General features: G+C 56.0%; 44 protein-coding genes (1 of these 44 cut by a window edge). 10 read left to right on the top strand and 34 right to left on the bottom strand.

Going from position 1 to position 46,865, the window contains the following annotated elements; all coding sequences use genetic code 11:
- The first annotated feature begins 233 nt into the window (after window positions 1-233).
- Window positions 234-689, top strand: coding sequence for an OmpA family protein (locus tag ACN0RL_RS08245; protein ID WP_417515571.1), 456 nt, complete (start codon window positions 234-236; stop codon window positions 687-689).
- Between the two features lie 55 nt (window positions 690-744).
- Here the strand turns inward: ACN0RL_RS08245 and ACN0RL_RS08240 are convergent, their stop codons facing one another.
- The 5 genes from ACN0RL_RS08240 to ACN0RL_RS08220 all read right to left on the bottom strand — a co-directional run bounded on the left by ACN0RL_RS08240 (window position 745) and on the right by ACN0RL_RS08220 (window position 4,874).
- Entirely contained in the window at window positions 745-1,146 is a 402-nt protein-coding gene (locus ACN0RL_RS08240; protein ID WP_417515569.1) for an MAPEG family protein, read from the bottom strand.
- A 2-nt stretch (window positions 1,147-1,148) separates the two neighbouring features.
- Window positions 1,149-1,391: a GlsB/YeaQ/YmgE family stress response membrane protein gene (locus ACN0RL_RS08235; RefSeq protein ID WP_417515567.1), complete on the bottom strand. Its 243-nt coding sequence runs from the start codon at window positions 1,389-1,391 to the stop codon at window positions 1,149-1,151.
- Window positions 1,392-1,459: 68 nt separating this feature from the next.
- Window positions 1,460-2,158 (bottom strand): lysophospholipid acyltransferase family protein, encoded by a 699-nt coding sequence (locus ACN0RL_RS08230; RefSeq protein ID WP_417515565.1) that lies wholly within the window; start codon window positions 2,156-2,158, stop codon window positions 1,460-1,462.
- Between the two features lie 47 nt (window positions 2,159-2,205).
- The gene (locus ACN0RL_RS08225; protein ID WP_417515563.1) at window positions 2,206-2,823 is read right to left on the bottom strand and encodes a class GN sortase; all 618 of its coding nucleotides are present in this window, start codon (window positions 2,821-2,823) and stop codon (window positions 2,206-2,208) included.
- Window positions 2,820-4,874, bottom strand: a complete 2,055-nt coding sequence (locus ACN0RL_RS08220) for a marine proteobacterial sortase target protein (protein ID WP_417515561.1) — start codon at window positions 4,872-4,874, stop codon at window positions 2,820-2,822. Before ACN0RL_RS08220 ends, ACN0RL_RS08225 begins: the two co-directional genes overlap by 4 nt.
- A 506-nt stretch (window positions 4,875-5,380) precedes the next feature.
- Between ACN0RL_RS08220 and pdsR the strand changes: the two genes are divergently transcribed.
- Genes pdsR through ACN0RL_RS08205 form a run of 3 tightly spaced genes read left to right on the top strand, consistent with a single transcriptional unit; the run spans window position 5,381 to window position 9,483 of the window.
- A complete protein-coding gene (gene pdsR / locus ACN0RL_RS08215) occupies window positions 5,381-6,082 on the top strand; it encodes a proteobacterial dedicated sortase system response regulator (protein ID WP_417515559.1) in 702 nt (233 codons plus the stop codon).
- Between the two features lie 3 nt (window positions 6,083-6,085).
- Entirely contained in the window at window positions 6,086-8,158 is a 2,073-nt protein-coding gene (locus tag ACN0RL_RS08210; RefSeq protein WP_417515557.1) for a histidine kinase dimerization/phospho-acceptor domain-containing protein, read from the top strand.
- Between the two features lie 17 nt (window positions 8,159-8,175).
- Entirely contained in the window at window positions 8,176-9,483 is a 1,308-nt protein-coding gene (locus ACN0RL_RS08205; protein WP_417515555.1) for a DUF3422 family protein, read from the top strand.
- 9 nt (window positions 9,484-9,492) lie between these two features.
- Here ACN0RL_RS08205 and ACN0RL_RS08200 read toward each other — a convergent pair whose 3' ends face one another.
- From ACN0RL_RS08200 to tssB, 19 genes are all read right to left on the bottom strand, one after another.
- Window positions 9,493-10,275 (bottom strand): ATP-binding protein, encoded by a 783-nt coding sequence (locus tag ACN0RL_RS08200; protein ID WP_417515553.1) that lies wholly within the window; start codon window positions 10,273-10,275, stop codon window positions 9,493-9,495.
- A gap of 182 nt (window positions 10,276-10,457) precedes the next feature.
- Window positions 10,458-11,036, bottom strand: coding sequence for a porin family protein (locus ACN0RL_RS08195; RefSeq protein WP_417515549.1), 579 nt, complete (start codon window positions 11,034-11,036; stop codon window positions 10,458-10,460).
- Window positions 11,037-11,329: 293 nt separating this feature from the next.
- The gene (locus tag ACN0RL_RS08190; RefSeq protein ID WP_417515547.1) at window positions 11,330-11,842 is read right to left on the bottom strand and encodes a hypothetical protein; all 513 of its coding nucleotides are present in this window, start codon (window positions 11,840-11,842) and stop codon (window positions 11,330-11,332) included.
- Entirely contained in the window at window positions 11,842-12,165 is a 324-nt protein-coding gene (locus ACN0RL_RS08185) for a DUF883 family protein (protein WP_417515545.1), read from the bottom strand. The genes ACN0RL_RS08190 and ACN0RL_RS08185 overlap by 1 nt, the downstream gene beginning before the upstream one ends.
- Before the next feature lie 162 nt (window positions 12,166-12,327).
- Window positions 12,328-13,212, bottom strand: a complete 885-nt coding sequence (locus ACN0RL_RS08180; protein ID WP_417515543.1) for a DNA ligase — start codon at window positions 13,210-13,212, stop codon at window positions 12,328-12,330.
- 69 nt (window positions 13,213-13,281) lie between these two features.
- Entirely contained in the window at window positions 13,282-16,929 is a 3,648-nt protein-coding gene (gene tssM, locus ACN0RL_RS08175) for a type VI secretion system membrane subunit TssM (RefSeq protein ID WP_417515541.1), read from the bottom strand.
- A 61-nt stretch (window positions 16,930-16,990) separates the two neighbouring features.
- Window positions 16,991-18,460, bottom strand: coding sequence for a type VI secretion system protein TssA (gene tssA, locus ACN0RL_RS08170; protein ID WP_417515539.1), 1,470 nt, complete (start codon window positions 18,458-18,460; stop codon window positions 16,991-16,993).
- 45 nt (window positions 18,461-18,505) lie between these two features.
- Window positions 18,506-19,189, bottom strand: coding sequence for a type VI secretion system-associated protein VasI (gene vasI, locus ACN0RL_RS08165; protein WP_417515537.1), 684 nt, complete (start codon window positions 19,187-19,189; stop codon window positions 18,506-18,508).
- The gene (locus tag ACN0RL_RS08160) at window positions 19,186-20,757 is read right to left on the bottom strand and encodes a sigma 54-interacting transcriptional regulator (protein WP_417515585.1); all 1,572 of its coding nucleotides are present in this window, start codon (window positions 20,755-20,757) and stop codon (window positions 19,186-19,188) included. The genes vasI and ACN0RL_RS08160 overlap by 4 nt, the downstream gene beginning before the upstream one ends.
- 176 nt (window positions 20,758-20,933) lie before the next feature.
- Window positions 20,934-23,576 carry a type VI secretion system ATPase TssH gene (gene tssH / locus ACN0RL_RS08155; RefSeq protein ID WP_417515535.1) on the bottom strand — a complete coding sequence of 881 codons (2,643 nt, stop codon included), beginning with the start codon at window positions 23,574-23,576 and terminating at the stop codon, window positions 20,934-20,936.
- A 10-nt stretch (window positions 23,577-23,586) separates the two neighbouring features.
- Window positions 23,587-24,414 carry a type IVB secretion system protein IcmH/DotU gene (icmH, locus tag ACN0RL_RS08150; protein WP_417515533.1) on the bottom strand — a complete coding sequence of 276 codons (828 nt, stop codon included), beginning with the start codon at window positions 24,412-24,414 and terminating at the stop codon, window positions 23,587-23,589.
- 3 nt (window positions 24,415-24,417) lie between these two features.
- Window positions 24,418-25,752, bottom strand: a complete 1,335-nt coding sequence (gene tssK, locus ACN0RL_RS08145; protein ID WP_417515531.1) for a type VI secretion system baseplate subunit TssK — start codon at window positions 25,750-25,752, stop codon at window positions 24,418-24,420.
- Window positions 25,752-26,291 (bottom strand): type VI secretion system lipoprotein TssJ, encoded by a 540-nt coding sequence (gene tssJ / locus ACN0RL_RS08140; protein WP_417515529.1) that lies wholly within the window; start codon window positions 26,289-26,291, stop codon window positions 25,752-25,754. The genes tssK and tssJ overlap by 1 nt, the downstream gene beginning before the upstream one ends.
- Complete coding sequence (gene tagH / locus ACN0RL_RS08135) at window positions 26,288-27,640, bottom strand: type VI secretion system-associated FHA domain protein TagH (protein ID WP_417515527.1); 1,353 nt, start codon at window positions 27,638-27,640, stop codon at window positions 26,288-26,290. Before tagH ends, tssJ begins: the two co-directional genes overlap by 4 nt.
- 19 nt (window positions 27,641-27,659) lie before the next feature.
- A complete protein-coding gene (tssG, locus tag ACN0RL_RS08130) occupies window positions 27,660-28,676 on the bottom strand; it encodes a type VI secretion system baseplate subunit TssG (RefSeq protein ID WP_417515525.1) in 1,017 nt (338 codons plus the stop codon).
- Complete coding sequence (gene tssF / locus ACN0RL_RS08125) at window positions 28,640-30,412, bottom strand: type VI secretion system baseplate subunit TssF (RefSeq protein ID WP_417515523.1); 1,773 nt, start codon at window positions 30,410-30,412, stop codon at window positions 28,640-28,642. Before tssF ends, tssG begins: the two co-directional genes overlap by 37 nt.
- A gap of 135 nt (window positions 30,413-30,547) precedes the next feature.
- Window positions 30,548-30,952: a type VI secretion system baseplate subunit TssE gene (gene tssE / locus ACN0RL_RS08120; protein ID WP_417515583.1), complete on the bottom strand. Its 405-nt coding sequence runs from the start codon at window positions 30,950-30,952 to the stop codon at window positions 30,548-30,550.
- A 27-nt stretch (window positions 30,953-30,979) separates the two neighbouring features.
- Window positions 30,980-32,461 carry a type VI secretion system contractile sheath large subunit gene (tssC, locus tag ACN0RL_RS08115; protein WP_417515521.1) on the bottom strand — a complete coding sequence of 494 codons (1,482 nt, stop codon included), beginning with the start codon at window positions 32,459-32,461 and terminating at the stop codon, window positions 30,980-30,982.
- 65 nt (window positions 32,462-32,526) lie between these two features.
- The gene (gene tssB / locus ACN0RL_RS08110; protein ID WP_417515519.1) at window positions 32,527-33,021 is read right to left on the bottom strand and encodes a type VI secretion system contractile sheath small subunit; all 495 of its coding nucleotides are present in this window, start codon (window positions 33,019-33,021) and stop codon (window positions 32,527-32,529) included.
- 292 nt (window positions 33,022-33,313) lie between these two features.
- On the opposite strand from tssB, the gene ACN0RL_RS08105 reads away from it, so the two are divergent.
- Window positions 33,314-33,574, top strand: a complete 261-nt coding sequence (locus ACN0RL_RS08105) for an acyl-CoA-binding protein (RefSeq protein ID WP_417515516.1) — start codon at window positions 33,314-33,316, stop codon at window positions 33,572-33,574.
- Window positions 33,575-33,655: 81 nt separating this feature from the next.
- Here the strand turns inward: ACN0RL_RS08105 and ACN0RL_RS08100 are convergent, their stop codons facing one another.
- Window positions 33,656-34,114, bottom strand: coding sequence for a hypothetical protein (locus tag ACN0RL_RS08100; protein ID WP_417515514.1), 459 nt, complete (start codon window positions 34,112-34,114; stop codon window positions 33,656-33,658).
- Between the two features lie 207 nt (window positions 34,115-34,321).
- Here ACN0RL_RS08100 and greB point away from each other — a divergent pair, with 207 nt between their 5' ends.
- A complete protein-coding gene (gene greB, locus ACN0RL_RS08095; RefSeq protein WP_417515512.1) occupies window positions 34,322-34,795 on the top strand; it encodes a transcription elongation factor GreB in 474 nt (157 codons plus the stop codon).
- A gap of 251 nt (window positions 34,796-35,046) precedes the next feature.
- The gene (locus tag ACN0RL_RS08090; RefSeq protein WP_417515510.1) at window positions 35,047-35,328 is read left to right on the top strand and encodes a hypothetical protein; all 282 of its coding nucleotides are present in this window, start codon (window positions 35,047-35,049) and stop codon (window positions 35,326-35,328) included.
- A gap of 3 nt (window positions 35,329-35,331) precedes the next feature.
- On the opposite strand, the gene ACN0RL_RS08085 is transcribed toward ACN0RL_RS08090, so the two are convergent.
- The 8 genes from ACN0RL_RS08085 to ftsY form a co-directional block, all read right to left on the bottom strand.
- On the bottom strand, window positions 35,332-36,813 hold the full coding sequence (locus tag ACN0RL_RS08085; protein WP_417515508.1) for an ATP-binding protein: 1,482 nt from the start codon (window positions 36,811-36,813) through the stop codon (window positions 35,332-35,334).
- Window positions 36,800-37,480, bottom strand: coding sequence for a response regulator transcription factor (locus tag ACN0RL_RS08080; RefSeq protein WP_072795677.1), 681 nt, complete (start codon window positions 37,478-37,480; stop codon window positions 36,800-36,802). Before ACN0RL_RS08080 ends, ACN0RL_RS08085 begins: the two co-directional genes overlap by 14 nt.
- A 108-nt stretch (window positions 37,481-37,588) precedes the next feature.
- A complete protein-coding gene (gene hyi / locus ACN0RL_RS08075) occupies window positions 37,589-38,362 on the bottom strand; it encodes a hydroxypyruvate isomerase (RefSeq protein WP_417515506.1) in 774 nt (257 codons plus the stop codon).
- A gap of 6 nt (window positions 38,363-38,368) precedes the next feature.
- The gene (locus ACN0RL_RS08070) at window positions 38,369-39,280 is read right to left on the bottom strand and encodes an NAD(P)-dependent oxidoreductase (RefSeq protein ID WP_417515504.1); all 912 of its coding nucleotides are present in this window, start codon (window positions 39,278-39,280) and stop codon (window positions 38,369-38,371) included.
- A 236-nt stretch (window positions 39,281-39,516) separates the two neighbouring features.
- On the bottom strand, window positions 39,517-40,377 hold the full coding sequence (rpoH, locus tag ACN0RL_RS08065; RefSeq protein ID WP_417515502.1) for an RNA polymerase sigma factor RpoH: 861 nt from the start codon (window positions 40,375-40,377) through the stop codon (window positions 39,517-39,519).
- A 197-nt stretch (window positions 40,378-40,574) separates the two neighbouring features.
- Window positions 40,575-41,588, bottom strand: coding sequence for a permease-like cell division protein FtsX (gene ftsX / locus ACN0RL_RS08060; protein WP_417515500.1), 1,014 nt, complete (start codon window positions 41,586-41,588; stop codon window positions 40,575-40,577).
- Entirely contained in the window at window positions 41,578-42,264 is a 687-nt protein-coding gene (ftsE, locus tag ACN0RL_RS08055; RefSeq protein ID WP_417515498.1) for a cell division ATP-binding protein FtsE, read from the bottom strand. The genes ftsX and ftsE overlap by 11 nt, the downstream gene beginning before the upstream one ends.
- Window positions 42,265-42,316: 52 nt before the next feature.
- Window positions 42,317-43,534, bottom strand: a complete 1,218-nt coding sequence (gene ftsY, locus ACN0RL_RS08050; RefSeq protein ID WP_417515496.1) for a signal recognition particle-docking protein FtsY — start codon at window positions 43,532-43,534, stop codon at window positions 42,317-42,319.
- 159 nt (window positions 43,535-43,693) lie between these two features.
- Between ftsY and rsmD the strand changes: the two genes are divergently transcribed.
- A complete protein-coding gene (rsmD, locus tag ACN0RL_RS08045; protein WP_417515494.1) occupies window positions 43,694-44,353 on the top strand; it encodes a 16S rRNA (guanine(966)-N(2))-methyltransferase RsmD in 660 nt (219 codons plus the stop codon).
- Here rsmD and ACN0RL_RS08040 read toward each other — a convergent pair.
- Entirely contained in the window at window positions 44,329-45,507 is a 1,179-nt protein-coding gene (locus tag ACN0RL_RS08040) for a fatty acid desaturase (RefSeq protein WP_417515492.1), read from the bottom strand. The two genes, rsmD and ACN0RL_RS08040, sit on opposite strands and share 25 nt — an antisense overlap.
- A 159-nt stretch (window positions 45,508-45,666) precedes the next feature.
- Between ACN0RL_RS08040 and mutM the strand changes: the two genes are divergently transcribed.
- Both mutM and ACN0RL_RS08030 read left to right on the top strand, forming a co-directional pair.
- Window positions 45,667-46,479 carry a bifunctional DNA-formamidopyrimidine glycosylase/DNA-(apurinic or apyrimidinic site) lyase gene (mutM, locus tag ACN0RL_RS08035; RefSeq protein WP_417515490.1) on the top strand — a complete coding sequence of 271 codons (813 nt, stop codon included), beginning with the start codon at window positions 45,667-45,669 and terminating at the stop codon, window positions 46,477-46,479.
- A gap of 203 nt (window positions 46,480-46,682) precedes the next feature.
- On the top strand, window positions 46,683-46,865 hold the 5' portion of the coding sequence (locus ACN0RL_RS08030; RefSeq protein WP_417515488.1) for a hypothetical protein. The gene runs 150 nt beyond the window's last position; the window shows 183 of its 333 coding nt (coding positions 1-183); the start codon lies at window positions 46,683-46,685; its stop codon lies beyond the right edge, outside the window.

Genomic DNA, 46,865 nt, shown 5'->3' with positions numbered 1-46,865 from the left:
GCTTCCAGTTAACAGCGTTCTCGGCAGGAATAATCAGCATGGGCGGTCACAATTCATCATAATCTGTCCCTGAAAAACTGTTTTCTATCATATCAGTGTCTTATTTTCGCGCTTAAATGATATTCAGCGTGAATGTCATGTCGACCATCCGCCAATTGCCGTTATTTCTGTCTCGGCCAATAGTGAGCAGGAATAACAAGAAAAACCAGAGAGCTGGAACAAGGATACTGCAGATGACCGTACTCGTATTGGATAACCCGGAGCTGATTGCCAAAGCCGCCGTAGCATACGGCTTTAACCCAGCCACTTTTCTAACTGAAAACAGGGCGACTGAAGACAAGCCCCCACATCGGGTCAGATTTCACTACGGTTTCAACAAGCACGCACTGGACGCCTCAGACACAGCGATTATCCTGCAACATGCAACTTATTTGCGGCAGCACCCCACCCTCAGTGTCCGGATTCATGGTCACTCTGATAATTTTGGTGCCGAGGACTATAACCGTTTTTTATCCAGGCTTCGGACCAATGCCGTCACCAAGCTTCTGATTAAGGAGGGGGTTGCGGAATCCCGTATTCTGGTTGCCAGCTGGGGTTCGGCCCGCCCACTGGCCACGCCGGATGATCGCGCCGCTAATCGCCGGGTAGAGCTGGAATACCTGACCCACGATATGGCGAAAGCACTCTAGAAAGGAAATCTGTCCGGGGCCAGAGTATCTGGCCCCGGAGGTTTAGCTGAGACAATCAGCCGTAAACCTGCCACACATTCCACAACAGCAGAATCGCCGCAACCAGAATCGCCAGCCAGGTCAGCACAATGCCAATCGCCCGAGCTTTATGCTCCTCTCCGTGGCCATTAATCATGCCCCAGGCGTGAAGTATCCGGCCGACCACCAGGGCCATTCCTGTCCAGTAAACAGCTCCGCTTGCCACCCCGTTCAGCTCCGCAATACCCAGCATGATCAAGCCCAGCGGAGCATATTCTACGAGGTTGCCATGAGCGCGGACGGCGGCTTCAAAATCACGATCGCCGTTGGTACCCATGCCTTGTTTAAATTTCAGACGGAATTTCACAACCTGGGCAGAAAGCACCAGTAATAAAATACCGAGTACGGCAGCAAACACACCGGTAACAGGTACGATCATTTTCAGCTCTTCCTGATCTGGCTGACGATCGCCAGCAGTAACACAGCACCGACGGTGGCGGTGACCAGCTCACCAATAGCGCCCTGAGCAGCCAGTCCCAGCAGGCGGAAAACAAAGCCGCCGATAAACGAACCGACGATGCCAATACCAATATTGGCCAGTACACCAAAACCACGGCCTTTCATGATCAGGCCAGCGAGCCAGCCGGCAACACCGCCGATAATCAGAAACAGAATCAGGTTCATCGTTTTTCTCTCCTTGCAGGATGTCCTTTGAGAGACTCTTTATACAGAGTAATCAGGCCTTGCGCATCTCAGAGATCTGCGATCGCCTCCGCCATCTCTTTATGACAGCGCGCGATCAGGGCAGGAACATCCTCAGTGGTAAGCCCTGTTGTTTCCACCGGGGGCAGAATCCGCATAGGTACCGGCTCACGCCTGCCAAACCAACCCAGGGTTTTGTTTCGATACTCGGCAGCGCACACCATAACAATCGGCGCTCCGGCCGTCACCGCCGCGTAAAAAGCACCTTTTTTAAACTTCTGCAGCCCCCGACCTTTGCTTCGGGTGCCTTCCACAAAAACCCACAGGCTTTTATTCTCGCGGGTGATCGCCTCGCTGGTGGCTTGCATGACTGCAACGGCTTTGCGGGAGCGGGCGCGGTTCAATATCACATTACCGCCCAGCCAGAATGCCCAGCCAAAAAACGGGATCCAGACCAATGATGATTTGCCCACGGTTACGGTGCGGGGCGCCACCAGATCACCTACAACAAAAAGGTCATCGTTGTATTGGTGATTGCAAATAGCCACCACAGGGCGATCCTGAGGCATGTTCGCCACACCTTCCACGGGCCGCTCCATACCGAGTATTGCGCGGCCGGTCCTGGCTATTGCTATCGCCAGTAGCCGATTATTATCCGGGTTGAACGGCCTGAGAATAAAGAATGGCAGGGCAAGTATACAAAGCACGGGAACACTCATCCAGGCCAGAAAATTTCTGATAAAGCCCATACGAAAAACTCTGAAACGGGGTTTTGGCGCACAAGTGTACGCCAAGTTCACAGGCCTGCAACAGTGTGTATTTTTCCTGAGGAGCTTTGACTGAGAGCGCCAGAGGTGCGAATACCTTCGGCACGGGCCTCCACCACAAAACGCAACGGCCCACCTGCATCCATGGTGTCAAACGGGTAGCAGGTAACCAGCAAAAGGGTGCCTTCAGGCAACTTGTGGGTATCGATAAACTCCGAACGACTGTCCACGACCCTTGTTTCCTGTACCCGATAACCCTGCCAGCGCCCGTCAACATTTTGCAACTGCAGTTCATTGCCGGGTTCCAGGTACTGCAAGGGCCGGAAATGAGTATCCCTGTGACCCGCAATGATGACCGTACCCTGCTGACCTTCCATGCCCATCATCTGACCCGGCCCGAATGCCAGGCTCTCCCCGTGGACACCCGCCAGTACGATCATTGAATCCCCTAACCCCGGCATGGACAATTTCGCCACAGGCCAGGTGTCTGCCCATGGCCAGGGCCGGGATTCGGTTTGCCGGGCCTGACTCTCCGCCCAGGCAAGCTCTAACAGCTCCTGAGCGACCACGGCTTTCAGAGGAATCCACAGGCCGAAGACCAACAAAGTGGCAGAGCTTGTTATCAGCAACAGCAGCAGGCGGCTCATGGGTAGGCCCGCCTGCGCAGCAGTGCAATAGCAGCAGAGAACATCAGTCCAAGCAGCCCCAGGGCAACAAGCAAGGGCGCAACCGTTGCCGTTTGCGGGTAACGAGCCATACCTGGCTGACTTCCAGCGGGCAGCAAGGTTGGCAGATTGTCTTTTAACAAGACGCTCTCGGGATCGCGGGCGGGCGTTACATCCACCGCCACAAAACTGGTGTAAGGCGACATAAGACTATGCTCAACCGCCAGACGGGTGATTCTCTCTTTGTCCGGCTCCAGCCCCTCTACCCTTGCTTTATCAAGAAGACTGTCGATTTTCTCCCGGGCCCAGTAACGGTTCAGGCCTGAGCCTGAAGCAGCCTGCTGCAAATCCAGGCTTCTCTGCCAGGCTGCACCGCCCGGCAAACGGCCAGACACACTCAACTCACCAACTGGCGGGACTCCTCGCACCACCTGTAGCAGTGGCTCTCCTTGAAAAAGATCGCCGGGGCGGCGCGGAAAACTGTCTTCCATAGCCAACGCTGGCTGACCCGGCCAACGTACGTCGATATCTGTGAGCACCAGCGCTTCCATGGCCGCAAACAACCGGACCAGAGGGCCGCTGATATCTGCAGGGTCCTGCACCGCGGTATAACTGCCTCGCCCCCAACGCGCAGCTTCACGCATAAAATGCCGGTTAGGCGCAGAGCCTATAGCCACCGTAAACAGCCTTTGATCACCCAACTGACGACGGATCTGGCTGAACAGCGCAGACTCATTGCCAACCGCACCATCGGTCATGAACACCACCTGGCGCACTCGTGATGGTTCTTCCGATGCCTCATCTCCTGACAACTCACCCGCGTTCTTGCGCTGGCTTTGCAGAGCCATGGTCAGTGCCGGAGCCATCTCCGTACCTCCATCTGCCTTTAACCGACTAACATACTGGCGTGCACGGGCCAGATTGTTCCCCGTTGCCTCCTCCGGTTGCATAAACAGAGCGTGCGGCTGGGAGTTGAACTGAATCACATTGAACAGGTCACCCGGTGCCAGTGTCTCCAGCCCCAGTTGCAAAGCCTCCCTTGCCTGCTGAATCGACTCCCCCGCCATGGAACCGGAGGTATCAATCACAAACGTCAGCTCACGCGGCAATCGGGTTTTTCCGGCCCGCCCGGGCACCACCATCGCCAGCAGATAGTCTTCCCCTTCCCACTGTTGATGAAAAACAGCGGCGCCCGGTTCCTGGCCCGCAAGTGGCTGCCAGCGCAACACAAAATCCCGGTTCATCACAATCTCTCCAGCCTGAGGCTGAACCATCATCACCTGCCCGTCCTGCCGGGAAACCAGCTCATGGCTGGGACTGGACACCCGCGCCAGAGGGAGACCCGCATCAATAGTAAACCGAACCGACGCCCGGTGGCTGTCCGCAGCGACATCGGCCACATCCACCGTAAACGGACTGATGGCATCCGCATCGGGCACCTCCGTGGTAGGCACCGCCCAGCCGCCCTGCCATTGCTGCGGCGTTACTGCCAAAGGTGCACCCGGCATATAGCGAGGGGTTAGCGTCGTGGGCACACTCAACTCAAAAACCCCATCCCGATAATTCACCAGTTGCTGATAACTCAACTCCACACTCACCGTCGCCCCCGGCGGAATATTTGCCACCCGTGTGGTAAACAGATTCGGGCGCTGCTGCTCAACCGTCGCCGCATGACGCCCGGAATCCCGAGCTTTCTCATAGGTTTTCTTTGCTTCCTCACGGGGCTGAACCTCACCCACAATCGTGCGCTCCCCCACCTTCATGGTCAGCCCGTAAACACTGGCCTTCTCCGGCAGCGGAAACACAAACACCCCCTCGCGCCACTGGTCACTGGTGTTCCGGAACGTTCGCACCAGCGTACTATCTGCGATCAGCCCACTAACGCGAACATCAAAATCGCTTCCGAGCACCAAAGCGGGCTCCTGCCACTGGCCCTTACCGTCAACAAAATGCAGCACACCTGCGGAATCCTCATTGCCAGTGTTGGCTTCGGCATAGATAGGCTGAACAAACAGCACCAGCAACATTGCCATCCACAAACTAACCCCCTCCATAAAACGCCGAACACGATGCGAGCGCTTTGCACTGAGCCCTCCAGTAAGGTCGAGGCCTCCTCCAAAACCGTGCGGAGCCATGGGAGAAGAGCGCAAAGCTCTTCTCGGGCTGGCCAGGGATGGCCTGCCCAGGACTCTCGCTGCGACGCAGGAGCATGAAGCAGCGAGAGGCGGAGCCGAGCGTACAGGGAAGTATTCACAGCGTGTTTTGGAGGAGGCCTCGACCTTACTGGGGGGCGGACTCAGACAAAAAGGGAAAGCACTGTGTTTAGACGATAGGGAAGAAAACATCATGGCAAGATCCTTTAGCGACACGATTCAATAAGACCTCGCCATTTCAGCAATCTGAAAAGGAACTCCCATGGCAGAATCCGACATTCCGCGAACAAAAAGTGATGAATTATGACAACACCGCAAGCTAACCTTGTTCTCAGGGCCTGCCGTGTTTAAATAGAGCCCAACACCCACGGATAACAGCCAAAACCATGAAAAAACACCTTGTCCTGATAGAGGACGAACCCGCCATCCGCGACAACTACCGCGCCGCCTTCGAACGCCGCGGCTATCGAGTGTCCACCTACGGAGACCGATCCTCCGCCTGGCAGGTGCTGCGCCAGGCCCTGCCCGACCTCGCCATCATCGACGTCGGCCTTGGCGATGAACCCGAAGGCGGCTTCACTCTGTGTCAGGATCTGCGCTCACTATCCGCAACACTGCCTGTCATCTTCCTTACGGCCCGCGACAGCGATATCGATTCCGTGCACGGCCTGCGCCTCGGTGCAGACGACTACGTCACCAAAGACATGAGCATGGAACATTTGCTGGCACGGGTGACCGCCCTGCTGCGCCGGGCCGACGCCTGGGCTGAAGCCCTGCAGAAACCGGATGAAGTGGTAAACCGTGGCCGCCTCAGCCTCAACGTAGACCGCATGACCGTAGCCTGGGATCAGGCCGCAATAGACCTCACCGTTACAGAGTTCTGGATGCTGCACTCACTGGCACAGCACCCCGGCCACGTGCGCAGCCGCGACCAACTGATGGAGGCAGCGAACACCCACCTGGACGACAACACCGTGACCTCACACATCAAGCGCATCCGGAGCAAATTCCTGCAGCTCGACAGCGCCTTCGATAGCATCCAGACCGCCTACGGAATGGGCTATCGCTGGAATGCCCGTGAGCTCTGATTCGTGACCCTCAAACGTCAGCTCTTTGTTGCCAGCCTGTTGATGCTCCTGATCCCCTGGGCCGGCCTGCAATTTGTACTGGAGCTGGATCAGGCGCTGCGACAGCAGGCCCTCCAGCAGTTGCAGGATCAGGCTGAACGACTGGCACAAGCTGCAGGAGACCTGAGCATCGGACTCCCCGTTGTTACAGCCCTGACGCCTGCCATATATGTGGAAAACCTGAGCAGCCCCCTCAATCTCGACGGCTACAGCGACGACTGGCCAGGATACGACGAAGGGGATCAGTTCCAACCCTGGCAGTCTGCTGAATCACCGGATCAACCAGCAGAAAACACAGGCCAGCCCAGCATGCGCTGGCAAGCGGCTACCGACCAGCGCCAACTGTACCTTTTGATACGTATCAGTAATCGCCAGCCCGTATTCTTCAATCCCGGCGCGCCCGAACAACCCCATGACCGGCTCCTGCTCCGGCTGGAGCCAGCGGGCGGCGAGCTGGACCCGGATACCCGGCCTACCTCCTGGCTAATCCGCACCCCCGCACCCGGAAAGGTTTACGCCACCATTTATAACGCTGATTACGCCAAGTCAGTAAACGCTCTAAAGCCGGACTATCGGGTCAATGGTTACTGGCACAGTGTGGGAAGTGGCTGGCAGCTTGAACTCGAGCTGCCCAAGCCGCCGCAGGGCAGCCGGCTGGGCTTTACCGCCCGATGGCAGGACAATTCAGATTCGGCGCAAACAGCCACGTCTGCAGATGGAATATCGGTTCTGGTCGAACGCAAGCCTGAACTGGAGCGACAGTTGATCACGGGTATGAGCGGGGGACAAATCGCCAGGTTAATCGAGCCGGCCGGTTGGGTGGTCGCACAGCAGTCAACGCCTTCGAGGGAGGCACGGCCAGAGTTCGAAGCACTCAGCCCTTTTCAGATAATTGAACATATCAGCCTCAATGCTCTCCGGGCGCTGGTGCAGTTTTATCAACCCAGACCAGCCCCCCTGGCCACCAATACCAAACGGCTCGACATGAACACTCTGCCAGGCGAGGGTCTTGTGCGCCATGAAGATGGCAGCGTCTGGCTGATGACCACCCGGCCCGTATTTGGCGGCCGGGCTCTGGTGCTTGAACAGTCTCTGGATCAACTGCTGACTCTGTCGGGCTCCACCCTGGGCTCGGTCATTGCCCGCAGCACCCTGATTATTGTAAGCCTGACTCTGGTATTGCTGGGTTATGCCAGCTGGCTGTCCTGGCGCATCGCCCGTTTACAGCGTGCGGTCAGCAACAGCATTGATCAGGACGGCCGGATTATCGGCACTCTTCCGGCCTCAAAGGCCCGGGATGAACTGGGGCAGCTGCAGAACTATTTCGCCCAGATGTCCGACCGGCTGCACGGCTACAACCGCTATCTGGAAAGCTTTTCGCGGCGCCTGTCGCATGAACTCAGAACTCCGGTGGCTGTGGTGCGCTCATCACTGGAAAATCTCTCCCATAGCGAAACCGAAGAAGAACGCTCGCAATACATCGAGCGCGCGGCTGCGGCCACGGAGCGTTTGCGGAAAATTCTCAACGGCATGAGCGAGGCAGCCCGGCTGGAGCAGAGTTTCGACAACGCAGACAAGGAGGCGTTCGACCTGGCGCACGTGATCAGCGAGGCGACCAAGGCTTACCAGATTCTGGATCCGCACCATCAATTCAACTACACCGGGCCGGAATCGGGCATCAACCTGACCGGCTCACCGGAGTTGATGGTACAACTGCTGGATAAGCTGGTGGACAATGCCCGGGATTTCACGCCGCCTAATGGCCGGATCATCACTGGTCTGGAGCAAACCGAGAGCCGGGTTTGTCTGTCTGTGTTCAACGAAGGCTCAACTTTGCCAGTGAACCCTGACACCAGTATTTTCAGTCCCTTCGTATCAGTAAGAGAAGGCCGGGAGGAGGGGCATTTAGGCCAGGGGTTGTTGATTGTCCAGCTGATCGCTGATTTTCACAGCGGGCGCGTAGAAGCTGCCAATGAGGTCCAAAGCAGCATTGACGGTGTCTGTTTCCGGGTTATCATTCCGTCCACCCATTTATAACAACAGGCCCCCTCACCGTGAGCGAGCTACTTGAGTCTCTTGAGATTCACCCTCTCAGGGACGATCTCTACAACGAGCTGCATTCCCGGCCTTATCAGGTTCTTCCCAGTTCTGCCCGAGTCACCCATATTGCGGTGCTGACCACACCGGCACAGCGCCAGCAGCAGTTTAAACACCTGCAGGCTCTGTCTGAGCAGTTGGGCTATGCGGCCCCCGAGCAGGAAACCGGTTGTTTTGAGCAAACGTTCGGAACACTGAGGGTGCGCAGGGAAATGCACCTGGAGTTTGCCTCTTACACCTTCATCAACCTGGCCGCGAACGATTCGGAACCTTTTGCCGAAACCGGGATCACCCCACTGCCGCAAGACTGGCTGAAGCAACTGCCCGGCACAGTCATTGCCGCCTTCCATCTGGACATACTCCCCGCAGAGTCAGGCGCCGATGGTGACCCCGACGATGTTCGCAAATACTTTGAGGGATTACGGCTGGTTGGCAGCAGCCCCCAGGAAGGCGCCGCAAAGGTGTGGGGCACCTTCAGGCTGCATACAGACGGCTTCGGGCGCTTTATGGTGGTGAACCACAAGATGTCAGACAGTCAGCTGGGCCGACTGACCCAGCGTCTTATGGAGATTGAAACCTATCGACTGATGTCGCTTCTGGCGCTGCCTGTTGCCCGTGAGATCACGCCATCGCTCAATGATATGGATCAGAAGCTCGCTGTCATTACCCAGGCACTGGCAGACAATCATGATGTGGATGAACAGAAACTGCTGACGCAGCTAACCAACATAGCCGCCCGTATAGAGGCTTTCAGGGCGAACGCCACCTTCCGGTTCTCCGCCACTCGTGCGTACCACCGCCTGGTACTGACGCGACTGGAAGAACTCAGGGAAGATGAGCTTTCCGGGCACCTTACTCTTACAGAATTCATGACCCGCCGGCTGACTCCCGCAGTAAAAACCTGCGAAGCCGTCAGCGAGCGCCTGGAAGATCTTTCGAAACGGGTAGACCGCGCTTCTGACATGATGCGCACCCGGGTAGAGCTGGCGATTCAGAGCCAGAACCAGCAATTACTCAGCTCCATGGACAGGCGCTCGAAAATCCAGCTGATGATGCAGCATACCGTTGAAGGCTTCTCGGTTGTGGCCATCACCTACTACCTGATTGGCCTGCTGAAGCTGATCCTGGACTCAGTTTACGAAGCCGGAATTATCTTCAATAAAACCCTGACTCTGGGCATTGCCATTCCTGCCACACTGGCGCTGGTGTATCTGGGCATACGGTTCGTACATCACCACTTCATGCGCCTGGCAAAACGACAATAGACGCAGGCTTCAACCAGTGTTCTCATTTCCGGAATACTGCCGGTAGAACTGTTGCGCCGTGCGCCCGTTTCGCACACCCTTGGAAGTTGCAAAGCGGATAGCTTCACGGTGCAGGTTTTCCCGGTCGGAAGCCTCTGGAAACAGTGCATCCACTGCCTGCAGGTAAACGTCCTGGGAAAAAGCGTAGAAAGACAACTGCAGACCAAAACGGTCAGCCAGAGAAACCTGTTCTTCTATTGCTTCGCCAGGATGCAGTTCTCCGTTCTCGACCTTGCTCGAGAGGTTGTCGGACATGAATTCCGGCATCAGATGGCGGCGGTTGGATGTCGCATAAACGCGAACGTTTTCCGGCGGCAGTTCCAGAGAGCCTTCAAGCACACTCTTGAGCGCCTTGTAACTGGACTCCCCCACATCGAAGGACAGGTCATCACAGAAGATGATGAAGCGAAAAGGCAGATCGCAGATATCATCAACAATTTCAGGTAGATTCACCAGATCATCCTTGTCCACCTCGATGATTCGCAAGCCCTGCTCTTTGTAGCGGTTCAGCAATGCCTTGATCAGTGATGACTTCCCCGTCCCTCTCGCACCCCAGAGCAAAGCGTTGTTCGAAGGCTCCCCGACAAGAAAGCGTTCGGTGTTGCGAGCAAGTGCCTGCTGCTGACGCTCGATGCCGGTCAGAGAGCCCCACTGAACCGGGTCAAGCCTCCTTACTGCACGCAGGCCTGCACGATGGCGACGCCACAAAGCCGCGGGAGTTGATGACCAGTCAAAAGGTTGGTTTCCAGACATTAGCTCTTTTCCCAAACAGCATTTAAAGATCTGCTTCCAGGCTTATTCCCGGAGCACAGGAAGTTAGTATATCTGCAAGAGCGGCGGGCGAGCTATCGGGCAAGTAGAAGGCATAAAGACAAGCAAAAAAAACGGTGCGAAGACAAAGTCTCCACACCGTTTCGGGGGTCATGTCACTTCGATCAGAACTGGAATTTGAGACCAACCTGAGCAGTATCAAAATCCGGGCCGGAGTTGTTCAGCTGACCATTGAAATCGTTCTCGTCAATATCGACGTTATAGCGGTTGTACTCAAGGAACGTAGTCAGGTGTTCCGTGATGCGGAAGTCGACACCCGCACCAACAACGGGGCTCACCTCGTCATAGGTTTCGTCTTCATCAAAAGCATCCACATCAAGCGCGGCCGCAAAGGCACCGGCTTTGGCATACACACCGAAGCTCTCAGTTACCGGCAAACGACCAATCGCCACGAGCGCTCCGCCCTTGAGCTTACCTTCTACATCATCTTTACCGAAGTTGCCGAAGTCGACATAGTTCGCTTCCAGAGCGAAGAATTCGTTGAACTGGTAACCGAGGCCTGCTCCGTACAGATCATTCGAATCATCGAAATCCCCGCCATGTGACTTGTAACCGCCGTAACTGCCTTTGATGTACGGGCCAGATGAATCACGATCGGCTGAGCTCTGGGCGAGCGCCACAGGAGCTGCGAAAACGCTGGCGGACAATATGGTAGCTAGTGCAATACGGGAGTTAGAGTTCATAATGCTTCTTCCTCGCTGGTTTGAGTTCCATTCGTTGGTGCGTTTCCAGGGTCACGAAAAGTTTTATCGTTGCCCTCGAAATGCATGCCACTACCCTAGTAGTTCTGTTCCGGCGTTTGGGTTACATCCGGACTAAAATCTATTCATGCTCTCTTAATTTTCTTTTTGAAAAAATAAATTATTAATATTAATCAGTAATTTAAAAGACAACACAAAAACAGCGGAGTAAAAACCAGAAATATTACCGGGCTTGCAGCAGCGAGAATTACGGGGTTATAAGCGGGGCTGACAGGTTATTCGGCGGGCGAATTATCCGTGGAACGTGAAGGCGCATCTTCGGATTTGTCACTTTGGGGGCTACCAGTGCCGGCAGATTGCCGCATCAGAGTCATACCTCCCTGAAGCAACAGGTTTTTCAGCCTCGGGTCGCCTTGTTCCACAACACCGGCGGCAAAGGCCATCAAGGCTGCCTCAAGCGGATTACGCTGAATCAACAAGCGCAGAGTATCGACGGGTGAACCGGCTCCTGAATCAGACGATTTACTCTCATTATCGCGCAGCTTTCTGGCGGGGCGGGTCATACGATAAAAAAACAGGGCCAACAGACACAGGCATGCAAGCCCGGTGATGGCCATGGCGCCTGGCTTGCCCACAAGGGGAGCCAGGGCCAGGGTCGCTGCGTTCACCAGCAAATAAAAGCCAGTGATCAGCAACGCCGTAAGAAGCACCAAAGCCAGCACCACCCCGGTGAGGGCCGCAACTGCCTTACGAAGGGTGCTCTGGATAGTTGCAGAATCAGGCAGCATCAGCGATCAAGCATTTTGCCAACAATGACACCCGCCAGGAACATGAGGATGATACTCAGAAACGGCCTCTCCTCAATTTTATGCTCCACACTCTCAACGGACTTCGAGCCAGCCTCTGTAGCGCGGCTCAGAGCCTCATCGCCTCGCTTACGAAGCTGATCCAGCACAGCCCGGGTTTCACGGCTGATTTCACTTTTCAGGTCATTAGCGTTGGACTTCTGGCCATCAGCAACCGCTTTGGTCAGCGACGCCATGTCCTCACGCAGAAGCTGAAGATCCTCTTTCACGCGGGCGTACTCATCTTGTGCTGTTTGCTTTTCCATGAGCTGTCTCCTGATTGATTTCTGACTTCATTCGACAACGGCCTGAGATGGGCCCATGAAGGAACCCATAAAGCCATTCACAAATTACTCTAGCACAAGGCCTGATATGCGTTACAAGTTACAGACCTTCCAGACGCACCCAATGAAACCCGTAAAATCGTATTAAAGTGCAAAGCAGGACTGTTCAGGCTCGTCGTCACGCACACGCAAAAAGCTTGCGAAACGTGGCAAGCCGGTTGCCGTCAGGCCGTAATATTTGAAGGTGATGCAGGTCCCAGGTGCGGGTGGGTGTGCACGTAGTGCATCGCTGAAGCCGGTTCCGATGCGAAAGCGACGACCGCTCGATAACTCCACCATCATCGCCCCCATAACCCCTTGCAGACGCCCCTTGCCGGCCAGGTGCTCAATCACCATGGCCTCGGCGTCTTCAAACGTTTTCACTTTGAGCAGATCATCGGAGCGACCGGCTTTGTAACGACTATCGCGCCGTTTGAGCATCAACCCCTCGCCACCCTCCGCGACCATTTTATCCAGGCGGGCCATAAGCGCTGCGTGAGAAGAAGCAGGTTTTTGTTCAACCAGTGTCAGGTACGGAGTGTCCGCTTTTTCTACCACAGCCCGCAGTTTAGCGTAACGGTCGTGGAACGGACCGGGGCCCGGGAAATCGAAAGCGTGAAACCGGATACCGCGCCACTCACTGTCCTCAGGCAACTGCTTGCGTACCACCCCGGAGAGCTCTGCAAAACGCTGGCGCCCCATCCACAACTCGCCATCAAGGGGAATGTCGGGGAAGCCTGCGACAAACCATGCCGGTGCCTGATAAATGTTTCCATTGCGCGATAAAAACCTGCGGCCATCCCAGTATGCTCTTACACCGTCGAGCTTCTCGCTGACCCAGTACTCCTCCAGTGCAACCCCCTTCTGATACGTATTGGCAAGGGGAACTGGCGGCGGGCTGGCATAGCCCGCCCGAACCGAAGTCAGCAACATCAGCAATACAGCAGGCAACCACAGCCTGAACGTACATCGTATTTGACACATCAGCATTCCCTGCTCCGTTCCTCTGCGTCAGGTTCGCCAACGAACCCATTACTTCGCCTTGAAACCCGGCGTTACTCAATACAAGCTGCGAGGTATCCGGTATCCCGACAACAACTGCTGGGTGAACGGATTGGCATTGCTCGCAGCGTGCAGGCGATATCGCATTTCGCCGTCGTCCACCTGAAAGCGAACATCAACAGCGTTGCTGCTGACGCCGGTTATGTCGGCCTTGTCCAGCAGCCGGAAAAGCGCCCAGGGACCATTCTGAGAGATGCTGCGCGGTGAGCGGTTCACTTGCACCGGCACCAGGGTAATCCGGCTTTCCACCGTGTCCCTGAGGGTGTTGGGCCATACCAGCGGGATACTTTGGCGCGGGCCATGGCTGAATTCCACCAGCTGACCATCAAGGTTCACAACACTACGGCGCTTGTTGGAAGACAGGTTCTGGGGCTCCAGAGCGAACTCCACATCCAGCGTGCCGCCGCGCGTAAAGTAAGCACTGCGGATTTTCTCAGCGTGCCCCAGAGATGCCAGCACATCCCGACGAACCAGCCCGGCCCGACGGGCATCACCCACCTGTTCAGGATGGTCTTCCAGAAAAAGCTTAAGGTTCTCTTTGTAGAAGGTATCCAGCACACCATCTGGTGCGAAGAACTGCTCAAAATCCTGCAAGGCGACATCGCGACCGGCATTGGTGTTGAATGGATAATGCCGTGCCAGATTCTGCTGAAAAGGCTGATAAACCTCCTGGTACCACTCTCTTTCCAGTTGCGCCACGGCTTGATCCAGCAACACCCGCCAGCTTTCAGTAGCCAGCCGATTCAGCAGCCGGTTAAGGGGTTCAGGCTGATGCCCAGCCATTCGCTGCAGAGTGAAAATCGGATCACTACCTTGCAGGCTCATTCTCGCCCGAGCCGCATTAAGGGCGGCCTTGCCCTTGTCTGGTGACTCCTGGATTGTGCGTAAATATTCATGCAGATCGTTCAGCACCAGCATGACCTGCTCAAGTCCGCTGGGCTGATCCCCTTGCTTATGGCTGAGCTGGTTCAGATCCGTAAATTGGCGCTCAATGTTCTGTAGCATCCGAAAATGGGCTGATTGCTCGAGTAGCTCCCGCGCCTCGGCGCTATCTCCATCTGCGGCGGGTATCAACTGTGTATTCTCGCGTACCTGCCCGAGTAGCTGCACCAGAGGTTCATGACCGCTGGTAAGACTTTCCAATACACGAACCCCGTGATTCAGGTCGTCAAACTGTTGGATATCCACCCGGCTCAGAGCGCCACGCCAGGCGTTGACGTAATGCTCTGCGTAAAGATTCTGCAGACTGCTCTGCAGCTCTGCTTGATCGGCTTTGCTGAAATTCACATTATCCCGGCGCCCCAGCACCCAGGCGTCTATCAGAGCCAACTCAGTAACTGCGCTGGATTTGCGCAGGAACCAGGTTTCCAGGCCGCTCCGGGTCAGCAGCGCAGAGATCCGTAAAGGATCCGACTCAGTCTCTAGCGACGGCCCTGACCGTTCAGCCGGCCGCTTTTCAACCGGTTCGCCATATTCATCCACGCGCACGAAAACGTTGCTGAACGCGGGTCCGGAAGCACGGGCCAAATCAGTTGGCTGACTGAATTCGCGATCCGCCTCAACCTCCAGACTCCGGTAGACACGTTCAGGTGTCGATATCCGTCCCAGCTCGTGTTGCGACCACTGCACGCTGCTTTTGAAAGGTGCAAGAGCCATATCCGCGTTTAAATCACCGTTGCGAGCCTGCTTTCCCAGGTCGGTGTAGTCCATGGCGTAATCAAGATGCGCCAGGAGTCGCTGTTGGGTATCGCTGCGGCCCGGGAAGGCACGCTGCCAGTATTCCCTCATATAGATGGCTACAATATCCTTACGCCGGCCGCTGGCATCATAGAGCATGCGCAGCACACGCAGATGTTCAAGGCGCTCCGGGCTGCCGTCCGGTGCCCGGCTCATTTCTCCCATAACACCGAACATCAGTGCCGGCAGATACTGGTAGGCCAGCATGTCCAGGTAGGAGGACTCCACTTCAGGCCCTACTCTATCGCCCTGATACAAGCCCATATCACGCACTGGCAGCCACAGGTTGCGATAATCCCCGAATGCCAGAGTTGCCTGACGCAACTGGTCCAGTGGTTCAAGCAGGTTGCGGCCAGTGTCGTCCGGCTCGTAACCCACAGGTTGCCAGTTATCGATGAAATGTCTGACTCTTGTTTCAACCGAGGCTGCCGCTTCAGCGTTCTTGATAAAATAGTGCTGCCAGCCCGCAGTGGTTCCCGCACCAGCACATATGGCAACAACGGCGGCAACCGCCACCCTGCGCCGGCGACTTCTTACAACCCGCTGGTTATCCCCGGCAAGCCCGGCTTCCGGGTAGATAATCCCCGGGAAAAGCGACTGGGTAAACAGACTCGCAGACTGGCCCGAACGCTGAGCCGGCTGAATCGGGCCGGATACCTCATAGTGACTGGCAGCCGCGGAGACAAACGCATCTTCAGGCACACCCTCCTGCACAACAGAGGTGAAGTAGGTACCCCGAACCAGTGCAGGCGTTGAGAAAACATCAGCTGACAAAAGGCTGCTCAGAAAGCCTTCCAGCGCGGGCTTCATGCCAGCCAACTGCCGGGTGAACGAGTAGGCAGCGGCTCTGTCTTCAGAGTCCCGGGTGCTGGCCAGTACATCAGGCAAACGATCGTTCAGGCGCGCGACCATCTCGCTGAAGCGATCGGAGAATTCAGTCAACCAGTCATCATTATCCAACTGATCTTTCAGCTGGAAGGTAAACCCGAGAGCCTGCTCTTTCTCCTGCTTGCTGAGGCTTCGAACAAAGGGCCCGAAGCCATAGAGCAGGTCCATCTTGGTGAAGGAGACATACACCGGCAGGCGTGAGCCTATCTGATCCATCAACTCTTTCAGGCGCGTACGCAGCAAGATGGCATGAGTCTCCCGTTCTTGCTCACTGGCGGTACTCAGTTGCGACAGGTCAATCGCCAGTATCACTCCGTTAAGCGGGCGCTGAGGGCGGTTACGCTCAATCCACTGGATAAAATGCGTCCAAAGCCGTTGCTGTATTTCACTGGCAGCGCTCTGGTTCTGGCTGAGGCTTTGATTCTGGCTGAGGCTCTGATTCTGGCTCAGTAGCTCGCCGTCGGGATCAATCAGTACGCCGTTGTCGCCGATCCACCAGCCGAACCCGATTGGATTAGAGTCCACACGATTATTGCGGGTTACGTTGGTCAGTGTGTACGTCTGTCCAGAGCGCTGGATAAGGCTGGTTTTCCCCGCACCCTCCAGGCCCATTAGCAGGTACCAGGGCAAACGGTAAACACCCCGGCGACCAGGCAGGTTGTTCTTCAAAGCCGCAAGTTGACGGTCCAGTAACCGCTGTTGCCTGCGCTCCATGGGCAGTATTGGGTCTTCCTGCTCTTGCTGTTCTTCGGCTTTGGCTGCATTAACCTTGCCCAAGCGGCGCGCCAGCATCGTGCCCCAGATCATGGCGACCAGTAATACAACGCACAGGGTAATCAACGCCCGAATCTGCCAGGCCGCCAGCGGGAAATCGCCATTAATCTCCCACTTTGGCCCAAGCCACCAGGTGGCCACCAGCAAAGCTATCAGGCCCAGCGCCAGGGTAACCGGTGCCGCGTTTCGGATGTATGGCAGAAGCCAGCGACCGATAAGTAAAGCTTTTCTCCACATGGTATCCATTCCTGCTGTGTATCCGTGTTCAATAGCCAGCGATCCGGCTGACCGATTCGTTAATCCGATTTCAGGATAATTGCTCAAGTTGTTTCAACAGCGCTGGCTCCCAGTCGTCAATCACCAGGCCACCTAACTGCTGCTGCAGATCCCTGATCTGCCGGGAAGCCAGGCTGGTCAGACCGGCGTCTTTCATTAGTCGCGCTGAGGCCAGACGCCAGTAGAATTGCTCCCGTGGTTCCCGGGCATCTACCAGACCGTCTTCAAGCAACTGCATCGCTGGCGCCAGGCCTTTCTCGACGACAAGCTCCCGCGCCGCGTCATAGGCCTGTTCCCAGGGGCTGGCGCTGACACCGGACTGCCCCGGTGTGGCAGCCGACCAAAGCCATTCCTGAGTTTCAGGGGATAAAAACGGGGTGCCATCATTAAACGTCAGCTCTTGCAACTGCGGCAGCCTTGCCACAAACTCATCAACAGCTGCGCGAATGGCATCAGCACAATTGTCACAGCCTAAAGCGGAGGCAACACCTGCACTGAGGCGGTGACCTTCAAGCCAGAACGGGCTAACCGAAAGGCTTTGTTCTATACGCTGCCAAAGCGTCTGATCTGGCGATTTTTCCAGGCCCTCGCGATATTCCGCAATCCGATCCGCGCTCACTGCCGCCAGGTCCGAGCGCTTGCCATCCCGGGCTGGTGGTACCGATGTAATGCTGTACCAGATCGCATATCGCCGAACCTGATAGCCCAGTGGGCGCTCAGGCTGGGTTCCCGTCAGCATATCTGCCACCCTCAACAGGCTCTGACGAGTGGCTCGCTCATCGCCCGGGTCCAATGTCAGGGCACCGAGCGCCGGGTTGGCCGGTGTTGTCGCAGGCGAGGTGCCAGTGTTGGTCCGACCGCCAGCAGAGGAACTGGAAGAGGGTACATCCAGGCCCTGCTCTGAGTTCTTGTCTGGCATATTTCCAGAGCCAGCGACCGCGTCCTGAGCCTGAGGTAGCTGTTCAAATGAGCGCCTGAGATCCGACAAGGCGTCTCCGGGCAACTCCCGCTGTTGCGCCTGGCCCTGGATCTTTGTTAGCACTTCCAGCGAAAAACTGCGGCCATCCCCCACACTGGCATCGAAGGATATTCCCGCCACACCTTTGGTTGCGCGCTGAAGCATCTGGGTGAACAACATTCTCCGTGCCCGTTTACCTTTATCACCGGGGTACGGCCAGGCGTCTTCCCACCAAGTTTCCAGCACGCGCTGGAGCAGATAGAGGGATAGCGCAAAACGCTCTCCGTCGCCGCCTCGCTGTAGTGCTATCAGCAGAAAACCAAGCACTTTCAGATCCTTGCTGCGGGCCGACAGAATTTTCAGGGACTCGCTTTCAACCTTGCTCCAATCAATGTCGGCGTGAGCAAGAGAGCCAATCTTCATTATTTCGGTTTCAAGGAATTCGAGGTCAGCGTCCTCTCCCAGCGTCGGGCCTGCCACAAACTCGCTATCCAGAGGGGTTACAACCTGCTCAACGTAGGGGTGCTGCTCGATAACCTGCATGTCTTTCTATCCTCGCGTCCTTGCGTCTTTGTTTTCGCGTCCCGGCTACCAGCCGCAGTTCTCGCGAATCGGGCGAACAGCCTTCTCGAAACCCGTCAGGTCGAACAACAAACCGTCTATACGACTGTTCTCGGAGAAAACGCGAATATCGGTTTCCACCCCTATCGCCTTGACGGCTCGGATAGCGGGCAAACCGCGCCCTATACTGAGTACGTAGCCACTATCCCGAACTCTCCAGGCACTTTTGCCCACAGCTTCTGAAGATCCAAGCCCAATATTTACCCGTTCAGCATCCAGTGGTTCCGGCAACATAAAGGTAAGCTCGGTGATATTTTTGTGGCACTGCAGAACAAGTAAAGGCCGCGGCGGCTGTGCACCCAGTGCCGGAACTGTGACCACGTGGCCAGCGGCCTGCCCAGTATTACGGTAACGGACACCAGCGACGGCAGTCTCTACCTCAGCGCTTGCATAAGCCTCACGCCAGCGCGTAGAGCGCTTTATATTGCGAAAACCATCACTAGGCCTGCCATCTGCTTCGGGCGCGGTGAGAGGAGTACCAAAGACCTCGTCAAAACATGCCAGCCGCTCCAGACGCTGAGTTTCGCCAGTGCATCTGCGGGCCTCTTCCAATATTCCAGCCTGCGCCTGCGCGCTCATGCCCGCCAGAATCAGAACGCCCACAGAGGACGCCCTCGCGCATGAGTACGTCAGAGCTTTCAAGTACTTCATGCTTCAGCCACCTGATACTTCAGACACTTGTGTGCGAGAGTGCGCTTCGGCAGGCCAAGGCTTTCAGCGGCCTGAGCGCGGTTACCACCGTACTGGCGCAAGCGATCCTGAATAACTGCAGCTTCAAAGGCCTGGGAGGCAGCTTTTAGATCGCGGATCTCGTACGAACCGGGCATCGCCGGGGCGTCTGGTCCGTGTAGGGCACATGTGTAGTTGTGAGTGCTGAAAGGCTCAGCAAAAAGGTCTGTGAGCCTGAGCACTTCTGGCTGAATGTCGTCGCCGGCCGGCGTCTGCAAACAGGCCAGCTCAATAATGTTGCGAAGCTCCCGGGCATTGCCTGGAAAGTCATAGGCCGAGAGTGTCTGCAAGGCTGGGCTGCTGATACCCAAAGGCCCTGTGTTTTCGCGCTCGGTATACAGGCGGATAAAGTGGCGGGAAAGAGCTTCAAGGTCATCCAGACGTTCGCGCAGTGGCATTATCTGGAGCGGAAACTGGCTCAGGCGATAAAACAGGTCCCGACGAAAACTGCCGCCTTCAATGCCCTGGCGCAATGGCTGATGAGTTGCAGAAACCAGCCGGAAATCGGAACGCTGTTCCTTTTGTGCCCCAAGGGGCCGAAACTCGCGACTTTCCAGTACCCGCAGGAGCTTGGATTGCAGCGCCATGGGCATGTCGCCAATTTCGTCCAAAAAGAGCGTGCCACCATTAGCCTGAGCCAGAAGCCCCTCTTTGGCCCGGTCGGCGCCGGAAAATGCGCCTTTGGTATGACCAAATAGCTCGCTCTCCAGCAAGCTCTCCGGTATGGCGGCACAGTTGACCACGACCATGGGACCCTTAGCCCGATCGGACAATTCGTGAACACCTCTGGCGACCACATCCTTGCCGCAGCCAGTTTCGCCCTGAATCAGCACCGACAGCTGGCTGGAGGCAGCCCGAACTACCTGAGCACGCAGCCTGCTCATGGCTTCTGAAGAACCTACGAGTGTACGGGCCAGGTTTTCACAGCGTTGGCGGACGGCTTCTGCATCGTTCAGGTTGTCCAGTGAATGTTTGAGCAGGCGTCGCTGCCATACCTGATCACGGCTTTGTAGTTGCACAACCCATTGATGAGCTAGCAGTTGCAGGAGGCCGCGATAAAGAGGTTGGGCGGTTATGCCGTTCCAGCCGGGCTCGTCCCGGCAAAGTATGAGTATGCCGAGAGTGCGGCCGTCATCGCCCTTGAGAGGTTCAAGCCACAAGGATTTGGGGCGGTCGCTGGCTTCGAGCAGGCTTTGGAAGCCGGGATGATCGAGGCGGTAGCTGGCAGCGCGGGTAAGCTCGCGGGCTTGACCGGTTTGCAGCAGGTGAGCGAAGGGGTGGCTGAAATCTCCACAATCGAATTCGCCGGGCTCTGTCAGGTCACCGCAGTGCAGTGTGCGGCCGCTGAGGTCGAGTTCGAGTGCCCAGCAGCGGTTTAGGCCGAAGGTGTTTTCGAACTGTTTTGTGGCGGTTTTCAGCAAGTCTGGCAGCGTTGTCTGGCGGGTCAATGCGACTGCCAGTTCAATGCCGGTGTGCAGTTCCATCTGCATTCTTCCCATGCTATTCATCCCAGAACAATGACTAAGAAGATCGTCGCCCACGCATCCTGCGGGGTGGCTTTCCAAAACACGCTGTGAATACATCCTTGTACGCTCCGCTCCGCCATCCATGGCTCCGCAGGGTTTTGGAAAGCCACCCCGCAGGCTGCGCTAGGTCTCAGTTACCCTCAGATCACAACGCCTGCAAATCTGTTCTCTGAAATCCGAAGAGTTACCTGTGTTACCGGCTCTTTCGCCGCCAGCTTCTCCAGCAACGCCAGCGATACCGGCGGCAGCAACTCGCCTTCGATGATCGATTCCAGCATACGCGCACCGTTTTCGCTTCTGGTTGCACGACTGCGAATAGCTTCTACCAGGCCGTCTTCCATAACGACCTTTGTGTGATAACGATCGCTGATTTGCTGCGCCAGGCGCTCCAGTTTGTCGCCGACGATGCGGTTAAGGGTGTCTTCACTCAGCGGCAGGTAAGGCACAACTTCCATCCGGGCCAGCAGGGCTGGCTTGAAGAAGTCGGCCAGCTCCGGATACAGGGCTTCTTCGATCTTCTCCGGTTGTTCGGTATGGCTAACGATGGTCTGGTGGCCGAGGTTGGAGGTGAGGAAGAAGACGATGTTTTTACAGTCGATCACGCGGCCTTCACCGTCTGCCAGTTCGCCTTTGTCGAAGGCCTGGTAAAACAGGTTGAGGACTTCCGGGTGGGCTTTTTCCACTTCGTCCAGCAGTACCACGGAATAGGGTTTCTGGCGGATGGCTTCAGTGAGGATGCCGCCCTCGCCATAGCCGACGTAGCCCGGAGGTGAACCGATCAGGCGGGAGACTGTGTGCTTTTCCTGATACTCGGACATGTTGATGGTGGTGAGGAACTGGCGACCGCCGTAGAGCAGTTCTGCGAGCTGCACCACAGTTTCGGTTTTGCCGACGCCACTGGGGCCGACCAACAGAAAGGCGCCCATGGGGCGGCCCGGCCGACGAAGGTCTGCTCGGGCAGTGAGCAGATGCTGGTGCAGGCAGTCGATGGCGGTATTCTGACCCTTGATGTGGGCCTGCAGGTACGCCGGCAGGTGGGTGATTTTTTCCAGTTCGTCACTGGTCATGCTGTTGACAGGGATGCCCGTCCAGTCGGCAATAACTTCGGCAATCTGGCGGGCATCTACCCGGGCATGCACGAGTGGCTCGTCAGCCTGTAATTCAGCAAGTTCCTGTTCGATTGCAGCGGCTTCACTTTGCAGGCCCGGTTGTTCCTCCAGGCCCCGCTCTTCTGGCGAGCTATCGCCTTCCGCAACCGCTTCCGGAGCCTTTACCGGGTTCAACAGTTGTTCCCGGATCTCGACCAGGCGGGCGACCAGTTCACGCTGGACATTCCAGTTCTGCTCAAGCTCAGCTGCCTGTTCATTCAGTTCAGCGATGCGCTGCTCCAATCCGCTTTCCCGGTCAGCATCGACGTGCTGGCCAAGGGTGTGCTCGCGGCTGAGGAGTTCCTGTTCCATAGAGAGCTGGTGCAGTTCGCTGCGTGCATGGCTGAGCCGTCGCGGCGGCGTGCTCAGGTTGAGGCTTACGCGAGCACACGCGGTATCCAGCACATCGATGGCCTTATCCGGTAGCTGCCGGCCGGCCAGGTAACGGGCGGACATTTCGGAGGCGGCTTGCAGGGCGCTGTCAGCGATGAGAACCTGATGGGCTGTCTCATACACTGTGCGCAGTCCACGAAGAATGTGCACGGCCTGTGCCGGACTGGGTTCATCCAGAGCCACCGGCTGGAAGCGCCGACTGAGAGCCGGGTCCTTCTCGAAGTACTTTTTATACTCGCGCCAGGTTGTGGCGGCGATGGTACGCAGTTCACCTCGGGCCAGCGCCGGTTTGAGCAGGTTGGCAGCATCGGAGCCGCCTTCGCTGTTGCCCGCGCCGATCAGGGTGTGGGCTTCGTCGATGAACAAAATGATGGGTGTAGCTGAGGCTTTCACCGCTTCTATAACGCCTTTCAGGCGTTTCTCGAACTCGCCTTTTACCGAAGCTCCGGCCTGCAATGCGCCCATATCGAGAGTCCAGAGCTCTACCTTTTGCAGGCGCTCCGGCACTTCGCCGCTAACAATACGCCGGGCCAGGCCTTCCACAATGGCGCTTTTGCCTACGCCGGCATCCCCTACCACGATGGGATTGTTCTTGCGCCGGCGACAGAGAATATCAATCATCTGATCGATTTCGGGGTCGCGACACACCACCGGGTCGAGCTTTCCTGAACGGGCCAGAGCGGTAAAGTCGGTAGCGTAGCGCTTGAGCGGACCCATATCCGCTTCCGCCAGGGGCGCATCGGTTTTGCCTTCTGCCATTTCCGGGCGCTCAACGGAGCCTGCAGTCATGGTGTCGAACTGGCGGCGCAGCTGTTCACGGTTTATGTCCCGTAGTTGCTGGCTCACCTGGGGCATGAGGTAGCGGTCGGCGTTCAACAGCAAGGCCAGAAAGATGGCACCAGAGCGCATGTCCCGGTGATCCAGCTCAGTGGATGCCAGCAGCCAGGCATCCTGCAGCAGATCGATCAGCAGGGGAGAAAAAGATGGATAAGGCTCCGCGGTTTGCAGTTCACCGTTCAGGCTTTCAGCAACAACAGGCTGAAACTCCAGATGATCAATTCCGGCCTTATTCAGAATCTGGCGCACGTCGGAAAACGGCGTTTCCAGCAGTTTGAACAGCAGGTGGGCCGGAGTAATTTCCGCTCCCTGGCGGCTGATACAGAGAGCCGCAGAGGCTTCCAGCCCGTTGCGGCAAATGTCGTTAAGGCGCGCAATCAGCGCCGGCAGTTCTACCCGAATCACAGTGATGTCCTTATTTCGGTAGTTGTTCCAGTACGCTGAGCACATCCCTGATGCGTTCTTCCAGCGCTATGTTGTACAGGCTATATATTCCCACCATGGCCGCCGCAAACAGCCCGGCAACACCCCAGAGCGGCAGACCGCTGCGCAGCCGGCTACGTGCCTGCGTTACGTTGATCTGCGCGTTTGTCAGAGGAGCGGAATCAGGGTCTTCCTTGAGCGACTGAAGTTGCTCGTGAAGCCCGCGCAGAATCTGCTCGTATTCATCACGGCCGTTTTCCATAACCTTGTATCGACCTTCAAAGCCCAGGCAAAGACACAGGTAGATAAAGGCCAACATGTCCTTATAGCGCGCCGGCTCCTGTTCCATGCGCGCGAGGATGGCGAATACTTTCTCGCCACCCCAGGTTTCGTTGTGGAAACGAGACAGCAACGAGTGCTGGGACCACATACTATGAGCACCCCAGTCCGTACCCAACACCGCTTCATCAATAAAGGCACACAGCACGTAACGATAAGCCACCACCGTAGGACGTTCGTAGCCCTGCTCAACCAACTCACGATCTATAGCGGTGACTTCGTCAACGACCTGCTGATAGAGGCGTTCAACCGATCCGAAATCCGCCAGCCGGCGAATCCGGATGACCAACCCGAGCAAGGGCGTGGCTGCATCAGTCAGTCGGTTGTCTTCCAGCCCCCTGAGCTGGAACTGTTCATTACCGAAATCGCTGCCGGAGACGCCGCTTCGCGGCTCTTCTTCAGCAAACAATAATTCACTGAATGCACTGCCGCCGGAATGCCTGCTGCCATTGGGTAAATCCATTACCTGTGCATCTGTCATGTTTTAGCTCCTGATGGCCCAGAACTGCATTTCCAGACCCGGGAAGTTGCCCGCCACGTGGAAGGCGAAGCCGCTGGCATTTTCGAGCATCTGCCATGCCTGGCTCTGATCATCCAGCCGGAAGTACACAAACCCGGCATGGTAAGGCAGCTGGCGCGGCGCCACCGGCAAGGCAGACAAGTGAATACCTGGCAGCTGCAAGCTGATGAGATCGCGAATTTTCTCTACAGAGGCCACCTTGCACTGTTGGCTGAACTGCTTACGCAGGTCATCCAGAGGCATATCGGATTTCACTGCCAGAATGAACTCGGCCCCCTGAATCAGCTGGCCATCCTGCACCGGTGCGACGGTCAGGCCGTACTGGCGCTGCTGCAGCTGAATAGCCAGAGCGCGAGGCTCCAGTACCGTGCTGAGGGATTGCCGCAACACCTGCATCAACGGCGTAAAACAGTCTTCCGGCAGGTCATGGTCGTAAGCCGGGTATTCCCGCGGCAAGCGGCCTTCGTCAGTAAAGGTCACCAACTCGCCACAAAGCTCCAGCAAGGCCTCGTACAAGCGCTCCGGATGCAGTTGACGCAAACGAGCCAGGTGCATGAACCTCGGGTGTGCACGGTTGAGCATCTGAAGAAGCATGAAATCCGCCACATCGGCGACACCCCCCTGCCCTGGCGCTCCCACACGTTCCGCAATATTACGCGCGCGTTCCCGCATCAAACCTGCCATTTCGCCGACAAAGCGCTGTAACTTGGGTGCAGACCGAACACTCAACATGGTGGGTATAAAATTCGGATCCATCACCAGGCTTCCATCCGGGCGCTTTTCCAGAATCCGGCCGATGGCCACTGCGGCATAAGCACTGCGGTCATCGCGTTCCAGCATCAGGCGCGGCGCTACCCGGGCCACATCTATGATGTGGGCGTCACCGTCGATGGAGTGCAGATCCCGGATTTCTGTGCTCTGCGCCCGGAACCTACCGGCTACGGGGGCCTCTGGCCAATCAACTTCTGCCAGGCTGTCGCTGCCCAGTGGCAAAGCCATATACACGACCTGATTAGCCACCGATGCATCGGCGATCTCCAGAGGCTCTGGCATCACATCGTCCTGGGGCAAGTTAAAGCGGGTTCCATCGGGGAACAGCCCAATGGCCCGCACCAGGCCCACACGCCCAAAACTCAGGTATTCAGCGTTCAGCTCAAGATCGCTAAACCCGTACAGGTAATCCGAAACCGCCAGGGATCGCTCATTGATCTGATGTTCCAGATACCGCTGTTGCTGCTGGAAGTGCTGAGGCTTGATAAACAGGCCATCACTCCAGACTACTCGATTTGTCACTGCCATCAGGTTTCTTCCGACCGCTTGAGTTGAACTTCCCTGTCCCGCAGGTTCACTAGCAAATGGTAGCGACCTCCAACAGGGTCCACTCGAACCACTTTTTTCCACTGGGAGAGGTTCGGGTATGCATAGAAGGCAATCACGCCAATAAATCGCGTGTCCTTGTCGATTTCGAACGGCTCCACAAACTTGAACTGACCGGGTACGAGGGTGTAATCGCTATGGTCGATATAGTTGCGGCCAAGGGAGTCCTTAAGGTTATTCAGCAACTGATCAAAATCACCCGCCATCAACAACGAGCTGTCGCGCATTTCAATAATCTGAAAGGCGACTGGTGTCGGTGCCAGAGACTCGTTCGGGTTCACACCCGGCTCTGCAACCATGGTCAAATCCACCCGGCTGGGGAGGTCTTCCGGGTAGCCCACGGGAATATCAGGGTCCCAGAGTACTTTCGCGGTTTTGGTGACGGCGTTATAGGGCGTGCTGCATCCCGCAAGCACAAACAAAATAACCATTGTCAGCAAGTTCCATTTGCGGATTTTCACAGCAAATTCTCCCTTTGTAGTTGACGCAAATGCTGATCGTAAGACTGGTCGAACACTTCCTGAAACAGACGCTCAAAGCCTTGCTGGCGACTCGATTTCAACTCCCGGTAGTAATGCTGATACATATCCCAGGCCCAGCGGCCTTCATCTTCACTCTGCTGCAGCCCGCGCCGGTAGCCATGAAAGCGGCGCAACAGAGCTTCCGGTGAAAATGCGTGGAGGATGGCTTCCAGCGCTTCGCTGATTGCCTCGCGAGTTGCTCGCTGGTGATGGTTCAGGCTTTGCAGGCTTTCCTTTACAGCTGCGGGGGCCGACAGATGCACAGGGCTGCGCTGGCTGGCAAACAGGGTTTGCACGGTTTCCTCGTAATCGCCACCCAGGCGCAAGGGGTTGTCTTCAATAGGCTGCAGCCGTGTGCGCAGCGCCTGGTGCCGACTGTCTTCGCCCTGATGCAAGGCCAGCAAGCCCTCAATCGTCGCTTTCAGAGTTTGTCCGGCCTCCTCCAGAAACAGCTGCATGCCGTCGCTATCGGAAAACTTGAGCCCTGTTTCCATGCCCTGCATCAGCGGGCTGGCACTGATATGTTTGCGGCTTTGATCGCACTGGCGAACGCTCTTTTCACCAAGCTCCCGATCCAGCGCTTTCGTATTGATATGTGACATCCTGTCCCTTTCTCCTTGCCTCGCTGGAAGGCCCATGGCCACGTCGCGATTTTCCCTGTATTCATCGGTTACGCCTGTTTCAGTCGCCAACCAGGCGCTCTCACTTGCCATCAATGCGCTCTCCTCCCTGCTTGCGCGGACCGGCTCTTCCTGCCAGTGCGACATGGGGTCAGCACTAATGGTTTCCGCTGTAGCCGACACCAGCCCTCCCAGGGGTTCCGCCCCCTGCTCGTCGTTGCCACGCCCGGCTCCGCGGGCCAGCCTGCCTTCTGCTCCATCCACCAACCTTCTGTCCGCCAAGTCCTCCCGGTGCACAAGTTCCTGGTCAGCCGGCGTACCTGAGTGTTCTCCTGTAAATAATTCTGCCCGGAGTCGATAGCGGCCAATGCTGACGGTATCGCCCTGATTCAACCGTGCCCTGCGGCCGCGGCCTACAGGCTGCGTCGCGCTATTGATGTAGGTTCGGCCACTGCGGTCAATCAGGCAGAAACCGCCGTCAAAGAGCCGGATTTCCGCATGTCCTGCAACGGCACCGGTGCGATGCGCAGACAGTTTCCAGGTGTCACTCTCTGCTGTACCGATGGTGCCACCCCGGGGGCCGAAGTTATGCTCAATGCTCGCCCCGCTGCGTGTTGTGCCCGGATTGGTGATCGTCAGTTTCAGCTTGTTTATTTGCCGTTCCTCCATGATTTCCTTCCCTTTTCTTTTAACGGCGTATCTGAATCCGAACGGCAGGCCTGCGTTGGGATTTTCCCGGTGTTACAAACGAGTTCCAGCCCAGCCGAACATCCTGACCGAGCTGTATTGAGCGTATATCCTGTGCCCGCATCTGCAGCTCAAGGTCGTAGGCCAACTGCTCGCGTGTGGCAAATTCCACCAGCTTCACCAGGCGCTGGTGATCCTGTCCATTGGGCAAAAAGTCTGCGAAACGCTGGCGACTCAGATTTCGTATCCTCAGAATAAACTTGCCGCTGCGATCACGAATCTGTGAACCCACCAGAGTGTCGTTACCCAGGGTTGCGTTGCTCTGGCCAAGGCGTGTTTGCTGATCTCCGGCAATGGCAACTTTGCGCAGCACCCACTGCTCGATGCTGACATCGTCCAGGTCAAAACAGTGCCCCACGATGCCACTGACGACCTCGGGTGACCGGCTGCGACCCGCCATCAACCCGGAATATGCCAGCATCTTCGACCAGTTAACCGGCGTTGCTTCCCGCAAGCGGCTGTCACCAAGGCCAACAAGGGCATAAACAAGACCGGAAAAACCATCCGACGCGCCCGGGCGAAAACGCACGTAGTACCGGTACTTGCGCCAGGAGCGATGAAACAGGGTGACCAGCCTATGATTGAAGAAATCCAGAAAATGCCGACGTATCCCAAGGTCCTGACCGGCTTCCCAGGCCAGGTCCTCAAGGTAGTAACCGGGCAGTGGCGACTGTGAACCGTGCAGGCCCAGAAAGCTCACTTCCATCTGATAGGGCGCGTGTTCATGCTCCGGCGAAACCGCTGAAACCACATCACTGCCGGGAAACCCCAACCCCGCCGACGAGGAAAACCGGATGCGTTCCTGTCGTGGCTGCTCGTCCCGGTCACGCTCCTGGTCATCACCATGATGCCGGTGAATCAGGTCCACCAGCTGAAAAAAACTGTAGCGGCGCGCATTGCCCAGAACGGGTTGCAGGCCTGCTACATCAGCGGCTGCTGACCTTGCTGTAACGTCCATGTATACCGTTCCTGGTTGTCTATATTCACCACTTCCAGTTGGTGAAATGCATTGATACTGGCATAAAGTGCAAAGAACTGGCTGAGTACTGTGCCAAACAGGTACAAGTCCCCCTCCGAGGCAAAAGCTTGCTGATCCAGCTTCATCACCGAGCGGATTCCTCGCACCGGTAGCCCTCGAATCATCTTGTCTACGGGGTTGGTCTCAATGGCACTGATTCCGGCAAGGCGCTTCTGGGAAACCCGCTCCGCCTGACGATCCACCAGCGCTCGGAAGTCATACACCCGCAATACCGTGCGCAGGGCATCCACATCCAGCATGGAAAGATAGTTCAGTGACAGATTGGAAATCAGCGTCCATAACAGACTGCCATCAAGGGTTGGCCGCAGCGTTGCAGTAGGACGGGTGATGTTGCTGAACGACGCAAACGCCGGCGTAGTTTCCGTTGCCATGCATACTTCCCCGACCGCCAACTGCTGGGGCAGTTGCCGGTTGGTACACGTCAGAGTCAGGGAAATCGCTTCCTGGCGATCCATACACTCAGACTCATCTCCGCGAACGAAAGACATATAGTGATCAAACCCATCACCACGCACACTGTCCCGCGCCCGAACCCGGTAATACAGCGCCGTGCGGCCACGATCCCGCTCAACTTCATGCTGGAAACTCTCAAATGCCGTATACAGCCGACGCTCGCCCCGCCCCGAACGTCCTTCCAGCCAACCTTCCACCTGCTCAACACTGAACACTTCAAAATGATCCGGCGAGCGGCTGGATGCCAGAATTCGGTACTCGGTCTGGCGCCCATTAAGATCCACTGGCTCACCCTCATGGGTAAACAGATTCACCGCTGGCGTGCAGTAAAGCTGCATATTCTCCGCCCGAACCCGGGCCTCCGGCGGCAGTATCCGGCTGAAATGAAAGCGCAGGCTGATTTCATCTGCCTGAACCGCCGGCAAGCGATTCCCAAGGCCGGTGATATCCACAAACCGGAACGCCTCCGGAAAACTCAGGTATTCCTGCAAAATCCTGTAGCCGGAATAAGCGTTCTTGGGATAAGGCAACAGAGCCTCGTCGCTGGCGAAACCAACAGGTTTCAACAAAGACGTCGGTAGACTGAAAACCGAACTGCCAACGACCAGATCCATGCGGCTGAGGTAGTGGTTCAGCCAAAGGTAGAGCGTTTCCGCAGTATGGTTATCGCCACCCAAGTAGAAACGCAGGTTATCTAACCCAAGGGCGTTCAGCGGCTGATCAGTGTGCAACGCCAAATCCACTGTCATCAATGAAACTTCCCGGGAATGCTCCGCAGAAGCATCCGCCACACTGATCGGGAAAACATCAACCGCGCGGCAAGTGCGAAATCGACACTGAGTCTGGCGCGTTGCATCCCCAAGCGGTCGGCTCTTGACCTCCGTATGCCGGTCAACCGACTGCCTTTCACTGATTGCATGCAACTGCGGATCAAACCGCATGATGGTGCAGCTAGGCACAGGACGTAGATAATTCGGCCAAAGCATATTCAGCAGAGAATGCGTAAGTTCCGGAAACTCATCCTCTACTTTTTCACGAAGTTTCCCCGTTAAAAACGCAAAGCCCTCCAACAAACGTTCAACATCCGGATCGGTGCTTTGCTCCGATAAAAATCGAGTCAACTGCGGATGCGCCTCAGCAAACTCCCGCCCCTGCAGTCTTAAAAAACTCAACTCATCCCTGTAAAACCGATTCAACTTCATCTCAACTACACCAATGTTCGACAAGAGGGGGTGGGGATGCTTTTCTGGCGGGAAAAAAATGTCTGAGCGAAGCGAGTTGTTTTTTCCCAGAAGAAAAGCATCCCCACCCCCTCGCTCCAGCATGGTCCCAGTCAGTTACATCACTCGGTAGTAACGTTTGTCATCCAGTAACAAATCTATTGTTGTTTTGTCGTCTTTTGCGCCTAAGTTCAGGTAGACCGTTACCTGAAACCGCAACTGCAAAGGATCCGGCCCCTGAGGCAAAGCAACCACATCAACCCGCTTCACTCTGGGCTCATACTTCTCAATACACTGCCGAATCGCACTGCGAATCTGGATACTCAGGTCGTGGGTACCCAGAGTCGCATCGTTGAAGTCCAGCAACCCCAGCTCTGGCGCACAGGCGCTATTGCCGGGATGCGCATTGAGCAGTCTTACGAGATGGCGTTTGATGGAATTCACCACATGGGTAACTTCGCCCATGCTCTGGCCTTCCGGAGCGGCAGCCTGCTCCAATCGTTCGAACAGGCTGCCCCCCATGGTCTGCGCGCCACGACTGAACACGGATTAATCCTTGTCCAGACGGCCTACCAGCGACAGCTCAAAGTTGGCACCCATGTATTTGAAGTGCGGACGCACGGCCAGGGACACCTGGTACCATCCCGGATCGCCTTCCACATCGGAAACCGTTACCTGAGCTGCACGCAATGGGCGGCGGCTGCGTACTTCGGCCGGTGGGTTTTCCTGGTCGGCCACGTACTGGCGAATCCAGGTATTCAGTTCGCGCTCAAGATCCTGACGCTCCTTCCAGGAACCAATTTGCTCGCGCTGAAGCACCTTGATGTAGTGGGCAAGGCGGTTAATTATCATCATATAGGGCAGCTGGGTGCCGAGCTTGTAGTTGGTTTCCGCTTCTTTGCCTTCCTTGGTGTTCGGGAACTGCTTGGGCTTTTGCACCGAGTTGGCTGAGAAGAATGCGGCGTTATCGCTGCCCTTACGCATGGTGAGAGAGATAAAGCCTTCATCGGCCATTTCGTATTCACGACGGTCGGTGATCAGCACTTCGGTCGGAATCTTCGCTTCCAGCTGGCCGAAAGATTCGAATAGATGAACCGGCAGATCTTCCACCGCACCACCGCTTTGGGGACCGATGATGTTCGGGCACCAGCGGTATTTGGCAAAGCTCTCAGTCAGTCGCGTAGCCAGCAGGTATGCAGTGTTGCCCCAAAGGTAATGCTCGTGATCGCCGGAGACGTCTTCCTTGTAATTAAAGCTGCGCACCGGGTTCTCGGTGGGGTCGTAAGGCACCCGCAGCAGGAAGCGCGGCGATGTCAGGCCCAGGTAACGAGCGTCTTCGGATTCACGCAGAGCGCGCCACTTGGCGTATTTCGGGCCTTCGAAAACGGCCTTCAGCTCCTTGATCGCCGGCAGCTCCTGATAGCTGTCCACGCCAAAGAACGACGGCGCAACAGACGACAGGAAGGGCGCGTGGGCCATGGCACCGACCGACGATACATACTGCAGCAGTTTCATGTCAGGTGTGGAGGGCGTGAACGAGTAGTTACCCACTACAGCGCCTACGGGCTCGCCGCCAAACTGGCCATACTCTGTGGAGTAGATCTGCTGGTAAAAGCCAGTTTGGGTTACGTCGGGAGCAAACTCGAAGTCTTCAAGCAGTTCGGTTTTGGTGGCGTGCAGGATATCCACTTTGATGTTCTCGCGGAAATCGGTGCGATCAACCATCAGTTTGAGGCCGCGCCAGGACGATTCCAGTTCCTGCAGCTTTGGCGCGTGCAGGATTTCATCCATCTGGGCGCTGATCTTTCGATCCAGCTCGACCACCATCTGGTCAACCAGAGCCTTATTGACCGGCTGACCTTTTTCTTCGCTTTTCAGCAGGTTGGCAATAAACGTTGCAACGCCTTTGCGGGCGACATCATAGCCCTCGTCGGCCGGAGCCATGCGGCTATTAGCCATGACCTGGTCGAGCAAGGAGCCTTCCATTACGGATTCGGAGGCAGCAGATTGCTGCACAGCAGTATCAGACATACCACATCCCTTCAGTACGTGATTGATATTCAGTGTTATGTGCCGCGTGCAGGCGGCAGCAATGATTACTCGCCGTCTGTAGCCAGTTCCAGCTCAGACAACAGAGTTTCACGGGCTTCGTCGTTATCCAGCAATTCCTGCAGCTTGGAACGGAACGAAGGCACATTACCCAGCGGGCCTTTCAAGGCAACCAGTGCTTCCCGCAGTTCGATGAGTTTCTTCATCTCGGGAACCTGGCGGGCAATGCTATCGGGGGAGAAATCATCCAGGGACTGGAATTCGAGGTTGACCGGCAGTTCGTCGGCCTCATCTTCCAGCTGGTTGGATACGGTGGTGGATAACGTAAGGCCGGCTTCCTTCATCACAGAACGAAAGTTGTTCTTGTCGACGGAAATGGCTTTGCGTTCTTCGATGGGGGTTTCTTCGGCGTGTCCTTTAAAATCACCAACGACGAACATCTTCAGCGGCAGTTCGGTTTCAGCCTGCTGATCTCCGGTGGCGGGGACATACTTGATATTGATGCGCTCTTTCGGCGCGACAGAACCGTCTTTAGACGACATGGCTTGCTCCCTGTGCAAATCATTTGCAGTTGTTCAATCCCTTGTGCGAACCATCCTGGCGCGCAGCGCAAAAACTGTACACAGATAGACGGGTTTTCTCAAGCAAAAACTCGCCAGCAATCCATCAGTCTGTGAGCACGGGCAAACTTTTGCCAAACGGGCCGCAGTTGTGCCTTATTGGCAAAAGCAACCGGAGATTCGGTCAATGACTGCGGGCAATGCCGTAGCTATACTCATACAAACCCTATCGAAACATGACTGCAAGATCCCGATAACCAAGGAGGAAAGAGATATGAGCGACCTGAAAGCCAGATTCGACGAGGCGGTAAACTACATCCAGAATGCGGAAGGTGACTTCAAACCTTCCAATGAGATGAAGCTGGAGTTTTATGCCTTGTTCAAGCAGGCAACCTCCGGAGATGTTTCGGGCAAGCGCCCGGGCATGATGGACTTTGTGGGCCGCGCTAAATACGACGCCTGGGAAAAGTGCAAAGGCATGTCCAAAGATGACGCCATGCAGAAGTACATCGACAAGCTCGAAGCCGTAAAGTAAGCCACCCTGCGTTCCGATCCCGGCAGTAGTCCGCCGGGATCAAACTCGCCATTCAGGGCACCTGTTAATAGGGCGCGCCTGTCAGCGGTCTGTCATATTCACATTGAGTGCATCGTACGTGCGGTTTTCCGGTGGACGAATCACGTAATTATTGCTGTGCGTCTGCCCGGGGATCAGCTTGGGCGTGCTGAAGCGAAACTCTACCGGTATCTCTGAGCGTCCGAGATCCGTCCTGCCATCGCCGGGCTGCAAAGCCAGAGGATCCAGATAAAAGTCATCGTTACCCGCCGGCTGCACCGGAACACCTTCCGCTGGAGCCGCCAGGCCGCCTTCAATAACCGTATCCGACAGGTCGTTTTCAGCGATTGACCGAAACGGGATGGTTTCCAGCGTTGAGCGTTGCTCCACCTCAAATACCAGGCTCTCTCCAGCACTGGTCTGTGCACCGGCCGACCCTGCTATCATGAGCAGGAAAGTCGTGGAGATAAGCCCAGAGCGTATCAATTCAGACGATCTGGCAATAGGATGCAAGACATTCATGGCGCCTTTCCTGATCTGCGACACGCCTTCTTCGAAAGGTGTCAATTTTTGATCAGTCTATCGCCAAGCTGGCCGTATTTCTTGGTTGATTGACCGTTTTGTGACAACTTTCACTGGTAAGAGTGATTAGATGACCCTATGAGCATTCCAGGTTTTAAGCTCAAGAAGGTTTCGTAACTCACTCCCATCACAATGACCGGAGCAGACTTGAAGACACCTCTTATTACCCGACAGGGCTATGACGACCTGCAAAAAGAGCTTGATGAGCTCTGGCGATTTGAACGCCCGGAAGTCACGAAAAAGGTGAACTGGGCTGCCAGTCTTGGTGATCGCAGTGAAAACGCAGACTACCAATACAACAAGAAGCGGCTCCGGGAAATCGACCGCAGAGTGCGCTACCTGAGGCGCTGCCTGGAGAACCTCAAGGTGGTTGATCAACGCCCGGAGCAAGAAGGGAAGGTCTTTTTCGGTGCCTGGGTAGAAATTGAAAACGATGACGGCAAAATCCTGAAATTCAGAATCGTCGGCTACGATGAGATTTTCAACCGTAACGACTACATTTCCATCGATTCTCCGATGGCCCGCGCTCTGCTGAAAAAGGAAGTTGGAGACGAAGCGGAGGTGAGAACCGAAGCCGGGACAACTACCTGGTATATCAATGCCATTGAATACAAGACGTAAAAAAACCCCGTAAAAACGGGGTAAGGCTAGCGCTGTGCTGGAGGGAGAAGCAAGCGGCTATCAAGGCCTGCTTCTTTCTACACCTCTCATTCTCCACATCCGGTATTACCGCGCCCTTGCTGATGGATTACCTTTTAGTCAGGGAACGCCCCCGGCGGCCAGGACACAAAATTAGGTTGTACACTCTAGGGAAGGTCGATAGCTTTCAGGTAATACACCTTTTATCCGCTTTCAGCTTTGGAGATAGCCGAATGAACACACAACAGCTCCTGAACATGGCCCTTGAAGGCGTCGACGCCCTGGGTTTTCGCCTCGACCAGATGGGTATTACCGGAAAGGTCAACCGCCATAACATTGCGGCTTTCCTGATGTCAGAACAGAAGCATCTTGAGGGTGAGTGGGACAGCATTCAGGTTCGTCTTAACCTTCGCCGCTCACAAATCGAACGGATTACCCAACAGATTGAGACTCGCAAAGACGCCCTGATCGGGCCGGTGCTTTCGCAGGTAAACCGGTTCCGCCCGAGCCACTGAACTTCAGGCGTGGCCGGTTTCTGTAGAGGCAGGAGCGTCTCCGCCCGCAGAGTCCTGTGCCTGCTCCGCCTGGGTAGCCCTGATACGTTTGCGTAAACGGGTGAAAGCCGGCATGTGCACAGCTACTGTCAGACCGGGTGGCACTTCGTCCGGGCAGGTATCGCTAAGTATAATCCTGCCCTTATGAATCTCGGCAACGGCACTCACCAGGCTGAGGCCCAACCCGTTACCCGGCAATGAGCGGCTCTTGCCTACACGATAGAAGCGCTGAAATACCTGATCTTTTTCTTCGTCAGGAATTCCGATGCCGCTGTCCCTGACTTCAAAAACCGCATTCTCACCCTCTTTTCTCACCGCCACGCCAATTGTGCCGTGCTCAGGCGTGTATTTGATGGCGTTGTCAATCAGGTTGCTGATCATCTGGAACAGCAGATCCCGGTCTCCTTCAATGAGAACTCCGGCCTCCAGAGACTGCTCAAATACCTGGTCTTTATCCTCCGACAAGGCTTCATATAGCTCACAGGCGTCGGATACCAGCTCATCCAGAGCAACCTGCTTCATATCACCGGAGCTACCCTTGGTCTCCAGGCGGGCGATCCGTAAAAGCGCATTAAATGTCGCAAGCAACTGGTCAGCTTCTGCAACGGCACGGCCGGCCTGCTCTCTCGCCTCATCGTTATCGACGGACATCAGGGTGTTTTCAAGCTGGTTGCGAAGTCGCGTCAACGGGGTGCGGAGATCATGGGCGATGCTGTCGGATACGTGCCGGATACCCTCCATCAGGTAAACAATCCGGTCCAGCATCTGGTTCAAGTTTTCCGCAAGCTGATCAAAATCATCCTCTGTACCGCGAGTCGGAATGCGGAGGGAGAGGTGTCCATTCATGATTCGCCGGGAGGTATTGTTGATGATTTCGATGCGCCGCGTTGTGCTTCGGCTCATCAGAAAGCCGCCAAGCAACGCCAGAGCAAGGGTGATTCCCATACCCCAGTTGATGGCGGTTTCAATAACCCGTTTGAGACTGGTGAGCTCATCAACATCGCGGCCGACCAACAATCTCAACCCACCCTGAACCTCGAAGATGCGGGCCCGGGCAAGACGCTCGGAGCCAGTCCAACCGACAGCCGAGTTGAGCGTAAAATTGATCCAGCCGCTCTCCGAACGGGACCCTTCCGGCCAGGTCTCTATGTTGCCTGCCAGTTTGACAAATTCATCAGTGGTCAGCAGGTAAATGGTTTTTGCATTAGGATCACGGGCAACCCGCTCACGAATAATCGTGATCAGGCCATTGACTCCCCGCCCCCGGTACTGCTCCGCTAACCCGGCGATTTCCGCTTCAATGGTTTCGTCGGTCTGGGCGGTCATGAAGCCCGCTGTACGCCAGTATATAAAGGCCAGTAATAAAAATACCGAGGTGGCGAACACCACCATGTACAGCAGGGCAAGCTGAAAGGACGATGTCCTGAGCTGGCTAAGCAGTTTCACGCAGCATGTATCCCGCACCACGGATGGTTTGCAGCAATGGTGTCTCGAACTCCTTGTCGATTTTTGCCCGCAGACGGCTGATGTGCACGTCGATCACGTTGGTCTGGGGGTCAAAATGATAATCCCAGACTTTTTCCAGCAGCATGGTCCGGGTGACTACCTGGCCTGCGTTACGCATCAGGTATTCGAGCAACCGGAATTCCCTGGGCTGAACATCAATATTCTGGCCAGAACGCTTTACTGTACGGGCCAGCAGATCCATTTCCAGGTCGGCCACCCTCAGCACAGTTTCGGTTTCAGCAGACTGGCGATTGCGGCGAACCAGTGACTCGATCCGGGCGAGAAGTTCGGTGAAGGAGAAGGGCTTGGTAAGATAATCATCACCGCCGCCCCGAAGACCTTCAACGCGATCGTCTACATCGCCCAGCGCACTAAGAATAAGAACCGGCACCTGGTTTCCCGTGGCGCGAACTGTCTTGATAATGGAGAGCCCATCCATGCCCGGGAGCATGCGATCGACAATCATGATGTCGTATTCTCCACTGGCGGCCATCATCATTCCATCCTTGCCGTCAGCAGCGTGATCGACCACGAAGTCTGATTCCTTCAGACCTTTAACGAGATAATTTGCTACGTCCTGATCGTCTTCGATTACCAGCGCTTTCACCGGATCCCCTCCTGATAGCGGATTACATTAACAACAGAGTACGAATAACTCGTGACACCGGCCAGTTACGATCTTGTAAGAGGGTGTCGCCAATGGCGACGGTCGGTTCTATGCAGGCAGCCAGTGCAGGCTTTCTGTTGTAACGCCTGAAGGCCGGTATTCCGCACTTACCCAGCCGTCATAATCCATTTTATCGATGGCCGCGAAAACATTCGGAAAGTTAATCTCACCGGTTCCAGGCTCATTCCTCCCGGGGTTATCCGCAAACTGGATGTGACCGATCCACGGCAGGAGGCACTCCATGGAACGCACGAGATCCCCATGCATTATCTGCATATGGTAGATGTCGTACTGCAAGCGCAGATTATCCGCATCAACTTCCTCGATCAGGGCAATGACCTTACCGGACGTGTCGAGAAAGAATCTGGGCATGTCGACCCGCGAATTAATGGCTTCCAGGCACAGTGTAATACCCTCAACCGCAAGTTTGTCAGCCGCCCATGCAATATTCGCCACCAACGTTTGCCAGGCTGTATCTTCGTCCAGCTCAACAGGTTTCAGGCCAGCCAGGCAGTTCAGCCGCTTGCAACCCAGCTCCCGCGCATATTCGATCGCCTGATCCACCCCGGCGCGAAACTCATCAACCCGATCCGGAAGGCAGGCAATGCCGCGCTCTCCGGCATCCCAGTCTCCCGGCGGCATATTGAACAGAACCTGAGTAAGGCCATTGTCTTTCAGCGCACTGCTGAGCATTTCTTTGGGCCAGGAGTAGGGAAAAAGATACTCCACGCCGGTAAACCCGGCCTCAGCCGCTTTGGCAAAGCGCTCAGGAAAGGGTACTTCGGTAAACAGCATAGACAGATTGGCAGCAAAACGCGGCATGGCCAATTACTCCTTGGGGCCCGGGCCAGTGGCACCAAGGCGGGTTCCGTTAATGTGCTCCAGCTCCAGTAGCAAGCCGCTGTGATCAGCGTCACTGTGGCCATTGGCGACCAGAGACAGGTATTCATTATGCACCTGTTGTGACAGTGGCAGCGTTAACCCCTCCGCCCGTGCTTCATCCAGAATCATGCGCAGATCCTTCAGCTGGATACGGGCGGGCGCGCCGGGCGCAAAGTCCCGGTCAATCATGCGCTGCCCGTGCAGCTCCAGAATCCGGCTACCGGCAAAACCTCCCATCAGTGCCTCACGCACGGCCGCCGGATCAGCTCCGCCCTTTGCGGCCAGCAATAACGCTTCAGACACCGCCCCGATGGTAATGCCCACAATCGCCTGGTTTGCCAGCTTGGCAAGCTGCCCCGCCCCCACAGGGCCGATCCGCGTGCACTTGCCGAGCACTTCCAACACCGGACGAGCCCGGGAGATATCTTCCTCAGAGCCGCCCGCCATAATGCTCAATCGTGCTTCCTGCGCTCCGAGGGTGCCACCCGACACCGGCGCATCCACATAACCGGCGTCTTTTTCAGCCGCAAGCGCCGCGTGACGACGAGCTAACGACGGCTGAACGGAACTCATATCAATCAACAGGGCCCCGGGCTTAAGGGCTTCCAAAGCACCGCTTGCAACCAGCACCTGTTCCACCACATCGCTGTTTTCCAGCATGGTGATCACAACATCTGCGCTTCGCACGGCATCTGCGGGAGTGTCGGCAACCGTTGCTTCACTGGCAAACGGCTCGCACTTACTGGCCGTGCGGTTCCACACAGTCATTGGGAAACCTGCATTCAGCAGATTGCGAGTCATGGGAGTACCCATGAGGCCAATGCCGAGGAAAGCAATATGGGGAAGTTTTTTGGTCATGAGAGGGGGCCTCTATCCAGCATCGGTGTAGGAGGCAATTGGGCAGGTCTTTCCAAAACACGCTGTAAATACATCCCTGTACGCTCGGCTCCGCCATCCATGGCTCCGCACGGTTTTGGAAAGACCTGCCCAATTGCCTCTTATAGGTGAGTGCTCATTACACACTATACAAACAAAAACGCCACCAACCTGAACGGTGGTGGCGTTTTGAGAACACTGACCCGTAAACTACCAGATCAGGCAGCTTCAACCATCTGCAAACGGATCTTCTTCATGGCATTCTTCTCAAGCTGGCGAATACGCTCCGCCGAGATGCCATACTTGTCGGCCAGCTGATGAAGCGTTGCCTTGTTCTCGGATAACCAACGCTCTCGCAGAATATCCTGGCTTCGCTCATCCAACGCTCCCAGTGCCTGCATCAGGCGGCCATTGGAGTCCTCGGTCCAGTCTGAATTCTCGAGTTGGACAGCCGGATCGCTGCGGTGGTCTTCAAGATAATACGCCGGCGCTTTGTAAGCACTGTCGTCGTCATCATCCATGGGGCCGTCAAAGGCAGTGTCGTGAGACGACAGACGACCTTCCATTTCCCGAACCACCCTGGGCTCAACTCCCAGATCCTCAGCTACTGCATTCAGTTCGTCGTGGCTCAACCAGGCCAACTTTTTCTTCTGGCTGCGCAAATTGAAAAACAGCTTGCGCTGGGACTTCGTGGTTGCCACTTTCACAATGCGCCAGTTGCGCAGAATGAATTCATGAATTTCTGCTTTGATCCAGTGCACAGCAAAGGAAACCAGCCGCACACCGTATTCCGGGTTGAAACGTTTGACGGCCTTCATAAGGCCAACGTTCCCTTCCTGAATAAGATCTGCCTGCGCCAGGCCGTAGCCTGAATAGCTGCGGGCAATGTGAATAACAAAACGCAGGTGAGACAGAACCATCTGACGGGCTGCGTCTACGTCTTCATCGTAATGAAGGCGCTCCGCCAATTCCCGCTCTTCATCCACGGTCAGAACCGGAATGCGACTCGCGGCCTGTATATAAGCCTCAAGATTGGCGCCCGGAACCAGTTTATCAATGAGCTGTAAGCTCGTACCCATGCTTTAACCTCCGAACCTGACGACCGCATAATATACGCGAATAAAGATTAGACCGCCAAGAGCCTTAAAAGTTCCCGAATTTCCCAGTAAAACGTTTCAAATCAACAAAATGGAAAATTCACCCTGACTTTTCTTGCTTAAGAAGCTACCCCGAAACAAGCCACAGTTTCAATACGCTCTTACCGCAATCCGGATCATCAACCACCGGCAATCTCACCCGGTTCAATGTCATCCAGATGGCGCTTTACCGCGACCCAGGCGCCCAGCCAGCCTAGCAGCATCGCTGCAATAATCAATGCAATCACCCCATCAATGCTCAGCGAGTTAAGCGAGAAATCACTGCGATACAACCCGGCCAGGCGCTCAACCGGTCCGCTCAGCCACCACAGCGAAAGCTGTAGCAATATCCAGGCAACAAAGCCGCCACCCAGACCAAACCAGGCCCCCGTGTAAAGGAATGGCCTGCGTACAAACCCATCCGTACCACCGACCAGCTTGGCCACCAGAATCTCATCACGGCGGCTTTCAATGGACAGCCTTACAGTATTACCAATTACCAGCACCACAGCCGCTGCAAGCAGTATGGCAAGCGCCCACACGGCCCTTGCAAGCAGATCTGTCATGGCATTCAGGCGCTGTAGCCAGCCCAGATCCACTTGCACCCGCTCTACGCCATTCATACCCTCGATGAAGGTCACCAGGGCCGCAACACCGTCTGCAGATCGGGCATTCTCCTCGGGTGTTATAAGCAATGTGTGGGGCAAGGGGTTCTCTTCCAGATAATCCAGCGCCTCATCAAGCCCCGACGAGGCCCGGAACTCTGCCAGCGCCTGATCCTTGTCAATCAGCTCCAGTTCCGTCACACGGCCATCTGAACCGATTTCATTCGCGAGTTTGCGGGTTTGCTCGAGACTGGCGTCCAGCCTCATATAGGCAGTTACACGGGCGCTGCTTTCCCATCCTGCACTCACACCCTGGAGGCTGGTTAAAAGCAACAGCAACGCGACCGGCAATGCCAGAGCAACACCCATAACTGTCCAGGTCATCAGGCTTGCCACCGGCGTTCGCCACATGCGAGCGGCGCTGTCACGGGCTACTTTACGGTGGTGAATAAAATAGGACTCTGCCTGCTCACGCCAGGGCGAACGGGATACTCTGGCTCCCCGTGCAGGATCCGGCTTGCGAGGTCTGGATGATGGATCAGCCGCCATTGGAACCTCCCAACGGCGTGCCGCCTGCAATCAGATTGCCATGGTCCAGCGTCAGCGTGCGCCGATCCATTTCGTTAATCAGGGCGAGGTCGTGGCTGGCGATCAGCACGGTTACACCTACCTGACTGAACTGGGCGAACAGATTCATGATATCGGCAGACAGCTTCGGGTCGAGGTTACCTGTAGGCTCATCCGCCAGCAGTAAGGGAGGCTTGTTCACCACCGCACGGGCAATACCAACCCGCTGCTGCTCCCCACCGGAGAGCTGCAGCGGGTTCATTTTTTCCTTGCTGAGCAAGCCGACCTTATCCAGCGCCGCACGAACCCGACGGCCCGCGTCACGGGGGGAGGCACCCATCACTTCGAGCGGCATGGCCACATTATCGAACACGGTGCGGTCAAAAAGCAGTTGGTGATTCTGGAAAACCACACCGATGTGCCTGCGAATATAGGGTATTTGTCGCCTCGGCAGACGGTTGAGTACCTGGCCACCGACCACGACTTCGCCTGCACTTGGACGCTCCATCACCATGAGCAATTTCAGCAGAGTGCTTTTACCCGCACCTGAGTGCCCGGTCAGAAACGCCAGCTCACCGCGACCCATATGAAAATTTACCTGGCGCAGCGCCGTATGGTCACTGTCATACCGCTTGGTAACCTGACGGAATTCGATCATGACGGGCTACTGCTCCAAAAAAACCGGATCATTCAATAAACTGTTCAGCTGTTTATTCAGCAAACAGGGCATCCACGAAGGTCTCGGCATCAAAGCTACGCAAGTCATCAACCTGCTCGCCAACGCCGATAAAGCGGATGGGGAGCTGCAACTGACGGGCAATGGCGAACACAATACCGCCTTTGGCTGTACCGTCCAGTTTCGTTAAGGTAATGCCACTTACGCCTACCGCCTTCTGGAATACCTGTGCCTGACTCAGAGCATTCTGTCCGGTACCTGCATCCAGAACCAACATCACTTCATGGGGAGCAGTTTCGTCCAGTTTTTTCATTACCCGGACAACTTTTTCCAGCTCGCCCATCAGGTTGTCTTTGTTCTGCAACCGGCCTGCAGTATCGGCAATCACTACGTCAACACCGCGGGATTTGCCGGACTGAATCGCATCAAAGATCACCGAAGCGCTGTCGGCCCCGGTGTGCTGGGCTACAACCGGAACATTGTTGCGTTCCCCCCAGACCTGCAGCTGCTCGACAGCAGCAGCACGGAAGGTGTCACCGGCTGCAAGCATGACTGACTTGCCTTCGTTCTGAAGCTTTTTGGTGAGTTTGCCTATGGTCGTGGTTTTGCCGACGCCGTTTACGCCAACCATCAGGATCACGTAGGGCTTTGTTCCCGCATCAATCGTCAGTGGTTTGGTGACATCCCTGAGAAGACCATGTAACTCGTCGCGCAGGGCTTTGCGCAAGGCTTCACCATCCTTGAGCTGATTACGCCGGAGCTTGTCGGTGAGGGATTCAATAATTTCTGAAGTGGCGGTCACTCCCACATCCGCCATCAGCAGCGTGGTTTCGATTTCTTCCAGCAGATCTTCATCGATTTTCTTGCCAACGGAGAACAAATCCGCCATACCGCCGGTCAGGCTTGCACGGGTTTTGCCCAAGCCCTGCTTTATACGCTCAAAAACACTGACCTGTGGCGCAGGTGCAGGCTCAGGCTCCGGAACCTTTACCGGCTCGGGCAAAGGCTCTCGGACCACCTCAGGCTCAGCGGCGACCGGCGCTTCGCCGGCTTCCTCAGGTGCGGGCTGCGGGGCTGATTCTGTCGTTGTCTTCTCAACCGGTGTCGCGGGCGCAGGGCCTTTCAAGGCCTCCGGTTTACGCTGAGGGACAGGTTTCGGTCGAGGTACACGGCCACGGTTGCTGGCGATATCCAGAACAAACACGAGCACTAGAAGGGCCAGAAGGCCGACTGAAATCCACTCTGCCATCATAAAGTCATACCATAAGTCTGAATGGGCGGGACAAATAGAGCGCACATTCTAGCAGAGTGTCCACGGGAAGTGAGGATCGCGTGGATTATCACGGAAGGTGAGGTTTCCGCTAAGATACGCCACATACAGTGACCGTGATCTGCTTCCGGAGCTAACAACATGACGCGCAGAAAACCCTCAGGCCCGCGCCCTCCAAACAAGCCCCAACAAGGAGCTGCCCGGGGACAGAGCCGGAATCAGAGTACAACAGGCGAGCTGCGCATAATTGGTGGCGACTGGCGTAGCCGCAAACTCTGTTTTCCTGATGCAGGAGGGGTGCGCCCTACCCCGGCACGCACACGGGAAACCCTGTTTAACTGGCTTTCATTTCATCTGGCGGGAAGCGACTGTCTGGATCTGTTTTCCGGCTCCGGCGCACTTGGCCTTGAAGCGCTTTCCAGAGGCGCGGCCCATGCCACGCTTGTCGATAACAACACCACTCTGGCAACTGCACTGCGGAACAACCTCAGGCTGCTCGGCTCAGAGTCCGGCACTGTGATATGCGCCAACGTGGATACTTACCTTAGCCAGCGAACAAGGCAGCCGTTCGACATCATCTTCATGGACCCACCTTTCCGGCAGGGCTGGCTGGCAACCCTGCTCCCGATGCTTGAAGCTCAGGACTGGGTTAAACCCGGTGGATGGGTCTATGTGGAGCACGAGAGCGACCTCCCGGCCCCGGCGGCTCCCGCCAGCTGGCGACTGCACCGGCAGAAAACCGCCGGGCAGGTCACCTACTGCCTCTACCGAGTGGATCAGGCTGCAGGGCGCAACGAGTAGGCCCGCAAATGAGCCGCAAAATCTTCCAGATACCGGATACCGCTGGTTTCTGCCTCTTTGCACCACTCCATCAAAGCCTGCAATTTATCCTGGGGCTTGAGTCCACGCTGGCGCCAGAGAGCCTGTAGCTCGTTGCTCTTCTCGTAGATCTGGCGCAACACAGCATTGCTTTCCAGAACTGACTCCAGTGTTTCTTTTTCCCGGGGCTTTATCAGAGTTACTTCCCGGGACAAAAGTTGCTTGAGCTTGCGATACCGGGGGCGGATTTCATCGTCCATAAGACTTTTCTGCTGGCGCAAAACCGGCTCGGTCACCCGTTTGCGGTACTGACGCATAATATCAAAGCGATTGTTGGCAATGGCCTGCACGGTTTCCACATCCATGTCCTGCTTGCCCGGCACATAGTGGACAATCGGGCGATAGCCCCTGGGCTTGGCAAGACCGAACAGCTGAAACAAACGAATATAACCCCAGCCGATATCCACTTCGTACCAGCGACGCGAGAGCTTCGATGAATTCGGATAGGTATGGTGGTTGTTGTGCAGTTCTTCTCCACCAATGATAAGGCCCAGCGGAGAAATATTGCGGGCGTTATCAGCGCACTCAAAATTACGGTAACCCATCCAGTGGCCAATCCCGTTCACAACGCCGGCAGCCCAGAACGGGATCCATGCCATCTGTACAGCCCATATCCAGATACCATGAACACCAAAGAGCGCCAGATCGATTACTGCCATCAGCGTAATGCCCAACATTCTGTAGCGGCTGTACAAATTGCGCTCAATCCAGTCTTCTGGCGTGCGCTGACCGTAACGCTCGAGATTCTCCGACGTAGCCGCTGAGGCATAGAGCTCGGCGCCTTCAAACAACACTTTTTTTATTCCCAGCACTACCGGGCTATGGGGATCCTCAGCTGTCTCGCACTTGGCGTGATGCTTGCGGTGGATCGCGGTCCATTCTTTGGTATTCTGAGCCGTGGTCAGCCATAACCAGAAACGGAAAAAGTGCTTCAGTACAGGGTGCAGATCAAGTGAGTTATGAGCCGAATGGCGATGCAGGTAGAGCGTTACGCTGATAATAGTGACGTGGGTCATACCCAGAACAACCAGAATGAGCTGCGTCACCGACAGGTCAAGAAGACCGTTTAACCACATAGTTATTCCTCAAATCAAAATCCAAGGCGATCGAAAAGCGCCACTCGCCGTACTTTAGCGTACAGGTGTTAGCCAGAACAACAGCCTTTGAAAGCAAATTTGTTACCGTTCACACTTGAGCGACACCACACCCAGACACCTGAATCGGAGAACGGCTGCGTGCCCGAATTACCCGAAGTTGAAACAACACGACGCGGTATCGCGCCTTACTGCGAAGGCCATACCGTCACCCGCGTAGAGGTGCGGAATGGAAGGCTGCGATGGCCGGTGCCCGGGGACCTTACTGCGCGGATGGAAGGTCAGGTTATACGGACTGTAGATCGCCGCGCGAAATACCTGTTCCTGAATCTGGACCATGGCACAGCCATCATTCATCTGGGCATGTCCGGCAGCCTTCGTGTAATCACCGACGCCACACCTGCACTGAAGCACGATCACATTGATCTCACACTAAATTCCGGCGTTATTCTGCGCTTTAACGATCCCCGCCGGTTTGGCTGCTGGTTATGGTCCGATTCTGCAGCCACGCATCCGCTGATTGCCAGCCTCGGGCCGGAACCGCTGTCGCCGGAATTCAGCGGCTCAATGTTGTTCCGGTTATCACGGAATAAAAACACTCCGGTCAAATCCTTCATCATGGACAGCCATGTGGTTGTAGGCGTTGGAAACATATACGCCAATGAAGCTCTGTTCAAAGCCGGCATTCACCCCGGGCGCAAGGCTGGCCGCATCAGCTTAGACCGCTACCATCGTCTTGCAGAAGCCATCACAGAAACCCTGAGCGCCGCCATTCTGATGGGCGGCACCACCCTTCGGGATTTCGTCAACAGCGACGGCAAACCGGGCTATTTCGCTCAGTCTCTTCTGGTATATGGCCGCGCCGGGGAACCGTGCACTGAGTGCCAGAAACCGTTGAAGGAAATCCGCATGAGCGGCCGATCTACAGTTTACTGCACCCGGTGTCAGCGATAGTTCGGTACAACCTTCTGCGTAAACGGCATCAAATTGCACAATTTGCAACGAAAATTCGTTTGAAAATACGCAAATATGATTCATAGTTAACAGAGGATTAATCCCCGGGAGTTACAATAAGGTTCGATCTACCCGATACGAATCCGGTGCTGGTTACAAACAATCCGGCATTAACGGGGCCCAAAAGTTCAGGAGACAGACTAATGATCCGCAATATTTCACGCACCCTGGTAGCCACTGTGGCGGCCTGCCTGTTGGCTTTTTCATCCGTAGGCCACGCGCGCGCTATCGACGAAAGCCCGTCTGCATTGGCCATGGCAGGCGATGCGGTGTTTGTGCGCCCGGTCCTGCTGGCCACCACCATCGTAGGAAGTGTTGTGTACCTG

The organism is Marinobacter sp. (genome assembly GCF_048259445.1).
Lineage (GTDB): Bacteria > Pseudomonadota > Gammaproteobacteria > Pseudomonadales > Oleiphilaceae > Marinobacter.
Note: the sequence above shows the minus strand (reverse complement) of the source record. Positions and strands in the feature narration are given on the sequence as shown.

Excerpts from the sequence above, each read along its gene's own strand:
- ACN0RL_RS08185 (WP_417515545.1), bottom strand. The coding sequence starts at position 12,165 with ATGGAAAAGCAAACAGCACAAGATGAGTACGCCCGCGTGAAAGAGGAT.
- ACN0RL_RS08090 (WP_417515510.1), top strand. The coding sequence starts at position 35,047 with ATGAACACACAACAGCTCCTGAACATGGCCCTTGAAGGCGTCGACGCC.
- ftsX (WP_417515500.1), bottom strand. The coding sequence starts at position 41,588 with ATGGCGGCTGATCCATCATCCAGACCTCGCAAGCCGGATCCTGCACGG.
- ACN0RL_RS08100 (WP_417515514.1), bottom strand. The coding sequence starts at position 34,114 with ATGAATGTCTTGCATCCTATTGCCAGATCGTCTGAATTGATACGCTCT.
- hyi (WP_417515506.1), bottom strand. The coding sequence starts at position 38,362 with ATGCCGCGTTTTGCTGCCAATCTGTCTATGCTGTTTACCGAAGTACCC.
- ACN0RL_RS08245 (WP_417515571.1), top strand. The coding sequence starts at position 234 with ATGACCGTACTCGTATTGGATAACCCGGAGCTGATTGCCAAAGCCGCC.
- ACN0RL_RS08195 (WP_417515549.1), bottom strand. The coding sequence starts at position 11,036 with ATGAACTCTAACTCCCGTATTGCACTAGCTACCATATTGTCCGCCAGC.
- pdsR (WP_417515559.1), top strand. The coding sequence starts at position 5,381 with ATGAAAAAACACCTTGTCCTGATAGAGGACGAACCCGCCATCCGCGAC.
- tssC (WP_417515521.1), bottom strand. The coding sequence starts at position 32,461 with ATGTCTGATACTGCTGTGCAGCAATCTGCTGCCTCCGAATCCGTAATG.
- tssE (WP_417515583.1), bottom strand. The coding sequence starts at position 30,952 with ATGGGGGGCAGCCTGTTCGAACGATTGGAGCAGGCTGCCGCTCCGGAA.
- ftsE (WP_417515498.1), bottom strand. The coding sequence starts at position 42,264 with ATGATCGAATTCCGTCAGGTTACCAAGCGGTATGACAGTGACCATACG.
- tssK (WP_417515531.1), bottom strand. The coding sequence starts at position 25,752 with ATGGCAGTGACAAATCGAGTAGTCTGGAGTGATGGCCTGTTTATCAAG.
- ACN0RL_RS08105 (WP_417515516.1), top strand. The coding sequence starts at position 33,314 with ATGAGCGACCTGAAAGCCAGATTCGACGAGGCGGTAAACTACATCCAG.
- ACN0RL_RS08235 (WP_417515567.1), bottom strand. The coding sequence starts at position 1,391 with ATGAACCTGATTCTGTTTCTGATTATCGGCGGTGTTGCCGGCTGGCTC.
- ACN0RL_RS08230 (WP_417515565.1), bottom strand. The coding sequence starts at position 2,158 with ATGGGCTTTATCAGAAATTTTCTGGCCTGGATGAGTGTTCCCGTGCTT.
- ACN0RL_RS08240 (WP_417515569.1), bottom strand. The coding sequence starts at position 1,146 with ATGATCGTACCTGTTACCGGTGTGTTTGCTGCCGTACTCGGTATTTTA.
- ACN0RL_RS08180 (WP_417515543.1), bottom strand. The coding sequence starts at position 13,212 with ATGCTGATGTGTCAAATACGATGTACGTTCAGGCTGTGGTTGCCTGCT.
- tssF (WP_417515523.1), bottom strand. The coding sequence starts at position 30,412 with ATGAAGTTGAATCGGTTTTACAGGGATGAGTTGAGTTTTTTAAGACTG.
- ACN0RL_RS08070 (WP_417515504.1), bottom strand. The coding sequence starts at position 39,280 with ATGACCAAAAAACTTCCCCATATTGCTTTCCTCGGCATTGGCCTCATG.
- tssB (WP_417515519.1), bottom strand. The coding sequence starts at position 33,021 with ATGTCGTCTAAAGACGGTTCTGTCGCGCCGAAAGAGCGCATCAATATC.
- ACN0RL_RS08160 (WP_417515585.1), bottom strand. The coding sequence starts at position 20,757 with ATGCAGATGGAACTGCACACCGGCATTGAACTGGCAGTCGCATTGACC.
- icmH (WP_417515533.1), bottom strand. The coding sequence starts at position 24,414 with ATGACAGATGCACAGGTAATGGATTTACCCAATGGCAGCAGGCATTCC.
- ACN0RL_RS08190 (WP_417515547.1), bottom strand. The coding sequence starts at position 11,842 with ATGCTGCCTGATTCTGCAACTATCCAGAGCACCCTTCGTAAGGCAGTT.
- ACN0RL_RS08040 (WP_417515492.1), bottom strand. The coding sequence starts at position 45,507 with ATGTGGTTAAACGGTCTTCTTGACCTGTCGGTGACGCAGCTCATTCTG.
- rpoH (WP_417515502.1), bottom strand. The coding sequence starts at position 40,377 with ATGGGTACGAGCTTACAGCTCATTGATAAACTGGTTCCGGGCGCCAAT.
- tssA (WP_417515539.1), bottom strand. The coding sequence starts at position 18,460 with ATGCAGGTTATCGAGCAGCACCCCTACGTTGAGCAGGTTGTAACCCCT.
- rsmD (WP_417515494.1), top strand. The coding sequence starts at position 43,694 with ATGACGCGCAGAAAACCCTCAGGCCCGCGCCCTCCAAACAAGCCCCAA.
- ACN0RL_RS08200 (WP_417515553.1), bottom strand. The coding sequence starts at position 10,275 with ATGTCTGGAAACCAACCTTTTGACTGGTCATCAACTCCCGCGGCTTTG.
- vasI (WP_417515537.1), bottom strand. The coding sequence starts at position 19,189 with ATGAAGTACTTGAAAGCTCTGACGTACTCATGCGCGAGGGCGTCCTCT.
- tssG (WP_417515525.1), bottom strand. The coding sequence starts at position 28,676 with ATGGACGTTACAGCAAGGTCAGCAGCCGCTGATGTAGCAGGCCTGCAA.
- tagH (WP_417515527.1), bottom strand. The coding sequence starts at position 27,640 with ATGGAGGAACGGCAAATAAACAAGCTGAAACTGACGATCACCAATCCG.
- ftsY (WP_417515496.1), bottom strand. The coding sequence starts at position 43,534 with ATGATGGCAGAGTGGATTTCAGTCGGCCTTCTGGCCCTTCTAGTGCTC.
- ACN0RL_RS08220 (WP_417515561.1), bottom strand. The coding sequence starts at position 4,874 with ATGGCAATGTTGCTGGTGCTGTTTGTTCAGCCTATCTATGCCGAAGCC.
- tssM (WP_417515541.1), bottom strand. The coding sequence starts at position 16,929 with ATGGATACCATGTGGAGAAAAGCTTTACTTATCGGTCGCTGGCTTCTG.
- ACN0RL_RS08225 (WP_417515563.1), bottom strand. The coding sequence starts at position 2,823 with ATGAGCCGCCTGCTGCTGTTGCTGATAACAAGCTCTGCCACTTTGTTG.